The sequence below is a fragment of the Streptomyces sp. NPDC003042 genome, assembly GCF_053591315.1.
Genome location: NZ_JBSFTP010000002.1, coordinates 120061 through 175579, shown reverse-complemented (window position 1 = coordinate 175579; position 55519 = coordinate 120061). Strand labels below are relative to the sequence as shown.

Sequence of the window (55519 nt, the reverse complement as noted above, 5' to 3'; positions counted from 1 at the left end):
AGTTCCACCGGACGGTGATCGAGCCGGGCTCCGGCGCCACGCCGGCCTGGGGGTTCACGCGTCCGGAGCGCCGGGTCGAGGGCTTCGTCCAGGACCAGGTGCACGCGAGCTACCTGCACACGCACTGGGCGGCGCAGCCGTCCGTCGCCCTCCGCTTCGCGCAAGCCGCGGCGCGGGCCCGGTGACGGCCCGGTGACGGCCCGGTGAGTTCACTCCGCGAGGCCGACCACGAGCCAGATCCCGGCCACCCCTCCCACCGTGCACATCAGCGTGGACAGAGCGGGGTGTTCGTGGTGCGCCTCGGGCAGGATCTCGGCGGCGGCGAGGTACAGCAGCACGCCGCCGAAGAAGCCGAGGTAGGCCCCGAGCGGTTCCTCCGGAAGGGTGAACAGCAGAGTGGACGCGGCGCCCACGACCGGGGCCAGCGCGTCCGCGAAGAGCATCATCAGGGCCTTGCGGCGGGCGTTCCCGTAGAGCCGGGTGAGTGTGTACGTGTTGAACCCGTCGGCGAAGTCGTGGGTGATGACGGCCAGCGCGACGGCCACCCCCATCCCCCCGCCGACTTGAAAGGCGGCGCCCAGCGCCACCCCGTCGGCCAGGCTGTGGCCGACCATCGCGGCGGCCGCCGTGAGCCCGACCTGCGGGACGCGCTCGCCTCCGCCGGCCTTCGGCCGGGGGTGCGCCCCGTGCGCGGCCCGGCGTACGGCCAGCAGGCGCTCCACGCCGTGGGCGGCCAGGAAGCCGGCCACGAAGAGCAGCAGGGCGAACGGGACGCCGAAGATCTCGTCGCCCGCCGCGTGCAGCGCCTCCGGGAGCAGGTCGAGGCCCACCACGCCGAGCATCAGCCCGCCGGCCAGGCCCAGCACGAGGTGGCGGCGGTCGGTGACGCGTTGCGCCGTCCAGCCGCCTGCCAGCGTCATCAGGAACGCGCCCAACGCCACGATCACCGCCATGTGCCCCTGAATACAGACTGCCGGTCGTCCGCGCACTTCCGCCCGCGGGTGGCGGACGACACCGTGTTGACGACGGACAGCCGACGGACACGACGACGGACACGACGACGGATGCGACGACAGGTACGACGGGCGGTACGAACGGACACGCGCCGCGTACGGGCGACGGTGACTACGGAGGGAGGGCACCGGTGGGCGAGTACGTGACGCGGCTGGTGGTCGGGGTCGGCGGCCGGGCGGGGGTTTCCGTGGCGGAGGTCTGCGCGCTGGTCGAGGAGACGCTGCGGGGGGCCGGTTTGGCCACCGAGGCGGTGACGGCGCTGGCCACGGTGGAGTCGAAGGTACGGGAGGCTGGCCTCGCGGGGGCGGCGAAACGTTTCGGCGTGCCCTTGATCGGCTACCCCGCCGAAGAGCTCGCGCGGATCCCCGTACCGCACCCCTCGGGGGCCGTACGCGACGCCGCCGGAACCTCCTCGGTGGCGGAGGCGGCGGCGCTGGCGGGCGGCGGGGAACTCCTCGTGCCCAAACGCCGGTCGGTGGCGGCGACCTGCGCCGTGGCCACCGCGCAGGTGCACGACCTGCGCCATCACGGGGACGCGGAGGTGATGGACGCGGGCGGTGCGCTCGTGGACCTCGCCGTGAACGTACGGGCGGACACGCCCCCGGAGTGGCTCAAGCAGCGGATCGCCGCTTCGCTCGGGGACCTCGCCGCGTACCCCGACGGCCGGACGGCCCGCGCGGCCGTGGCGGACCGGCACGGGCTGCCGGTCGAGCGGGTGCTGTTGACGGCCGGGGCGGCGGAGGCCTTCGTACTGATCGCGCGGGCGCTGGACGCCGTACGCCCCGTGGTGGTGCATCCGCAGTTCACCGAGCCGGAGGCCGCCCTGCGCGATGCCGGCCACCGGGTGGAACGGGTGGTGCTGCGGGCGGCGGACGGGTTCCGGCTGGACCCGGCGGCGGTGCCCGAGGACGCGGACCTGGTGGTGATCGGAAACCCCACCAACCCGACCTCCGTCCTGCACCCGGCGGCCACTCTGGCCGCGCTGGCCCGCCCCGGCCGGATCCTGGTCGTGGACGAGGCGTTCATGGACGCCGTCCCGGGCGAGCGGGAGGCCCTGGCCGGGCGGCTGGACGTGCCGGGTCTGGTGGTGCTGCGGAGCCTGACCAAGACGTGGGGGCTCGCGGGGCTGCGGATCGGCTACGTACTGGCGGAGCCGGAGGTGATCGCCAAGCTGGCCGCCGCCCAGCCGCTGTGGCCCGTGTCCACCCCGGCCCTGGTCGCGGCCGAGGCCTGCCTGGCTCCGGCGGCGCTGGCCGAGGCGGAGGCCGCCGCGCGGCAGATCGCGGTGGACCGGGCCCATCTGCTGGCCGGGCTCGCGGAGTTCGACGAGGTCACGGTGGTCGGGGAGGCGCAGGGGCCGTTCGTCCTGATCCAGGTGGCGGGCGCGATGGAGGTCCGGACCCGGCTGCGCGCCCTGGGCTTCGCGGTCCGGCGTGGGGACACCTTCCCGGGACTCGACCCCTCCTGGCTGCGGCTCGCGGTCCGCGACCGGGCGACGACGGGCCGTCTGCTCCAGGCACTGGACCACGCCCTCGCGCTGGCCGCGCGATGACCTGACCCCCCGGGCCGCCCGGTCCGGGCCCCGCACGGCCCCGGCGGGGTGCCTACGATGGCGGCTGCGGGCGGGGGTATCCGAAGTCCCCGACGGCGTGTGACAACAGGGGGCGGCGATGAGGGCATCCGCGCGGATGGTGGCGGCGGTGGCCGGGCTGGCGGTCGTGGGCGGCGGGATCTACGCCGTGCCACGGCTGCTCGACGCGGGAGTCCGGGCCGCCACGGAGCAGCGGCTCCAGGGCAAGCCGGACGCCGGCCCCGGGAAGCCGGGCGCCGCCCCCGCGCCCGCCGGGCGGCCGTTCACGCTGGTGGCGACCGGCGACATCATTCCGTACCCCTCGATCATCCAGCGGTCGGCCGCCGACGCGGAGAAGGCGGGCAAGGCGGGCGAGTACGACTTCCGGGAGATACTCGCGGGGGTCAAACCCCTGGTGTCCGCCGCCGATCTGGCGATGTGCCACCACGAGATACCGTACGGCCGGCCCGGCGGCCCCTACACCGGATACCCGACCTTCAAGGCCCCGCACCAACTGGCCGACGCCCTCAAGGACGCCGGGTACGACAGCTGTTCCACCGCCTCGAACCACACCCTGGACGACGGCTACGAGGGCCTGTCCCGCACCCTCGACCACCTCGACCGGGTCGGGATCCCCCACGTCGGCTCCGCCCGCAGCGCCGAGGAGGCCAAGGCGCCGACGCTGCTCGCGGCCGGCGGCGCGAAGGTCGCCCAGCTGTCGTACACGTACGGCACGAACGGCATCCCGCTCCCCCAGGACAAGCCCTGGGCGGTCAACCTCATCGACGAGGGCCGGATCATCTCCGACGCCCGCGCGGCCCGGGCCGCCGGCGCGCACGTGGTGGTGCTCAGCATCCACTGGGGCACCGAGTGGCAGACAGCGCCCGACCAGCAGCAACGCGAACTGGCACAGGCGCTGACCGCCTCACGCTCGACCGACGGACTGTCCGACATCGATCTGATCATCGGCACGCACAACCACGTGCCGCAGCCCTACGAGAAGATCAACGGGACGTGGGTGGTCTTCGGCATGGGCGACCAGGTCGCCAGCTTCGTACCGGCCGACAAACTGCGCGGCAACCAGTCCTCGGTGCCCCGCTTCACCTTCGCCCCGGCCGCCGCGCATCCGGGCCGCTGGGAGGTGGTGAAGGCCGAGTACCTCACGCAGTACTCGGACATGGGACCGCCCTTCCGGGTCGTCTGCGCCTCGTGCAAGGCCTCCGACACCGCCCTGCCTGCGGCCAAGCGCACCGAGTACGCCCGTATCGACCGCCAGGTCAGTGACGCCGTAATGTCACGTGGCGCAGCCGCCCACGGGCTGGAGCACGCCACGCGCTGAGCCGTTCACGCTGAGCCGTTCACGCTGAGCCGTTCACAAACCCTGCGAGGCCTTGGCGCGCCGGGTCAGGACGAGCGCCCCCGCACCCGTGCCGAGCAGGAGCAGCGCGCCGCCCGCCACGTACGGTGTCACCGAACCGGCCCCGGTCTCGGCGAGGTTGGCCTGCGTGGCGGTGGCACCGGTCCCCGAGGCGGTGGTGCTCGTCCCGGTCTGCGGCTTGAGGTCGGGCTTCGCCGACGGACTCGCCGACGGGCTCGGCGCCGGGCCCGCCGGGGAGGTGCAGTGCGCCTCGGCGAGCACGATCTCGCCCTCGACCTGCGCCACGTTCAGGTTCAGCGGGTTCACCGAGACCTTCAGCCGCAGCGCGGCCGCCGCTGCCGTGGTGGAGGTGGTCCGCGTACCGGACAACTCCAGGCTGACCAGGCCCACACCGGGTACCTCGACCTTGGTGGGACCGCCCGCGGACAGGGTGACCCTCTTGCCGAGCGCGGTCACCGTCCCGAGGACGTTCGAGCTGGCCACCGGCTTCTTGCCGGCCTCGCAGACGGCCTTGGAGGTGACCTTCTCGACCTCGATGAGGGAGAGCGCGGGCAGTCCCGGCACGTGCACCCTGGCCTTGGCCAGGTTCGCCTCTGCCTCGGCGCGGTGCTTGTCGGCGCTCGCCCGTGAGGTGGCGACGTCAGCCCGCAGTACGTTGACCGGCTTGCCGTGCTCGACTCCGTCGAGCGTCACGGCGAGGGCGGTCTTCTGCGCCGCCTCGGGGGCGCTGACCTCGTTGAGAGTGGCCTTCAGCGGCACGTGCACGGCCTTGTTGAGCAGGCCCACGTCCAGTCCGGCCCGCAGGACGACGGCGCCGGAGCTGCCCTCGCTCCCGGCGCCGGCACCGCCCGTGGCGGCGGCGGGCGGCGCGGCGAGCAGGGCGACCGCGCCCGCGGCGAGCAGGGCGGCCGCGGGCATGCGGAAGGTGTTGCTGTTCAAGGTGGTGGAACCCCCAGGGAGATGGGTGCCGTCGCGCCGCCAATGGGGGACATCGCGCGCGCCGACGGCTTCGACCCTCGGAATCTTTACGCACTGAGAGTGAACGGGTGGCAACCTGAGGTGAGTTCACCCCAAAGGGTGGTTTCCACGCATGTATTCGATTTTCCTCGCCTCACACGGCACGTAAGTCTCCCTCGCCCCAACTCCGAGGCGGCCCGGGCCCGGGACCGGGCATTTTCAACGATGGACAACGATGGACGGAGGGCTGACGTCACGCCCCGTCAACACGACTCCCCCGCCGCTACGCCCGCACCTTGCCGTTCACGACCACCCGGTCCGGCCGCGCCAGCACCCGTACGTCGGCCCGCGGATCGGCGCCGTAGACCACGAGGTCCGCCGGCGCCCCCTCGGTCAGACCGGGCCTGCCGAGCCACTCGCGGGCCGCCCAGGCCGTCGCCGAGAGGGCCTTGAGCGGCGGGATCCCGGCCTTCACCAGTTCCGCGACCTCGGCGGCGACCAGGCCGTGCGGCAGGGAGCCTCCCGCGTCGGTGCCGACGTAGACCTCGATGCCCGCGTCGTAGGCCGCCCGGACGGTGTCGTAGCGCCGCGCGTGCAGCCGCCGCATGTGCGCCGACCAGTTCGGGAACTTCGCCTCGCCGCCCGCCGCCAGCTTCGGGAACGTCGCGGTGTTCACGAGCGTCGGGACGATCGCGACCCCGCGCTCCGCGAACAGCGGGATGGTGTCCTCGGTGAGGCCGGTGGCGTGCTCGACGCAGTCGATGCCCGCCTCGACCAGGTCGCGCAGCGACTCCTCGGCGAAGCAGTGCGCGGTGACCCGGGCGCCGAGCCGGTGCGCCTCGGCGATGGCCGCCTCGACCTCGCCGCGCGGCCAGCAGGCCGCCAGGTCGCCGGCCTCGCGGTCGATCCAGTCCCCCACCAGCTTGACCCAGCCGTCGCCGCGCCGCGCCTCGCGGCCGACGTACGCGACGAGGTCGGCGGGCTCGATCTCGTGGGCGTAGTTGCGGATGTAGCGCCGGGTGCGGGCGATGTGCCGGCCCGCGCGGATGATCTTCGGGAGGTCCTCGCGGTCGTCGATCCAGCGGGTGTCCGAGGGGGATCCGGCGTCGCGGATGAGGAGGGTGCCGGCGTCGCGGTCGGTGAGCGCCTGGCGTTCGGCGGTCGGGGCGTCGACCGGGCCGTGACTGTCCAGTCCCACGTGACAGTGCGCGTCGACCAGGCCGGGCAGCACCCAGCCGGTGACCGTGGTGATCTCACGGGCGGTGCGCGGCGGCTCGTAGGAGATGCGGCCGCCGACGATCCAGAGCTCGTCGCGCACCTCGTCGGGCCCGACGAGCACCCGCCCCTTCACGTGCATGGCGTCCCCGGCGATTACCTCGACATCGGTCATGTCGGCACTGTACGTGCGTGCTGGGTACGCTCGACCGGTAGCCCCTGACAAAGAGAGCAGCGCCTTGAACCACTCCCTCCTGGACCTTCCGCCGCTCACCGCCGAGCGCTTCGCCTCGATCGAGCGCGGGGTCGCCGACCTGCTCTTCACCCGGCAGGACGTGGTGATCACGCAGGGGGAGGCGCTGCTGCCGCTGGAGGCGTGCATCCGGTCGGGGGCTCGGCCCGGATCGACGGCGCTGAACATCGTCACGGGGCCCTACGGGACGACCTTCGGCAACTGGCTGCGCGACTGCGGGGCGAGCGTGGTGGACCTGACGGTGCCCTTCGACACGGCGGTGACGGCGGAGCAGGTCGCCAAGGCCCTGTCCGCCCACCCGGAGATCGACTTCGTCTCGCTGGTGCACGCGGAGGCGGCGACCGGTAACACGAACCCGGTCGCGGAGATCGGTGACGTTGTACGGTCACATGGCGCATTGTTCATGCTCGACGCGGTCGCCTCCGTGGGAGCCGAGCCGCTGCTGACGGACGCCTGGGGCGTGGACCTGTGCGTGATCGGCGCGCAGAAGGCGATGGGCGGCCCGGCGGGCGTCTCGGCGGTATCGGTCTCGGACCGCGCGTGGGCCCGCTTCGCCGAGAACCCGGCGGCTCCGCGCCGCTCGTACCTCTCCCTCCTGGACTGGAAGGAGCGCTGGATCGACAGCGGGCGCACGACCCTTCCGCACGCGCCCGCGCAGTTGGAGATGCTGGCGCTGGAGGCCTGTCTGGACCGGATCGCGGCCGAGGGCCTGCCCCTGGTCATGGCCCGCCACACGGCTGCCGCGACGGCGACCCGCGCGGGCGCGGTGGCGCTGGGCATCGCCCCGTACGTGGGCCGGGCCGCGGAGGCCGCCCCCGTGGCCACCACCCTGCGCGTCGCGGACGCCTCGCTGGTGGTGGCCAAGGCCCTCGCGGTGGACCCGGCCGCACCGCTCGCGGCGGGCGGCGGCGCCCTGGCCGGGGAGATGGTCCGGGTCAACCACTACGGCCGGGCGGCCTCGCTGCCCGTCGTCCGGGCCTCACTGAGGGCCCTCGCGACCGCCCTCGGGAGCGAGCCCGGCCCGGCCCTGGCCGCGGCGGACGCGGCCTGGGAGGCCACGCTGCACTGACCCGTCGGGCCGGGCCCGGCCCGAGAGGGACCGGTTCAGTCCGACAGGGCGTCCAGCAGCCGGTCGACGTCCGCCTCCGTGGTGTAGAGGTGGAAGGAGGCCCGCAGTGCGCCCGCCCGCGCGGAGGTGGCGATCCCGGCCGCCTCGAGGACGGGCTGCCGCTCGGCGAGACCCGGCACCGCGACGATCGCCCCCTCGCCGGGCACGGGCTCGTGGCCGAGGCGGGCGAGGCCGGCCCGGTAGCGGGCGGCCAGGGCGGTGTCGTGGGCGTGGACGGCCCCGATGCCGATCCGCTCCAGCAGGGCCAGGGAGGGCTCGGCCGCGCGGTAGGGGAGGAAGGCCGGTGACTCGTCGAACCGTCGTGCGTCGGCGGCGAGTTGGAGCATCGGGCCGTAGGTGGCGTCCCACATCGACTCCGCCGCCACCCACCCGGCGTGCAGCGGGACCAAGTCCTCCTGGGCCTCCTCGGAGACGGTCAGGAACGACACTCCGCGCGAGCCCAGCAGCCACTTGTACCCGGCGGTGACCGTGTACTCGTACGGCGAGGCGTCGAAGGGCAGCCAGCCCGCCGCCTGCGTCGCGTCCACCAGCATCCGGGCGCCGCACGCGACCGTCGCCGCGCGCACCGCGGCCAGGTCGGCGATGCGCCCGTCCGCGGACTGCACGGCGCTCAGCGACACCAGGGCGGTCTCCGGGCCGACGGCCTCGGCGAGGGACTCCAGCGGCGCGAAGCGCACCTTGAGGTCGCCCCGCACCACGAAGGGGTTCATCACGGAGGCGAAGTCGCCCTCGGGGACGAGGACTTCGGCGCCGGCCGGCAGAGCCGCGGCGATCAGGCCGACGTGGGTGGCCACGGCCGAACCGACGGCCACCCTCCCGGCGGGAACGCCGACCAGCCGCGCGAAGGCGGCCCGGACCCGGTTCACGCTGTCGAAGTCGCCGAATCCGGCGGGGACCCCGGCACCCGCGGCCTCGACCTGGTCCCGTACCGCCGCGACGGCGGAACGCGGCAGAATCCCGACATTGGCGGTGTTGAGATAGACGGTGGAATGGGCGAACTCGGCGCGGGCCTCTTCGGCGAGCAGAAGATCCATGCCGTCACTCTGCGCCAGACCCTGCCCAAAGTCCATTGCCCGGTTCTGCGTGCCGGACCAAAGGAACCCTTATGTCTGTGGAACGGCGCAGGCCCCGCCCGGCCCGCTGGGGCTGTGGGAAGCGGCAACCCGGGCCGCTGGGGTGTGCGACGCAGCCGGCGAACAAGTGACCGTCCGACACGTCTGGTTCGAGCAGCGCAGCGCAAGCAAGCCGCATGCGCGCCGCGCGGGAAAGGCATCCACGCGCCCCGCCGTTACCGGGGTGCCGCTGGTCGTGAGGCAGAGCGCGGGGACTGCACCGCCCATGAGTAACCCAACCTCCGGGTACGCCGAAGGGGGTTGCAAGCGCGTGCAGGCCCCGTGCCCGGACCGGTTTGCGGCCTCGGTACGCAGATCCGGAAGCTCGTTTCAGCGTTGGGGCGGACGCCCCTCCCCGGAGGTGGGGGGCTCGTTGCCGATCTGCTCGTTGAGCTTCTGCTGTGCCGTGTCGACCTGGCTCTGGTACTTGTTCCCAGTCTTCGCGTCGAAGGCATCTCCGGCCTTCTCGACTCCTTGGCGGGCCTGGTCAGGGTGTCCCTTGATCAGGCCTTTGAGCTTGTCGAGCATGGACATGAGCCGTCCTCTCTACGGAATGCCTGTCACTTCCAGCTTCTCCGCAAAAACCGGTGTCCGCACCTGGGCGACAGCAGGTCCCGGTTCGAGTCCCGGGGCGGGCACGGTGAAGCGGAACCTCAGGTTTACGAGGGTCGGGCGAGCGTCCGTGCTCGGCGGAAGCGCCGGCAGCTCCTCGCGGGCGGCGACGATGCGGCTCGCCGGCTCCGGCGGATGATCCGCAAGGCAGGGCGTTGGCGCTGTGAACGGTGCCACCGCATGAAGACCCGCGAGGGCTTGGGGGCGAAGTCGGCCCCGTTCTAGGAGGTCGTGCAGGTGGTCGCGGGGGCCAGCGCTCCGACCAGCCCGGCGCAGACGTTGCCGTTGTTGGCGAGGTTGAGCAGGCCGTTCTGGTTCTGCATGGTGGAGGACCACTTCCAAGTCCAGTCACCTGGTGCCTGGGTCGAGGACCCTTGCGCAGCGGGAACGAAGGGGTCGTCAGCGCTGGCAGGCGTAACGAGGGCGCCGAGGAGCACGGCTGACCCGAGGGCGGCAGCGGCAAGTACACGCTTGGTGTTGTTCATGCCCTGCCAACGATCTTGAGCCGTTCGGGTAACGAACGGCGGGATCGACACAGACGGGACCACTCAACCGCTCCCGCACCGCCGAGAAGGGCATGTACGGGGCAGGCGTGCGGGTGGTCGGTGAGACGTGGTACCGGTGGTTGCCGCGTCTCATTCCCCGGACGGGTCGGGCGCGGGGGCGAGGTGCAGCCAGAGGGTGCGGTGGGTGCCTGTGGGGGTGGCCGCGGGGGCGGGGCGCCAGCCGTGGGCGGCGTAGAAGGCCTGGGCGCGGTGGTTGTGCTCGTAGACCTCCAGCCGGACCCGGTCGGCTCCGGCGCGGCGCCAGGCGTCGACGCAGGCTGCGTGCAGGGCGGTCCCGGTGCCGCGGCGCCAGTGGGCGGGGTCGACGTGGAGCTGGGTGAGGGTGGTCTCGCCGTCGGCGGTGAGGAAGGCGGCGACACCGTTGACCCGGCCGTCCTGCTCGGCGCAGAGCACCGCGCCGGCGGCGGCGGGGCGTGCGACGGCACGGGCCCAGGCCTCACGGGTCCGGATGAGCCCGACCTCGCCGCCGTAGGTGTCCTCGGGGACGCGGCCCTCGTAGTACGTGGCGCGGGCCCGTATGTGGAGGGCGGCGATGGCGTCGAGGTCCGAGGGGCGTGCGGTTCTGATCACGGAAGGGAAAACGCGCCCGGAACCGGTGCGGTTCCGGGCGCTTCCCGCGCGGCTACCTCTTCAGCCACGCCGCCATCATCTTCTGGGCGATGGGGGCGGCCAGCTTGCCGCCGCCGATCTCGGAGCGGTCGGTGTCCGAGTTCTCGATCATCACCGCGACGGCGATCTGCTTGCCGCCGAGCTTTCCGTACGAGGTGAACCAGGCGAGCGGCGCCATGCTGTTGTTCACGCCGCGCTGGGCGGTGCCCGTCTTGCCGCCCACCTCGGCGCCCGGCACCAGCGCGGGCTTGCCGCCGCCGTCGGTGGCGACCGTCCGCATGGCGTCCTGGAGCATCGAGGCGGTCTTCGGACTCAGCACCTGCTGGGACTTCGGGTTCTTCAGGCTCTCCAGCACGTTGCCGTTGGCGTCGGTCACCTCGGATACCAGGTGCGGGGCGAGCAGTTTGCCGCCGTTCTGGATCGCGGCGGTCACCATCGTGATCTGGAGCGGGGTGGCCTGTACGTCGAACTGGCCGATACCGGTCTGCGCGACCTGGTCCACCGACATCTTCTTCGACGGGTACTTGCTCGGCGGGTTGGTGCGGACCGGGGTGTCGATCTGCACGTTGAAGCCGAGCTTCTCGGCCGTCGCGCGCATCTTGTCCTGGCCCAGCTTGGAGGCGAGTTCCGCGAAGACGTTGTTGCAGGACAGCTTCATGGCGGTGCGGGCCGAGACGTTGTTGCAGGCCGCGTCACCCGCCTCGCTGGGCAGGTTGGTCCGCGTGCCGGGGATCGTGTACGGGGCCGGGATGCCGGTCTGCCGGTCGATGTCGGAGACCAGCCCGTGTTCGATCGCCGCCGCGAGGGTGACCAGCTTGAAGGTGGAGCCGGGGGCCTGCGGCTTGCGCAGCGCCACGTTCTCCATGGCCTTGCCCTTGTCGGCGGACAGCTCCTGCCAGGCCTCCGCGTCGTTGGCTCCCGCGATGCGGCCCGGGTCGTAGGAGGGGTTGTTGACGACGGCGAGGATCTCGCCGGTCGCCGGGTCGATGGCCACGGCGGCGCCCTGCTTGCCCTGGAGGGCGTCGTAGGCGGCCTTCTGGACGTCCCTGTCGATGGTGGTCAGCACGTTGCCCGGGGCCGCCCGCTTGTTGGTGAGCAGGTCCATGACCGTCTTGAGCCGGCTGTCGGAGCCGTTGAGGATGTCCTTGTAGACGCCCTCCAGCATGCTCGTGCCGTAGGCCTGGGAGCTGTAGCCGGTGATCGGCGCGTAGAGCGGGCCGTCGGTGTAGGTGCGCTTGTACGCGAAGTCCTTGCCGCCCGTCTTCGTCGAGCCGGTGATCGCCTCCCCGCCCACGATGATGTTCCCCAGCGGGTTCTCGTACTGCCCGATGAGGTTGCGCCGGTTGTGCTTGTCGTCTGCGAGGGCCTGGCCTTGATACGCCTGCACCCAGGTGACCCGCACCAGCAGGGCCAGCACCAGAAGCAGACAGAAGACCGACGCACGCCTGATCGTCTTGTTCATCTCCCGGAAGGACGCCTCAGCGGCCCCGGCCGTTCCGCTCTGCCCCGGTTGTGGCCGGGTTCTCAGCCTTTCTTCATGAGGAAGCCTCCCTCGTAGGCCGCGATGACCGCCTGGGTGCGGTCCCGGGAACCGGTCTTGGCGAGGACGGCGGCCACATGCGTCTTGACAGTCTGCGGACCGACGCCGAGCCGCTCGCTCATCTCGTGGTTGGACAGGCCGGTGGCCATCAGGCGCAGCACGTCGGCCTCACGGTCCGTGAGCCGGGCCGCCCAGGGCGGGGCGGTGGCCGGGTGGGCGCCGTGGTGGGCGGCGGCCAGGGTGCGGACGGCGGCCGGGAAGAGCAGCGAGTCCCCGCGGGCGACGAGGCGGACCGCGCCGATCAGCTCATCGGGGTCGGCCCGCTTGAGGAGGAACCCGGCGGCGCCGGCGCGCAACGCGTCGTAGACGTAGGCGTCGTTCTCGAAGGTGGTGACGACGACGATCCGGGGCGGCTCGGCCATGGTGGCGAGGATCTGCTCGGTGGCCCGGATGCCGTCGATCTCCGGCATCCGGACGTCCATCAGCACCACGTCGGGGGCCAGCGAACGGACCAGGGAGACGGCTTCGGCGCCGGACGCGGCCTCGCCGACGACCTCCAGATCGGGTTCGGCGTCGAGGATGACCCGCAGGGCGGTACGGACCATCCGCTCGTCGTCCGCGATGACGACGCGCAGCGGCGGCCGGCTCATCGCCCGCCCCCGCCGAGCGGCAGGACCGCGCGCAGCCGCCATTGCCCTTCGGCCGGTCCGGCCTCGACGCGGCCGCCGAGCAGCGCGGCCCGCTCGGCGGCGCCGCGCAGTCCGCGGCCTCCGGTGGTGCGCGGCTCCCCACCCTCGTGGAGGAGGGGGGAGGCCGCCTGCGGGTTGGTCATGGTGATCTCCAGTTCACGGTGTCCGCCGGGTGTGTGGACGAGGATCCGCAGGGCGATGGGGCCCGACCCGTGGCGCAGGGCGTTGCTCAGGCCCTCCTGGACGATGCGGTACGCCTCGCGGGAGGCGATCGCCGGGAGCTGGGCCCAGTCTCCGGCCGGGCCCGGGTCCTCGTCGGCGGTGACGGTGGTGCCGCCGGCCCGCGTACGGGCGAGCAGCCCGTCGAGGTCGGCGGCCAGGGTCGGGGCGGGCGCGGCGTCGGCCCGCGCCGGGTCCCCGTCCCGCAGCAGCCCCAGTACGGCGTCCAGCTCGCCCACCGTGCGCCGGGTGGTGTCCTCGATCGCGGCGAGGGCTTCGCGCACGAACTCCCGGTCGCTGTCGAGCACCCGCCGCGCCGCGCCCGCCTGGAGGGTGACGGCGCTCAGCGCGTGCCCGACGGCGTCGTGCAGCTCCCGGGCCAGGCGGTTGCGCACCGCCAGGTCGGCGGCCCGTTCCTCGGCCGCGGCCAGCCGGTCCGCCGAAGTCGGCCCGAGCAGTACGGGTGCCAGCCGGGCCAGCAGCGCCCCCGCCCCGGCGGCGCAGAGGACCAGCGCGCCCAGCAGCCCCGCGCCGAGCACGGGGGCCACGTAGGGCTCGGCCTCGGCGGCGAACCAGCCCAGTCCGAGCCCGGATTCCCGCAGCGTGTCCGAGAGCGGCAGCACGATCAGCACCACCGCCATGGGCGGGACCGCGAGGCTGACCCCGCTGACCAGCGCGCCGACCCCCAGGTGCAGGGTCCACCAGGCCGAGGCCCGCCACCGGGCCGCCCAGGACCGGGCCGGCCCCTCGGCCAGCCGCTCCCCCGGCACCCCGCACATGGCCCGTACGGCGACCACCGACAGCGGCCTCACCGGGCCGAACACCGCGGTGGCGGCGGCCAGCGGCAGGGCGGCGGCGTACGCGGCGAGGGACAGCGGGAAGGAATCCAGGGCGTTGGCCCCGCCGGCGGCAATGCCGACCACGACCTGGGTGAGCAGGAAGTACGGCATCAGCAGGGCCCCGCCGAGTATCAGGTGCACCCACCGCGACCGGGCCCGCGCCCCCACCAGCCGCCCGAGAAGACGCCGTACAGGCCCCGGCCCGTCCGTCCCGCCCGGTCCCCGACCGCTCACGCCGCGCTGCCGTCGCCCGCCCACGCGCCCCTCCTCAGGCCGCGCGACGGGAGTTGAGGTACCGGGTGAGGACGGCGGCCGCGAGCAATCCGGTGATCATCTGACCAGCGTAGATCAGGAAGTTCACTCCGGTGGGGCCTTCGTCCGGGCCGAAGTCGGGCCCCAGTGCGGCGATCAGCAGCCACATCCCCCAGCTCAGCGTCGCGGCCGACCCGATCCACGTGAGGGCCAGCGGCCACCTGGCCCGTCCTGCCCCGCCGCGGGCCAGCAGCAGCGCCCCCGCGGCGGCGGCCAGCGCGCATATCCCGTGGGCCGCCGACACCACACCCCTCTCAGCCGAGTAGAGCGCCGCCTGCCGGACGCTCAGCCCGGCGCTGCCCCCGAAGGCCCAGTAGGCATGCGCCGCGCCCACCACGACACCGGCCACCCCAGCGGCTCCCGCCACCACCCCCGTGGGAGACGGGAGCCGCTGTCCCGGCGCGCCCCGCCAGCGCCCGCCCCAGCGCTCCCGCGCATAGGGGACGAACAGCCCGGCCAGGGCGAGTCCTTGGATCGTGAACCCCCCGTAGACGGCGCTGAACACCCACGGGTCGAGGAAGGGCTCCTGCGCCGCCTTCGCGGCCTCCCCCTCCCCCAGGCCCAGCGCCTTGAGGAGCATCTGGCCCGGGAACCCGATGAGGATCGGAGTGAGCAGGCCGGAGGCGACGAAGACCGGGACGGTCAACAGCCAGGCCGGTATCCGCATTCCCCAGGGCCGGGTGAGGACCAGCACGAGCAGGATCACGCAGGCGTCCATGGCCAGCGTCACCGCATTCGCCACGATGAAGAACGGCCCGGGGTCCAACAGCACACTGCCCTCTGGTATCCCGAGGCGGCTCCCGGCCAGCCAGGCCGTCTTGAGGGTCAGGTAGGGCACTGTGGCGGCCAGGGCCGCGACCCGCAGGATCCGCCGGCCGGCCCCCAGTGCGGGGGCCGACGGCTGCGTCGCGTACGTCACGGGGACGGCTCGTTCGGTCATGACCCAACAGTCCCGTGCGCGCCGCGCCGCCGCCTCCCCCACGAAGGTGAACCGCCTCCCCCGCGCGGGGGAGGAACCACCGCCCCTCCCCCTCACATCCGCCGTGTCACCACCGACAGCCGGTCCCGCGCCTCGAACAGCGCCGCCTTGATCACCTGTTCGTGCCCCGGCGTCAGCCGCGCCACCGGCACCGAGCAGCTCACGGCGTCCCGCGCCGGCGTCCGGTACGGCACCGCCACGCCGAAGCAGCGCAGCCCGAGCGTGTTCTCCTCCCGGTCCACCGCGTACCCCTGCTCCCGCACCAGCGCCAGCTCGTCCACCAGCCGCTCCCGGTCGGTGATGGTGTGCTCCGTGACCGCCTCCAGCCGCCGGGGCAGCAGCCTGCGCACCTCCTCGTCGGTGTGCGTGGCCAGCAGCGCCTTGCCGAGCGCGGTGGAGTGGACCGGCAGCCGCCGCCCGACACGCGTGAAGGGCCGCAGGTAGTGCTGGGACTGCCGGGTGGCGAGGTAGACGACGCTCGTCCCGTCCATCCGGGCCAGGTGGATGGTCTCGGTGGTGTCGTCGGAGAGCCGGTCCAGAGTGGGCCGGGCCGCCGCGACCACCTCGTCCCCGTCGATGTACGAGCTGCCGACCAGCAGGGCCCGTACGCCGATGCCGTAGCGCGTCCCGGTGGCGTCCGTCTCCACCCACCCCAGCCCGACCAGCGTGCGCAGCAGCATGTACAGGCTGGACTTGGGCAGGGAGAGGTCGCTCTGGATGTCGGCCAGGCTGTGCAGTCCGGGCCGCGCCGCGAAGTGCTCCAGGAGCAGGACCGTGCGCACCGCCGACTTCACCGGTGCCGTCGCGTGCGCTCCGGCGCCCGTGGCCCCGAGGGCGGCAAGGTCCCCCGAATCGGCTGTCGTCATACGCCACTTCCCCTCTGGTCGGCTCTGATCGCCTCTTGCTCACACGGTGGACGCGGAAATAGAGTCCGCAGCAGAAGTGATCATTCATCCACCGGAACGGCGTTCAGAATACTGAACGATCCAGGAGGTAGTGGGCCATGGCAGCGACACCAGTCTGGAGTGTGGACCCCCGCACCGGGAAGCAGCGCGAGCAGGTTGCGGTGGAAGCCACACCCCAGGAGGTGGACCAGGCCGTACGCGCGGCCCACGCCGCCCGCGGGGCATTGGCCGACGCCACCACCCGCGCCGCCTTCCTGCGGACCGCCGCCGAGCTGCTCGACGAGGCCGGCCCCCACGTCGTCGAGGCCGCCGACGCCGAGACCGCGCTGGGCCCCGGCCGCCTCACCGGCGAGCTCGCGCGCACCACCGGCCAACTGCGGGCCTTCGCCGACGCCGTCGAGGAGGGCGCGTACCTCGACATCCGCATCGACCGCGCCGACCCCTCCCTCAGCCCGCCGCGCCCCGAACTGCGCCGCTACAAAGTGCCGCTCGGCGTGGTCGCCGTCTACGGCGCCTCCAACTTCCCGCTCGCCTTCTCCGTGCCCGGCGGGGACACCGCGAGCGCCCTGGCCGCGGGCTGCCCGGTCGTCGTCAAGGCCCACCCCGACCACCCGGCCACCTCCGAGCTGTGCGCCTCGCTGCTGCGCCGGGCGGCCGTGGCGGTCGGCCTGCCGGCGGACGTGCTCACCCTGGTCCACGGCTTCGACGCCGGTCTGGAGCTGATCCGCCACCCGCTCGTCGCCGCCGCCGGATTCACCGGTTCCATCCGGGGCGGGCGGGCCCTGTTCGACGCCGCCGCCGCCCGGCCGGTGCCCATCCCCTTCCACGGGGAACTCGGCTCCCTCAACCCCGTCGTGGTCACCCCGGACGCCGCCGCCGAGCGCGCCGAGGTGATCGGCGCCGGACTCGCGGACTCCGTCACCCTGGGCGTCGGCCAGTTCTGCGTGAAGCCGGGCCTGGTCCTGGTCCCCGAGGGCGCGGACGGCGACCGGCTCACCGGCGCGCTCACCAAGGCCCTCGGGGAGACCGAGCCGGGTGTCCTGCTCGACCACCGGATGCGGGACAACTTCATCACCGGGGTCCGCGAGCGGGCCGCGCTGCCCGGCGTCACCGCCCCCGTCACCCCGGGCTCCGGCGGGGACCACACCGTCGGCGCGGGCTACCTGAGCGTGCGGGCCGGGAGCCTGCTGGAGGACAGGGCCTACGAGGTGCTCCTGGAGGAGTGCTTCGGACCGGTGACGGTCGTCGTCCGGTACGCGGACCAGCGCGAGGCGGCCGCGGTCCTGGGCCGGCTCGGCGGGAACCTCAGCGCCACGCTCCAGCTGTCGGCGGCCGAGACCGAGGGCGCGCCCGGTCCGGCCGGCGAACTGATCGGGCAGGTCACGGGACTGGCGGGCCGGATCGTGGTGAACGGCTGGCCGACCGGGGTCGCGGTGGCCCCGGCCCAGCACCACGGCGGCCCGTACCCGGCGGCCACCTCGCACTCCACCTCCGTCGGCGGCACCGCGATCGAGCGCTGGCTGCGCCCGGTGGCCTACCAGTCCGTGCCGGACGCGCTGCTTCCGCCGGAGCTGCGCGAGGCCAATCCGCTGGGGCTGCCGCGCCGGGTGACCGGGGGCTGACCCTCGGCTGACCCAGGCCTGCCCGGACGCCGCCGACACGGGGTGTCCGGGCCCGCTGCCGGGACGCCGGATATTCCGTTGCCGCCCCCGCCCCGGGGCGGGCAGGCTGCGGATCATGCCGAAGCCGCACGGATTCACGTACGAGAAGCAGGGCGACGACGTCCTCATCACCCACCACGGCCGCACCGCGGCCACCCTGCGGGGCGGCCGGGCGGGCAGGTTCCTGACCGAGGTGGAGTCGGGTGACGCGCAGCTCGTGATGGCCCGCTGGACCGGCGCGTACAAGTTCGGCAACGAGCGCACGGCGAAGAACCACCCGCGCAACCAGCGCTGAAATCTCCCGCGAGGGGTGGGAGCACCCGATCCGGCGGCGGACGGCACCGACCCTGGAGGCGTACCGCCGAGCGGGACGAGAACGCGGGGACCCCGTGCGTCCAATCCGTTCGGAATGCGCCCAGCCAGCACCAGTGGCTCAACGACTCACTCATGTGCGCACTGGCCAGAAACGGTAAGGGAACGGCAGAGCCCCTCCGGTCGTTGTCCGGGCATGACCGCTATGACCCCTGGATCCAATCTGCCGCTCAATACCGTCCGTGTGACGGTGGATGTGGCTGCCCCCGTCCGGCTCGACGTATCGGGGCTCCTCCTGACGGCGGACGGCAAGGTGCGCTCGGACGCCGATTTCATCTTCTACAACCAGCCGTCCGGGCCCGGCGTCAGCTACCGGTCCGGTGGCGGGTCGGCGCCGGACTCCATCACCGTGGACACCGGCGCGGTGCCCCCGGGCATCGAGCGGATCGTCGTCACGGCCAGTCCCGATGCCGCCGGGCAGACCTTCCAGGGCGTCGAGCCCACCGCCACCGTGCGGGACGCCGTCGGCGGGTCGGTGATCGCCACCTTCACCCCGCCGCGGCTCGGCTCCGAGACCGCGCTGGTGGTCGTCGAGGTCTACCAGCGCGGAGGCGTGTGGAAGGTGCGCGCGGTCGGCCAGGGGTACGCCAACGGCCTCGCCGGCATCGCCACCGACTTCGGGGTCTCCGTGGACGAGGAGCCGGCCCCGGCCGCCGCCGCCCCGGTCGCCCCGCCCGCCCCGCCGACCCCGCCCGCGCCGCCGGTCTCCCACCCCGCCTCCCCCTGGCTCGGCGGTCCGGCGACCACCCCGGCCGCACCGCCCGTCCCGCCGCCCGCACCCCCGACGGCTCCCCCGGCAGCGGCACCCCTCGGCGCCGGGAAGATCAACCTCGACAAGGGCCGGGTCAGCCTCCAGAAGAACCAGACCGTCTCCCTGGTCAAGGGCGGCCGCCCGCTGCTCTCCCAGGTCAAGATGGGTCTGGGCTGGGAGCCCGCCTTCCGAGGCCGCGACATCGACCTCGACGCGTCGGTCATCGCGTACGGCCCGCAGCGCAACCACATCGACAGCTGCTACTTCGGCAAGCTGTCCATCCTGAACGGCTCCGTCAAGCACTCGGGTGACAATCTGACCGGCGAGGGCGCCGGGGACGACGAAGTCATCGTCGTGGACCTCGGCCGGCTGCCCGCCGACGCCACCGGCCTGGTCTTCACGGTCAACTCCTTCTCCGGCCAGAAGTTCACCGAGGTCGCCAAGGCCTACTGCCGCCTGATCGACGCGGCGAGCGGCGAGGAGCTGGTCCGCTTCGACCTCACCGGCGCCGAGCCGCAGACCGGGGTCATGATGGCGAAGCTGATCAAGCAGTTCTCCGGCGAGTGGGAGATGACGGCCATCGGCGACTTTGTGAAGTCCCGCACAGTACGTGGCATGGTCAAGCCCGCGTCGCAGGCACTCTGAGCAGGTGGGCGGGCACATGGCGAGACCCGGCACCCAGACCGGGTGATGGATGCCACGCGTAATCCGGAGGTGGCTGTCAGTGCCCGCCCGTAGCCTTGAAGCCATGCAGAACCCACTCCGGCCCGCGGGTCCCGCCCGCCCGTCCGCCGCCGAGGTGAACGAGGCGATACGGCACCTGGTCGAGGCCGGGGTGGACGGCGAGTGGCCTTCGGAGGCGTACGAGTTCCTCCTCGAGGAGTGGGCCACGGCCTCCCGCGCGGAGGTCGCCGCGGGCCCGTGAGCCGCGGGTGAGGCGGCCTGGGCCGGCGGGTGAGGCCGGGCGAGCCGACGGGCCGACGGGCCGACGGGCCGACCCACGCCAGGCACCCCGGCGGGCTCAGTGACCCCGCCGCCACGGCCCGGTGATGCCCAGCAGGAGGCCCGGGTCCTGGATGCCCACGTACAGGGTGCGTCCGTCCGGGGAGAAGCAGACCCCGGCGAATTCCGAGTACTCCGGCGCCTCGGCCGAGCCGATGTTCAGCTCGTTGCGCGCCAGCGGATAGGTGCGGCCCGACGCGGTGGCGCCGAACAGGTGCTGCAAGCCGTCCCCGTCCTCGGCGAGGATCACGCCTCCATGCGGCGAGACGGTGATGTTGTCGGGGCCGTCGTAGCCGCCACCGGCCGACGGATCCGCGTTGACGCCGATCAGGACCGTGAGCCGCAGCGTGCGCCGCTTGGGGTCGTAGAACCACACCTGGCCGTCATGCGCCTCACCCGGGCTCTCCGCACGGGCGAAGGAGGAGACGAGGTACGCCCCGCCGTCGGCCCACCACATGCCCTCCAGCTTGCGGCCGCGTGTCACGGCCCCGTCCGCGAACTGCTCGCGCACGGGCAGGGTCCGCGCGTCGCGGTCCGTCACCTCCGCCCAGTCGACCCCGTAGACGGTGCCGATCTTCGTCGCGCGCGAGAGGTCGTCCACGAACCGGCCGGAGCTGTCGAAGCACTTGGCGGCCGCGAGCACCCCGGCATCGGCGGCGAGCGTACGCAGCCTGCCGTGCCCGTGCCGGAAGCCGCTGGGCGGGGTCCAGCGGTAGAACAGCCCGTTGGGGCCGGAGGCGTCCTCCGTCAGATACGCGTGACCCCGGCGCGGGTCGATGACCACGGCCTCGTGGTCGTAGCGCCCGAAGGCCTTGACGGGCTGCGGGTCGAGGTTGGCGCGGCGGTCGTGCGGGTCGACCTCGAAGACGTAGCCGTGGTCCTTGGTCATGCCGTTCTGGCCGGCCCGGTCCGAGTTCTCCTCGCAGGTCAGCCAGGTGTCCCACGGGGTCACGCCGCCCGCGCAGTTCGTCGACGTACCGGCGATGCCCACCCATTCGGCGACCTCGCCGCCGCGCCGGACCTCGACGATCGTGCAGCCGCCGGACGCGGCCGGGTCGTAGACGAGGCCCTCCGCGAGCGGAACGGGGCGCTCCCAGCGCGTGCGCGGCCCCTTCAGCTCGTGGTTGTTGACGAGGAGGGTGACCCCGCGGTGGCCCGCGAAGGCGGCCGTCCCGTCGTGGTTCGATGGGGTGCTCTCGCCGGATTCGAGGGTGGTGACCCCGCTGTGGGTGAGCACGCGGTACGTGAATCCGGCGGGGAGCGCGAGCAGTCCGGCCGGGTCCGGGACCAGCGGGCCGTAGCCGGGGCCGTGCGGCCGGCCGTGCTCGTCGTGGCGCGTGGTGTCGTCGGCCGCCAGCGCGCCCGGGGCGGTGGCGAGGGCGCCGACCATGCCGGTGAGGGCGACTCCGGCGCCCGCGAGGACGGTCCGGGCGGTGAAATCTCTACGGCTGAGGGGCATCGGGTCTCCAGGAGTGGGGAGGTGGAGCGCGCCTGGCGTACGGTCGTCGGCGCACACGCTCCCGCCCGTACGTGAACGGCGGCTGAACTACCCAGAAAGGCGGGCCGACCCCTTCCCGGTGGCCGAAATGGCCAACTCCGGCCACGGGAACGGCCTGTTCTCCACCACCGTCCCCCACTCCGCCCGACGGCCGGGCCCCCGAGCCGGCCCCGAGCCCGGCCGCAGCCCGGGCCCCGAGCCCGGCCGCCGACCCCCGTCAGGACTGCCGGGAGCGAGCCTTGAACGCCGCCTTGCGGGCCTCCTTCGAGGCCTTCCTGTCCGGGTGCAGCCGCCCCATCGCCTCCAGGACGTACGCCGTCGCCGGGTGCTCCACGCGCCACGCCTGCTCGAAGAAACCGGCGTGGTGCTCCGTCAAGGTCCGCATCAGCAGAGGCAGTTCCTCGGTCTCCCCGTCCGCCGCGAGCTGCGCCGCGATGGTGTCGATGGTCAGCCAGAACACCATCGCCCCGTCGGGAGCCGGTACGTCGGCCACTCCGTGCTCGGCCAGCCAGACCCGGGCGAGCCCGCCGAGCTGCGGGTCGTCCAGGACGGCGCGGACCGCCGGTTCGGCCTCCGGCCCGGCCGGGGTGAGCGCCTGCTGGCAGCGCAGTCTGCGCAGCGGGGCGCCCTCGTCGTCGCCGCGGGCCGCGGCGAGCAGTTCGGTGACCGCGGCGTGCGGTTCGCGGCCGGCCAGCCACTGCTCGATCTCGCCCTGCGCCGCGCCCTCGGGGTAGAAGGAGACCGCGCCGAGCAGCGCGTCCGCGCCCTTGCCGGCCAGGTCCCCGATGGCGGGGGCCTCGACGCCGGCCTCCAGCATCCGGGCGCGCACGCCGTACAGGCCGAGCGGGGTCAGCCGTACCATCCCGTACCGGGAGACGTCCTCGTCGTCGTCGGCGCCCGGGGAGGCCGTCTCGTCGAAATCGTCGGCCTCCGCCAGCAGTTCCTCGTCGACGGGCCGGAACTCGACCAGGCCGATCGGCTCGAGCTGCCGGAACTGGTCGTCGAGCCGCATCATCGCGTCCGAGACCTGTTCCAGGACGGCGTCGGTCGGCTCACCCATGTCGTCGGGCACGATCATCGACGCGGCGAGCACCGGCAGCGGCACCGGACCGTCGCCGGCCCCGCCCTCGGAGACGGTGAGCAGGTAGAGGTTGGCGAGCACCCCGTCGAGGAAGTCCGCCTCGCGCTGCGGGTTCCAGTCGAGCCGGTCGAAGTCGATCTCGCCGCCCTCGTCCAGCGCGTCGACGAGGTCGTCCAGGTCGGGCACGGCCGCGTCCGCGAGGACGGTGTCCAGGGCCGCCAGCCACAGGTCGAGTACGTCGCCGGGCGCGCCGCCCGCCACCAGGGCGAGGTCCTCGCCCGGGGCGGCGGTGCCGTACTCCGGCTCGACGCCGTCCGGGCCGTCCGGGCCGTCGGCCGCGTCCACCGCGTCGCCCGCGTCCTCGTCCGGTTCCGTCACATCGACCAGTCCGGTGTCCACCGCCACCCGCCAGGCCTGACTCGCGCGCACCGGGCTCTCCTCGTCGCCGGCGTCCAGGCCGAGCACCACTGCGGCCTCGGGCAGTTGGTCGGCGACGAGTTCACCGCCGACGTCGACGCGGGTGTGGGGCCCGGCCCAGCGGGCGAGGCGGACGGCGCGGGCGAACAGCGGGGCGACGAGGGCGTCGCGGGCGAGCTCCGCATCGGAGTGCAGCCGTACCGGCGGCAGCGTGGGGTGCGGCTCTGCGGACATGGGGTGGTTCTCCTCGGACGCGGTGGGGCGGTGGTGCCGTCGGCGACAAGATGCCGGGTGCCTACGGGGCAACCCCCGGGCGGTACCGGGCCGTCAGGCCTCTTACGGCGCCCCAGCGTAGACGCATTTCGGGCACGCCCGGCGGGCCATCGCCTTTGGTTCATCCCACAGTCCGCTGCCGGATGCCCTGGAGGCCTTGACAACTTTGCTGGTCACCCAGGAAATTGACGCGCGTAGACATATCGAGACCCTCAGGGTTCCCCCTCCTCCACACACCGGAGTCCCCGCCCATGCGCTCCTCGCATCCCCGTTCCGCCGCCGTCGCGGCCCTCGTCGCCTCCGCCCTGGCCACGGGCCTGCTCGCGGGCTCCGCCGACGCGGCCGAAGGCGCCGTGTCCGCCGATCCGGTACGCATTCACGACATCCAGGGCGCCACCCGGATATCCCCGCTCAACGGCAAGCCGGTCGCCGGCGTCGAGGGCATCGTCACGGGCGTGCGTACGTACGGCTCGCGCGGCTTCTGGATCCAGGACGCGGACGCCGACGACGACGCCGCCACCAGTGAGGGCGTCTTCGTCTTCACCGGCTCGGTCCCGACCGTCGCCGTCGGCGACGCGGTCAAGGTCTCGGGCACGGTGGGCGAGTACGTCCCCGGCGGCTCGAAGTCCGGCAACCAGTCGGTCACCCAGATCTCCAAGCCGACCGTCACCGTGGTCTCCTCGGGCAACGCGCTGCCCGAGGCCGCCGCGGTCAACGAGTACACGGTGCCCGCCGCCTACGCCCCGGCCGGCGACCCCGCCGCCGAAGGCAGCATCAACGGCCTGACCCTGGAGCCCGCCCGCTACGCCCTGGACTTCTACGAGTCCCTGGAGGGCATGAACGTGGCGATCGGCACCTCGCGCGTGGTCGGCGCCACCGACCCGTACGCGGAGCTGTGGGTCACGGTGAAGGGCTGGGAGAACGCCGCCCGGCGCGGCGGCACGGTCTACGGCTCGTACGAGTCCCAGAACACCGGCCGGCTCCAGATCCAGCAGCTCGCCCCGCTCGCGCAGCAGCCCTTCCCGGTCGCCAACGTCGGCGACAAGCTGACCGGCACCACCGAGGGCCCGCTCGACTTCAACCAGTTCGGCGGCTACACGCTCGTGGCCCGCACCCTGGGCACGGTCACGGCGGGCACCCTCGCCCCCGAGAAGACCAAGGCGCAGTCTCCCGGCGAGCTCGCGGTGGCCACGTACAACGTGGAGAACCTCGACCCGAGCGACCCGCAGACGAAGTTCGACGCGCTCGCCAAGGCGGTCGTCGACAACCTGGCCTCCCCGGACATCCTGGCCCTGGAGGAGATCCAGGACGACAACGGCGCCAAGAACGACGGCACCGTCTCGGCCGAGCGGACGCTGACGAAGTTCACGGCGGCGATCGCGGCGGCGGGCGGCCCGGCGTACCAGTGGCGGACCGTCGACCCGGAGAACAACAAGGACGGCGGCGAGCCCGGCGGCAACATCCGCCAGGTGTTCCTCTTCAACCCCGAGCGGGTCTCCTTCACGGAGCGCGCGCCGGGCGACGCGGCGACGGCGACCGGTGTGGTGCGCGAGAACGGCCACGCGGCCCTGACCCACTCCCCCGGCCGGATCGACCCGGCGAACGCGGCCTGGGAGAACAGCCGCAAGCCGCTGGCCGGCGAGTTCGTCTTCCGCGGCCGCACAGTCTTCGTGATCGCCAACCACTTCGGTTCGAAGGGCGGCGACGAGGGCCTGACCTCGCACCACCAGCCGCCGGTGCGCTCCTCGGAGGCCAAGCGGCTGCTCCAGGCGCAGTCGGTGAACCGTTTCGTCAAGGACATCCTGGCGGCGGAGAAGGACGCGAACGTCCTCGTCCTCGGTGACATCAACGACTTCGAGTTCTCGGCGACGACGGACGCGCTGGCGGACGGCGGGGCGCTGTACCCGGCGATCAAGTCGCTGCCGAAGGCGGAACGTTACTCCTACGTGTTCCAGGGCAACGCCCAGGTGCTGGACCAGATCCTGACGAGCCCGGCGATCAAGAAGTTCACGTACGACAGCGTGCACATCAACGCGGAGTTCGCGGCCCAGAACAGCGACCACGACCCGCAGGTGCTGCGCTTCCGCCCATAGGTCCCGCAGCCCTCGCAGTCCCCGTAGTTCCCGCAGTTCCCGCAGTTCCGCAATTCCCGTAGTTCCCAAGGCCGCAGGGGGTGCGGCCGCCGTCCCGGCCGTGCCCCCTGCCACAATCCGATCCATGATCTTCCGCACCGCGACCCGCCAGGACCTGCCCGCCGTACTCGCCCTGCTGGCCGACGAGGAACGGGTCCTCGACCCGGCCTCGGTCGTGGTCGGCGAGGCGCACGAGCGGGCCTTCGCCGACATCGAGGCGGACCCGCGCAACGAGATGCTCGTCCTCACGGACGGCGACGAGATCCTCGGCTGCCTCCAGCTGACGTACGTCCCCGGCCTGGGCCAGGAAGGGCAGCAGCGGGCGCTGGTGGAGGCGGTGCGGATCCGCGCGGACCGGCGGGGCGAGGGCCTCGGCGCGGAGGTGATGAGGCTGGCGGTGGAGCGGGCCCGCGAACGCGGCTGCGGACTGGTCCAGCTGACCAGCAACAAGCGGCGCTCCGCCGCGCACCGGTTCTACGAGCGCCTCGGCTTCGCCCGCAGCCACGAGGGTTTCAAGCTGCCCCTGAAGTTGTAGGGGTTGTCCTGCCGGGTGCAATGGGGGACTTTCGGCCCTGGCGTGACGCTCGACACATCCCCGTCGAATGGGCCGGATTGTGGTGTTGAGTATCTCCACCGCCCGATCCCTCCCCCCGATCGTCCGGAGGACCGCGTGTTCCCCTCCATCTCCGTCGTCCAGGAAATCGGCATCGCCGTCCTGCTCGTGGTCGCGCTCGTCCGGGTCGTCGGGCTCGCTCGCACGCTGTGGGACAACCGCTTCCACCAGGAGGGCCCGGCCGCCTCCGAGTCCCTGCCGCTCATCCCGTCCCAGCGCGACCGCGCCGCCCACCCGATGGAGTCGGTGGAGCTGACCGAGGCGGAGAAGCAGGCCTTCGCAGGCCTGATCCGCACGATCCCCCTGCACTGACCGCGGACACGCACAACGCCCCTCCACCCGGCCACGGGGTGAGGGGCGTTGCGATGACCGGCCCGTGAAGGTCAGTTGTGGCTGTGCAGGATCTCGTTCAGGCCGCCCCAGGCCGCCTTGTACGGGCGGGCCTCGACGGCGCCGGTGACCGAGTTGCGGCGGAAGAGGATGTTGTCGGCGCCCGAGAGTTCGAGGGCCTTGACGATCTGGCCGTCCGGCAGGGTGACGCGGGTGCCCGCGGTCACGTAGAGGCCGGCCTCGACGACGCACTCGTCGCCCAGCGCGATGCCGACGCCCGCCTCGGCACCGACCAGGGTGCGCTCGCCGATCGAGATGATCTGCTTGCCGCCGCCCGAGAGGGTGCCCATGGTGGACGCGCCGCCGCCGATGTCGGAGCCGTCGCCGACCACGACGCCCGCCGAGATGCGGCCCTCGACCATGGAGGTGCCCAGGGTGCCGGCGTTGAAGTTGACGAAGCCCTCGTGCATGACGGTGGTGCCCTCGGCGAGGTGCGCGCCGAGGCGGACGCGGTCCGCGTCGGCGATGCGCACGCCCTTGGGGGCGACGTAGTCGGTCATGCGCGGGAACTTGTCGATCGAGGTGACCTGGAGGTGCAGGCCCTCGGCGCGGGCGTTCAGGCGGACGGTCTCGACCTGGTCGACGGCGACCGGGCCGAGCGAGGTCCAGGCGACGTTGGCCAGCAGGCCGAAGACACCGTCGAGGTTCTGGCCGTGCGGCTTGACCAGGCGGTGGCTGAGCAGGTGCAGGCGCAGGTACGCGTCGTGCGCGTCCAGCGGCTTGTCGTCCAGGGAGGCGATGGCGGTGCGGACGGCTACGACCTCGACCCCGCGGACCGCGTCCGAGCGCAGGGCCTTGGCCGCGGCGGCGCCGAGGAGCTCCACGGCCTGCTCGGCGGTGAGGCGCTCGGTGCCGGCCGGGCCGGGCTCGGCGGTCAGCTCGGGGGCGGGGAACCAGGTGTCGAGGACGGTGCCGTCTGCGGCGATGGTGGCAAGTCCGGCGGCGACGGCGCCGGTGGTACGCGTAGCAGTCATGCCCGAAACCTAACCGGCGACGGCCCGAGGTCGCGAACCGGTCTCATGTGCCGGTCCCACCGCGTGTCGCTCCCCCGCGTCGGCCGCCTTACGAGTGGCCGCCCGCCCCTGCCGCACCGACAGCCCGATCACCACCGCGCCCGCCCCGGCGGCCAGCACCGCGCACAGCGGCCACAACAGCCCGGGGGCCGCCGCGTACAGCGCCCCGCCCGCCGGTGGTCCGAGGACGACGCCGCTGACCGAGACCCCGGCGTACAGGCTCTGGAAGCGGCCCACCGCGTGCTCGGGGGCCTGGTCGGCCACGTAGGCGGTGGCGGTGGTCTTGTACAGGATCTCGCCGAGGCTCAGCAGCACCATCATGGCGACGGCGGTCGCCACCCCCGCCCCGAGGAGCAGCGCCGCGTAACCGGCGCCGACCAGCACGAGCCCGGCGCCGATGACCGCCAGCGGCGGCCGGTCGCGCAGGGCGACGGCGGCGGGCAGCTCCAGCAGCAGGACGAGCGCCCCGTTGAGGGCGATGACGAGCCCGAAGGCGCCGACGTCGAGGCCGTGGTCGGCGAGGAAGACGGGGAAGGCGGTGTACTGCTGCCGGTACACGACGTCCGTGACCAGGATCGCTCCGAGGAGCACGAGCACGGCGGGCCGCGCCCGCAGTTCGGCCCCGATCCCGCGGCGGCCCGGACCCCCGTCCGGGGCCGCGGCGGGCTTGGCGGCCGCACCGCGGGCGGGCACGGCCCGGGCGGTCCAGAGCGCGAAGAAGAGGGTGCCCAGGCCGTCGCCGACGAAGAGCCACTCGTACGAGAACCCGGTCGCGATCAGGGCTCCCAGCGGCGGGCCGAGCGTGAAGCCGCCGTTGGAGACGCATCGGACGACGGCGAACGCCTGTCGGCGGGCGCCCGCCGGGACGGAGACGGCCACGAGCGCGGCGTTGGCGGCCCGCACCACGCCGGAGGTGTACTGCGCCAGCGGCAGGGCGGCGTACAGCAGCGGCGTGGACAGCGAGGGGAAGGTCATCAGGGTCAGGCCGCCGAGGGCCGAGGCGACGAGCAGCACCCGGCGGTGGCCGAAGCGGTCGCCGTACCAGCCGCCGGTGAAGTTGCCGGCGACCAGGCCGACGCCGCCGATGCCGGTGACGAGGCCCGCCTCGGCGGCGCCGAGGCCGCGTGGGCCGGTCAGGTAGAGGAAGACGAAGACGAAGGTGAAGCTGACGACCGCGTTGACGAACACCCCCGCAGCCAGCAGCCACACAACCCTCGGTACGTCTTTGAGCCCCTGCGGCACACCACGCCCCCCTCGTGAGTTCCCTTTGGGAACGGACTATGCCAGCATGACAGCCTGGGGTCAACGGACAAAGGAGTGCCATGGCCCAGCGCACACACCTCGGCGACGCGGACTGCTCCATCGCCCAGGCCCTCGACGTCGTGGGCGACTGGTGGACGCTGCTGATCGTGCGCGACAGCGCACGCGGCCTGTACCGCTTCGACGAGCTCCAGCGCGAGCTGGGCATGTCCCGCAAGGTGCTCGCCGAGCGGCTGAAGCTGCTGGTCGAGGCCGGGGTGCTGACGCGCGAGCCGTACCAGGAACGCCCTGTGCGGCACGAGTACCGGCTGACCCCGCGCGGGCGGGGGCTGCTGCCGGTCCTGGTGGCCCTCCAGGACTGGGGTGACACCTGGGTCCTGGGAGAGGGAGAGATGACCGCGACGACCGGGGAATCATCGAAGGAGGCGGCGCGGGTCCACGCGCTGCGCGGCACCAGGCTGCCCGAAGTGGTGCTGCCGGACCGCTTCGGCGAGTTCCGCGACCCGGTGGCGGACACACCGTTCACCGTCCTGTACTGCTTCCCGGGCGCGTACGCCCGGGCCGAGTCCTACCCGCCCGGCTGGGCGGGGATCCCGGGCGCGAAGGGCTGTACGTTCGAGTCGTGCACGTTCCGCGACCAGCTGGCGGAGTTCACCGCGGCCGGCGCGACCGTGCACGGGGTGTCGACCCAGCGGCCCGACGAGCAGCGCGAGTTCGCGGAGCGGGAGCGGCTGCGGTTCCCGCTCCTCTCGGACGCGGAGCTGGACCTGGTGACCGCCCTGCGGCTGCCGACGTTCCGCGCGGCGGGAGTGAGCCGGATCAAGCGGCTGACGCTGGTGGTGGACCGCGAGCGGACCGTGCGCGAGGTGATCTATCCCGTCGGGGACATCGAGGCGAGCGTGAAGGCGGCCCTCACGGCGGTCCGGACGGCCACGGGCAGCCCGGCGAGGGCCACGGCCGGGTGAAGCCGTCGCTGTGCTTCAGCGCAGCGTGAACCAGGCCGCCCGTGCCTTCTTCCACTCCGGGTGTTCCAGGTCCTTCGCCCGGCGCCCGTCCCCGTACAGGTCGGCGCCGCCGTTGTCGCTGATCAGCTGTACGCGGCTGCCCGGGGTCCGCAGGTCGGGAACGCTCACCACGGCCTCCCAGGCGCCGCCCGCGCCGGTGGCCGGCAGGTCGGCGCGCTTGGTCGGCGCGTGAGCGGGGACGCCGTCCCACGCGTAGAGCGCGGACGGGCCGCCTGCGCCGTCAGCGGCCCCGGAGCCGGAGCCGGAGCCGGCCAGAATCAGGTACTGGCCCGCGGCGTTCTTGCGGATGTCCCGGACGGCCAGTCCGCCGAGGTCGAGTTCGATGCCCGGCCCGAAGACCGCCTTCGCCCCGTCCGCCAGGACCCGGTCGACGTTGGTGACGGGCACGATCAGCGCCTTGCCTCCGACCGCGCCGCCGGGGTGCGTGACGGAAGCCCGCGGGGCGCGCAGGCCGAGGTACGCCGTCGTCGTGGACCCGGGCGCGAACTCCAGCCCCTCCACGTCGAGCCCGCCGGTCCCCGCCGCGAAGCCGTACCGGTTGCCCCGCGCCGCGTCCCAGGCCAGCAGGTCCTCACGCAGGCCCCGGTGGACGCCGCCGAGGACGACCTCGGTCCCGGCCCCGGAGCCGGTGATCCGCGTGGTGAAGACGGTGTTCCGCTCGGCCCTGTACGTGCCGTCCCGCGCGTTCCCGAGCGAGCCCGTCCAGTAGACGGTGTCGCCCACCCGGGCGGCGGCCTCGATGTCGGCCTCCCGCTCCGCGCCCAGCGCGGCGCCGAGGTCCCAGCTGCGGACCGGCGCGCCGGAGCGGGAGCCGTCGTACAGCCGCAGCACGTCGGACTCGTCGTCGGCCACCAGTACGTGCCCGCCGCCCACGTCCACGGCGGCCGACGCGTCCGCCGACCCGGTCAGGTAGCGCGTGGCCGGGGCGTCGCCCACCGGCGCCGAGGCGGCGTAGGAGAGCGTGGCCGTGGCGGTCTTCCCGCCGCGGCCGGTCACCTGAAGGGTCAGGTCGGTGTAGCCCTGCCCTCGGGCCCACACCGTCAGGCTGCGGTCGCCGCCCGGCGTGCGCTGCTGGCGTACGTCGGCCACGCCCGCCACCGCCGGATTGCCGGAGGACACCACCCGGAGCCGCAGGAACCCGGCCGGCACGCCCGCCTGCTCGACGTCCACCGTCACCGCCGGGTCGCCGGACGCGTCGACCGCGCCGCTGAGGTGCGTGGCGGACAGCGAGATCCGCGGGACCTCGTACGCGGGCGCGCTCACCCAGGCGCCCACCAGCGCGGCAGCCGCGAACAGCACGGAAGGCCCCCAGCGCAAGCGCCGGGGGCCTTCCTTCACGCACATCTCAGACGTTGAAGCCGAGGGCGCGCAGCTGCTCACGGCCATCGTCCGTGATCTTGTCCGGGCCCCACGGCGGCATCCAGACCCAGTTGATGCGCAGTTCGTTGACGATGCCCTCCGTCGCCGACTTCGCCTGGTCCTCGATGACGTCCGTCAGCGGGCAGGCCGCCGACGTCAGCGTCATGTCGAGGGTGGCGATGTTCGCGTCGTCGACGTGGATGCCGTAGATCAGGCCCAGGTTGACAACGTCGATGCCCAGCTCGGGGTCGACCACGTCGTAGAGGGCCTCGCGGACCTCTTCCTCGGTGGCCGGCTTGATCGACGCCTCGGGCGTCGCGTTCTCGGTCATGCCGTCTTCCTCTCCGCGTCGCCCAGTGCCTGGGCGGTCGCGTCCTTCCAGGCCATCCAGCTCAGGAGAGCACACTTCACACGCGCCGGATACTTGGAGACACCGGAGAACGCGACGGCGTCCTCCAGCACCTCCTCCATGGCCTCGTCGGGTTCTATCTTGCCCTTGGACTGCATCAGCTCCAGGAAGGCCTCCTGGATCTTCCGCGCGTCCGCCAGCCGCTTGCCGACGAGCAGCTCGTTCAGCACGGACGCGCTGGCCTGGCTGATGGAGCAGCCCTGGCCCTCGTAGGAGACGTCGGTGAGCGTCTCGCCGTCGTACTTCACGCGCAGCGTGATCTCATCGCCGCACGTCGGGTTGACGTGGTGCACCTCGGCGTCACCCTCGCGCAGGCCACGCCCGTGCGGGTGCTTGTAGTGGTCCAGGATCAGTTCCTGGTACATCGAATCGAGCTTCACAGCGTCCTCGTCCTCGTCGCCCTGGTCAGCCGAAGAAGTTCCGTACGTGCTCCAGCCCGTCGATCAGTGCGTCGACCTCGGCCGGAGAGGAGTACAGGTAGAAAGACGCTCGCGTGGTCGCGGGAATTCCGTACCGCAGGCAGACCGGGCGGGCGCAGTGGTGTCCCACGCGGACGGCGATGCCCTGTTCGTCGAGCACCTGACCGACGTCGTGCGGGTGGATGTCACCCAGGACGAAGGAGATCGCGGCGCCGCGGTCCTCGGCCGTCATCGGGCCGATGATCCGCAGGTCGGGCACCTCCAGCAGGCGCTTGACCGCGTACTCGGTGATCGCGTGCTCGTGCGCGGCGATCTTGTCCATGCCGATCGCGCTCAGGTAGTCCACGGCCGCGCCGAGGCCGACGGCCTGGGCGATCGGGGGCGTACCCGCCTCGAACTTGTGGGGCGCCGGGGCGTACGTCGAGGCGTGCATCGACACGGTCTCGATCATCTCGCCGCCGCCGAGGAACGGAGGCAGGTCCTCCAGGAGCTCCTGGCGGCCCCAGAGGACGCCGATGCCGGTCGGGCCGCACATCTTGTGGCCGGTGAAGGCCACGAAGTCGGCGCCGAGCGCCTGGACGTCCAGCGGCATGTGCGGAGCGGCCTGCGAGGCGTCGATCAGCACCAGGGCGCCGACGTCCTGCGCGCGCCGGACGATCGCCTCGACCGGGTTGATCGTGCCCATGATGTTGGAGACCAGCGTGAAGGAGACGATCTTCGTCTTCTCCGTGATGACCTCTTCGATGTTGGACAGGTCGAGCCGGCCGTCGTCGGTGAGGCCGAACCACTTCAGCTTCGCGCCGGTGCGCTGCGAGAGCAGCTGCCACGGCACGATGTTGGAGTGGTGCTCCATCTCCGTGATGGCGATCTCGGTCTCGCGGTCGACCCGGTAGGGCTCGTCCGCCCAGCCGAGCATGTTCGCGACCAGGTTGAGCGACTCCGAGGCGTTCTTGGTGAAGATCACCTCGTCGCGGCTCGGCGCGTTGATGAACGCGGCGACCTTGTCGCGAGCGCCCTCGTACAGCGCCGTGGCCTCCTCGGCGAGCACGTGCACGCCGCGGTGGACGTTGGCGTTGTGCTGCTCGTAGTACTCGTTCAGCGCGTCGAGCACCTGGCGCGGCTTCTGCGAGGTCGCCGCGTTGTCCAGGTAAACGATCTTCTTCCCGTCGTGGACCACACGATCCAGCAGGGGGAAGTCCTTGCGGATCGCCTCTACGTCGAGGAGGCCAGGCATCTGAATCACGCGGTCGCGCCACCCTTCACGTACTTGTCGTAACCCTCGGCCTCCAGCTGGTCGGCGAGCTCGGCGCCACCGGACTCGGCGATGCGGCCGTTCGCGAACACGTGAACGAAGTCGGGCTTGATGTAGCGCAGGATGCGCGTGTAGTGCGTGATCAGCAGCGTGCCGACCTCACCGGACTCGCGGACGCGGTTGACGCCCTCGGAGACGACGCGCAGCGCGTCGACGTCCAGGCCGGAGTCGGTCTCGTCGAGGATCGCGATCTTCGGCTTCAGAAGCTCCAGCTGAAGGATCTCGTGGCGCTTCTTCTCACCGCCGGAGAAGCCCTCGTTGACGTTGCGCTCGGCGAAGGCCGGGTCCATCTGGAGCTGCTCCATGGCGGACTTGACCTCCTTCACCCAGGTACGCAGCTTCGGCGCCTCGCCGCGGATGGCGGTGGCCGACGTACGCAGGAAGTTGGAGACCGAGACGCCGGGGACCTCGACCGGGTACTGCATGGCGAGGAACAGGCCGGCGCGGGCGCGCTCGTCGACGGTCATCTCCAGGACGTCTTCGCCGTCGAGGGTCACGGTGCCGCCGGTGATGGTGTACTTCGGGTGACCGGCGAGCGAGTACGCCAGGGTGGACTTGCCGGAGCCGTTCGGACCCATGATGGCGTGCGTCTCACCCTGCTTGACGGTGAGGTCGACGCCCTTGAGGATCTCGCGGGCGCCGTTTTCGGCCTCGACGGAGACGTGCAGGTCGTGGATTTCAAGCGTTGCCATGGATACCTCAGGACTCCTGGGTGAGGGAGACGAGCACGTCGTCCCCTTCGATCTTTACGGGGTATACGGGTACGGGGCGCGTAGCGGGAAGTCCCGACGGCTTGCCGGTGCGCAGGTCGAAGGACGATCCGTGCAGCCAGCACTCGATCATGCAGTCCTCGACCTCGCCCTCCGAGAGCGAGACGTTCGCGTGCGAGCAGATGTCGTTGATCGCGAACACCTCCCCCTCGGCGCGGACGACGGACACCGGCGTGCCGTCGATTTCCACCCGCTTGGGGGTGTTCTCCTCCAGCTCGCTCAGCGCACAGGCCTTGACGTAAGTCATCAGACGGACGCCTGCAGCTCGGTCTCGATCCTCGTGAGCAGGCGCTCCTGGATGTCCGGGACACCGATCTGCTGGACGAGCTCGGCGAAGAAGCCGCGCACGACCAGACGACGGGCCTCGTCGGCCGGGATGCCGCGGGCCTGGAGGTAGAAGAGCTGCTCGTCGTCGAAGCGGCCGGTCGCGGAGGCGTGTCCGGCGCCGACGATCTCGCCGGTCTCGATCTCCAGGTTCGGCACCGAGTCGACCCGCGCGCCGTCCGTCAGGACGAGGTTGCGGTTCATCTCGTAGGTGTCGGTGCCCTCGGCGCTCTTCTCGATGAGGACGTCACCGATCCAGACCGCGTGGGCGTCCTGGCCCTGGAGCGCGCCCTTGTAGACCACGTGCGACTTGCAGTGCGGCGCGATGTGGTCGACGAAGAGGCGGTGCTCCTGGTGCTGGCCGGCGTCCGTGAAGTACAGGCCGAAGAGCTCGGCCTCGCCGCCGGGGCCGACGTAGGACACGCGCGGGTGCAGGCGTACGAGGTCGCCGCCGAAGGTGACCACGATCGACTTGAAGCTCGCGTCGCGGCCGATCAGGGCGTTGTGCTGCGAGACGTGGACGGCGCTGTCGTCCCAGTCCTGCACCGACACGACGGTGAGCTTGGCGCCGTCGCCGACGAGGAAGTCGACGTTGGCGGCGCGCACGCCGTCACCGGTGTGGTCGATGACGATGACGGCCTCGGCGAAGGCCTGCACGTCGAAGACGGTGTGGCCGAAGGTGGTGCCGCCCTCGCCGTGCAGCGAGACGCGCACGGGCTCGGTCAGGACGGCCTCCTTGGGCACGGTCACGACCGTCGCCTTGGCGAAGGACGAGAACGCCTGGGCGGCGACCCGGTCCACCGGGGTGCCGGCCCTGCCGATGCGCGCGTCGCCGCGCTCCACCGTCTCCACGAGCACGCCCTCGGGCGCGTCGATCTGGGCCTTCATGGTGCCGTTGGCGACCGCGGTTCCGTCGTGGAGACCACGCAGACGCGCCAGCGGGGTGAACCGCCACTCCTCCTCGCGGCCGTGGGGCACGGGGAAGTCCGCCACGTCGAAGGACGGGGGGGCGCTCATCCGGGTGGCGACGGTGGACTCGGCGGCCACCGCGATCGCGCCGGCGGTGGTCGACCCCACCGGAATGTTCTGAGCCTCAGCCATGGCTGTCGTGTTGCTCGCTCTCATTTACAGGCACTGCCTACGTCAGTTACGGAGCTGGTGGTGGGACGGGCCGGCGATCAGCCGACCGATCCCTCCATCTGCAGCTCGATCAGCCGGTTCAGCTCCAGCGCGTACTCCATGGGCAGCTCACGCGCGATCGGCTCGACGAAGCCGCGCACGATCATGGCCATGGCCTCGAACTCCGTCAGACCGCGGCTCATCAGGTAGAAGAGCTGGTCGTCGGAGACCTTGGAGACGGTCGCCTCGTGGCCCATGGACACGTCGTCCTCGCGGACGTCCACGTAGGGGTACGTGTCCGAGCGGGAGATCGTGTCGACCAGGAGCGCGTCACACAGCACGTTGGACTTGGAGCCGTGAGCGCCCTCACCGATCTCGACCAGGCCTCGGTAGGAGGTACGGCCGCCGCCTCGCGCCACCGACTTGGAGACGATGTTGGAGGAGGTGTTCGGCGCCATGTGGACCATCTTGGAGCCGGCGTCCTGGTGCTGGCCCTCGCCCGCGAAGGCGATGGACAGGGTCTCGCCCTTGGCGTGCTCGCCCATCAGGTAGACGGCCGGGTACTTCATGGTGACCTTGGAGCCGATGTTGCCGTCGATCCACTCCATGGTCGCGCCCTCGTACGCCACGGCGCGCTTGGTGACCAGGTTGTAGACGTTGTTCGACCAGTTCTGGATGGTCGTGTAGCGGCAGCGGCCGCCCTTCTTCACGATGATCTCGACCACGGCGCTGTGCAGCGAGTCCGAGGAGTAGATCGGCGCGGTGCAGCCCTCGACGTAGTGGACGTAGGCGTCCTCGTCGACGATGATCAGCGTCCGCTCGAACTGGCCCATGTTCTCCGTGTTGATACGGAAGTAGGCCTGGAGCGGAATGTCGACCTTCACGCCCTTGGGGACGTAGATGAAGGAGCCGCCGGACCACACCGCGGTGTTCAGCGACGCGAACTTGTTGTCGCCGACCGGGATGACCGTGCCGAAGTACTCCTGGAAGAGCTCCGGGTGCGTCTTCAGGGCGGTGTCGGTGTCGAGGAAGATGACGCCCTGCTCCTCCAGGTCCTCGCGGATCTGGTGGTAGACGACCTCGGACTCGTACTGGGCGGCGACACCGGCGACGAGGCGCTGCTTCTCCGCCTCCGGGATGCCGAGCTTGTCGTACGTGTTCTTGATGTCCTCCGGCAGGTCCTCCCATGAAGCGGCCTGCTTCTCGGTGGAGCGCACGAAGTACTTGATGTTGTCGAAGTCGATGCCCGAGAGGTCGGAACCCCAGTTCGGCATGGGCTTGCGGTCGAAGAGCTTGAGCCCCTTGAGGCGGAGGTTCAGCATCCACTCCGGCTCGGACTTCTTCTCCGAGATGTCGCGGACGACTTCCTCGGACAGACCCCTCTTGGCAGCGGCGCCGGCCGCGTCGGAGTCGGCCCAGCCGTATTCGTAGGTGCCCAGGCCATCGAGCTCAGGGTGAGCAGTCTCCGTGGTCATGCGGGGTTCCTCCCGGCCGTACTTGCAGATACTGATGAGTCGGTCTGTGTGACGCTCGCGCTGCGCGGAATGAACGTCGTGCACACCCCGTCGCCGTGGGCGATCGTGGCGAGGCGCTGCACATGCGTCCCCAGCAGGCGGGAGAAGACCTCGGTCTCCGCCTCGCAGAGCTGTGGGAACTGCTCGGCCACGTGGGCGACCGGGCAGTGGTGCTGGCAGAGCTGTTCACCGCTGCGCGGACCGGGAGCGCTCTTCGCCGTAGCAGCGTACCCGTCTGCGGTCAACGCCTTGGCAAGGGCCTCCGCGCGCTCCTCCGGGGCGGCCGCGTCGACGGCTTCCCGGTAGGTCCGCGCCTGCGCCTCCATACGAGCCCTGGCGAAGGCGGCGACGGCCGCCTCGCCCTGTTCGCCCCCGCCGACGGACTGCGCGATCCAGCGCAGGGCGTCCGCGGCGAGCGTGTCGTAGGACTGGTCGAAGGCGTCGCGCCCGCAGTCGGTGAGCGCGAAGACCTTGGCGGGCCTGCCCCGGCTGCGCGCGCCGTACACGCGCTGCTCACGGGACGCGACCACGTCGTCGGCGACGAGCGTGTCGAGGTGGCGGCGGACGGCGGCCTGGGTCAGGCCGAGACGCTGTGCGAGGTCGGCGACGGTGGACGGACCGTGGTCCAGGATGGAGCGCGCGACCCGGTTGCGGGTCGACCGCTCCCCGGTCACGAGTTCCCCCTGGGGGGTCTCGATCATCCGTTCGCTGTATTTCACAACGCCATTGTTGCGTAATTAACCGACGCGCGACAAGCCGTGACGGAAGCCACTCCTGGTGGCCTCCATCACTAAGGGTTACCTAATCTGTCTACGGACAGTGAGTTCAGAGGCCCTCCGGCTCGGGAACAGCAGTGCCGACGACCCCGCCACCCCAGGGCCAAGGGCCCCTTCCCGCGCTCCGTAGACTTCCCCTCCATGAGCAACGACCCCGCCGTGGAGATCCGCGGACTGGTGAAGCGGTACGGGCCCAAGACCGCTGTGAACGGCCTGGACCTCACCGTCCGCAGCGCCTCCGTCACCGCGGTCCTCGGCCCCAACGGCGCGGGCAAGACGACCACGGTGGAAACCTGCGAGGGCTACCACCGGCCCGACGAGGGCACCGTCCGCGTCCTCGGCCTCGACCCGGTCGCCCGGGCCGAGGCCCTGCGCCCGCGGGTCGGCGTGATGCTCCAGTCCGGCGGGGTCTACTCCGGAGCCCGCGCCGTCGAGATGCTGCGCCACATGGCCAAGCTGTACGCCGACCCGCTGGACGTCGACACCCTGGTGGAACGCCTCGGCCTCGGCGGCTGCGGCCGCACCCCCTACCGGCGGCTCTCCGGCGGCCAGCAGCAGCGCCTGGCCCTGGCGATGGCCGTGGTGGGCCGCCCCGAACTGGTCTTCCTGGACGAGCCGACCGCCGGCCTGGACCCGCAGGCCCGCCGCGCCACCTGGGACCTCGTACGCGAACTGCGGGCCGACGGGGTCACGGTCGTCCTCACCACGCACCACATGGACGAGGCCGAACAGCTCGCCGACGAGGTCGCCATCGTCGACGCGGGCCGGGTCATCGCCCACGGCAGCCCCGAGCAGCTGTGCCGGGGCGGCGCCGAGAACACCCTGCGCTTCACCGGCCGCCCCGCCCTCGACCTCCCCTCACTGCTGAAGGCACTGCCCGACGGCACCCAGGCCGCCGAGCTGACGCCCGGCTCCTACCGGGTCACCGGCGAGGTGGACCCGCAGCTGCTGGCCACCGTCGCCTCCTGGTGCGCCCAGCACGGGGTACTGCCGAACAGCCTCTCGGTCGAGCGGCACACGCTCGAAGACGTCTTTCTGGAACTCACGGGCAAGGAGCTGCGCGCATGAGCGCCGGTACGTTCACCCCGAACCCGGGGGCGGCTCCCGCGTCCCGCATGATCCTGGCGCAGACGGCGCTGGAGACCCGGATGCTGCTGCGCAACGGCGAGCAGCTGCTCCTGACCGTGATCATCCCGGCGCTGCTGCTGACCCTCTTCTCCACCGTCGACATCGTCACCGTGCCCCTTCGAGAGGGCGGCACGGAAAAATCCGTGGACTTCCTCGCACCCGGCATCCTGGCGCTCGCCGTGATGTCCACCGCCTTCACCGGCCAGGCCATCGCCACCGGTTTCGACCGCCGCTACGGGGTCCTCAAGCGGCTCGGGGCCTCGCCGCTGCCGCGCTGGGCGCTGATGGCGGCCAAGACCCTGTCGGTGCTGGTCACCGAGGTGCTCCAGATCGCCCTGCTGACGGTGATCGCCCTAGCGCTGGGCTGGTCCCCGCACGGGAACCCGCTGTCGGTCGCCGCGCTGATCCTGCTGGGCACGGCCGCCTTCTCCGGGCTCGGCCTGCTGATGGCGGGCACCCTCAAGGCGGAGATGACCCTGGCCGCCGCCAACCTGGTGTTCCTGCTGCTGCTGGTCGGCGGCGGGGTGATCGTGCCGATGGAGAAGTTCCCCGGCGCCGTCCAGTCCGTCCTCGGGCTGCTGCCCATCTCGGCCCTGTCCGACGGACTGCGCGAGGTGCTCCAGCACGGGGCCGCGCTGCCGTGGGGCGCCGTGGCGGTGCTGGCCGGCTGGGCCGTACTGGGTCTCGGCGCCGCGGCGCGCCTCTTCCGCTGGGAGTGAATCCCTTCCGCTGGACGTGACCGCGGCGGGAGGATGGGGACCTCCACACCATCAGCGACACACGACCACGACGCCGGGGGGCGGGCATGGCGCAGCGGGAGGCCGTTCTGCGGCTGGACGAGCAGTGGGCGCGGATCCGCTCGGGGGCCGCGCACGCGGAGCCCGCTGAGAGCGCCGAGTTACTGGACGAGCTGATCGGCGCGCTCCGCGAGCCCGCCCGGACCGACGCCGAGTGCGCCGCGCGGCTGGGGCTGCGCCTGGGCGACCTCGCGGCGCGCCGGTTCGCGGCCGGGGACCGGGCCGGGGCGCTGGGCGCCATGGAGGAGGGGCTGCGTCACGCGCGGCAGGCCGCCGGACACGCGCCGGAGTACGCCCGGTGGTACGCCCGCGCCCTGATCAACCAGGGGGTCTGGCTGGCCTGGCCGCTGAGCGACGGAGACAGGCTGCCCCGGTATCCGCTCGGCGCCGGGGCCGAGAACGGCCCGAGCGCCATGGAGCGGGCGGCCGGCGAGCGCGCCCGTGACCTGACCCGGACCGCCGTCGAGGTGTGGGCCGGCCTCGACCAGCACGATCCGGTCAACCGCCGGGGCCTCGCGCAGGCCAAGGTCTTCCTCGGGGACCGCCTCGCCGAGCTGGGCTTCGCCTCGGACGCGGTCGCCTGGGCGGTGGACGCGGAGTCCGGTTTCCGCCGACTGCTGCTCGCGGCCCCCGGCTCCGAGGAGGCGCAGGAGGCCGGGGAGGCCCTGGACCACATCGGCCGCCAGCTCGAACTGCGGCTGCGCTTCCTGGCCTTCGACTCCCTCGTGGGCCTGCGCGCGGAGGGCATGCTGCCCGAACGGCTGCTGCCCCAGGCCGTGGTGGCCGCCCGGATCCAGGGCCTGCCCGGCCCCGAGATCGCCGGCCGGCTGGGTCTGGAGGCCGAGCAGGTCGCCACGATGCTGGAGGTGACCCCCTGGCACGCGGTGTGGCGCATCGAGGTGCGCGGTCCTGACGGGTTGTGGAACGTACAGGGGCATCCATGGCATGGCGGGACAGACGTGAGGAACCGCTCAGCTGAGGACGTAGGGTCCGAATTGGTGCGGGGGTTCATGGACTGCCCGGACTACCCCGGCGACAGCGGCCATTGGCGCGTCCGCGTCTGGTGGCACGAGGAGGGCGATCCGGCCGGAGCCAGGTTCCGCCTGGTCATCGGGCCCGACGCACCAGCCGCCACCCCCTCGTGAAACTTTGCACAAGGCTCCGTTTACGATAGGAGCCGTGTTGAACCCCCTCGCTTACATCGCAGCCCGCTGGACTCCGTCACCCCGGACCGTCCGGCGGGCCGCGTTCGCCGCGCTCCTGATGAGCGTGGCCATCGTCATCACGGGCGGCGCGGTGCGGCTGACCGGATCCGGTCTCGGCTGCGACACCTGGCCCAAGTGCACCGACGAGAGCCTGATCGCGACGCGGGCTCAGGGCTTCCACGGCGCCATCGAGTTCGGCAACCGCATGCTGACGTACGTGCTCTCCGCGGCCGTCGGCTGGTGCATCGTCGCGGCCCGCTCGGCCACCCCCTGGCGCCACTCGCTGACCAGGCTCGGCTGGATCCAGTTCGTCATCGTGATGTCGAACGCCGTACTCGGCGGCATCACCGTCAGGACGGGCCTCAACCCGTACAGCGTGGCGGGCCACTTCCTCCTCGCCACCGCCCTGATCGCGGTCACCACCGTCACCTGGCAGCGCACCCGCGAGGGCGACGCCGCCCCCCGGCCGCGCGTGCCGCGCCCGGTGCGGGGGCTCTCGTGGGCGCTGATCGCGACCACCTTCGTGCTGATCGCGGCGGGTACGGTCGTCACCGGATCGGGACCGCACGCCGGCGACAGCAGCGAGATCGAGCGGATGCCGTTCGACTGGGCGGCCACCGCCCATGTGCACGCCGTCTCCGCCTGGGTGGTGTGTGCGCTGGCCGTCGCGATGTGGCTGGTGCTGCGCGTGGTGGACGCCCCGGCCGACACCCGGGCGCGCGCCCGCGACCTGCTGATCGTGCTGCTCGCCCAGGGCGCCATCGGCTACGTGCAGTTCTTCACCGAGCTGCCCGAGCTGCTCGTCGCCGCGCACATGCTCGGCTCCTGCGTGGTGTGGATCGCGGTGCTCCGCGTGGCCCTGAGTCTGCGCGAGCGGCCCGCGGCCTCGGCGGACATCCCCGCGCAGGCCGACTCTCAGCTCTCGGCCGTCTGATTCAGCCGCGCTCGTCCAGGCGGTAGACCCGCCGCGCGTTGCCCGCCGCGACCATGGCGGCCACCCGCTCCGCGTCGCGCCAGGAGCAGGCCCCGTCGGTGACCCAGCCGCCCAGGACCCGGCCCAGCGCCTCGCGGAACACCAGGGCGCCGACCGCGTGCAGTTCGGGCAGCCGCCCACCGCCGCTGGAGAAGAGCAGCTTGCCGAAGGGCGCGAGTTCCAGCAGCTCGGCCAGGACGGCGGCGGCCCGGGCCCCGGTCCGCGCGAGGACCGGTCCCAGGTCGGCGTGGACGTGCGGGTGGGCCGCCGCCAGCAGCGCCGTGTGCCGGTGGTACGGATACCCGCCGAGCAGCACCAGCGGCGCGCCCAGGCCCGCGGTGGCGCGTACGAACCCGGTCAGCGGCTCCGGATCGGCCGCGCCGGTGTGCATCTGGAGCGGCAGCCCGGACGTCACCGCGCTCCACAGCAGGTGTCGCAGGAGTACGGGGTCCCGTACCGTCCCGCCTTTGGCCCGCCCGGCCAGCCACCGGCCGGCCGCCCCGCGCACCTCGCCTGGGCCGGGCGGCTCGGGGGCGCGGGCCAGGGCGTACGCGTACTCCCTGTCCGCCCCGCAGGAAAAGGCGACGGCCCCGGCGGCGGCGTCGTGGACGGCCCCCGAGAGGTTGGCGAGGAAGGCCTCAACGGTCCCGGAGGTGTCGGCGACCTGCTCGGCGAGCGACTCCAGCCGGACGACCTCGAAGGCGTCCGCGTCCCCGGCGAGGGCCAGTTCCTTGGGCCCGGTGAGGTCTCCGGGGCTCCCCGTGTCGACCAGGTAGGCCCCCACGCCGGAACCGCGCAGCAGCCGCCGGCCTGCTTCGGCGGCGCCGAGCTCACGTCGCCGGGCCAGGTAGCGCAGGGGCGAGCAGTGCGGCTCCAGGCCAAGGAGCGGAGGGCACCAGCGGCGTACGGCGAAGCCGGTCTGGGTGTCGAAGGAGGTGGTGCCCGCGGCGGGCGGGCCTGCCGAGCGGACCAGCTCGGCCTCGAAGGTGCCGAGGCCCAGCTCCGTACGGAGCACTCCGTGGCAGTACTGGTCCACCAGGGGCGGCGTTTCGATCATCCGGGCATCCCGTTGCGGACGTGAGGAAGGGGCTTCCACACGTCCTAACGGGTGAGCGGGGTGTGAGGTGTTGCTCGCGCTGTTGACCGAGCCGCACCCCGTCCGAAACCAGGGGGTGTCCGGCGGATCACGGCCCGGCCCGAACCGACCCCGATCCGCCGGTCACAGCACTAGGCGCGCCCGCCGAGCTGGATGCCCGCCATCCGCTTCCACTCGTACGGGCCGGTCCGCACGCGGGCGGCCAGCTCCCCGTCGAGTTCCTCGTGCAGGGTCAGCCCGGCCTTCCGCGCGGCGAGCTCGGCCACGGCCCAGGTGGGGGCGACCAGGTCGCCCCAGCCGCCGTCCGTGCCCACGAGCACGATCCGGGTGCCGGCCTGGCCGATGTGGGCGAGCTGGCCCTCGGCGCCGCCGTGCTCCTTGGCGAACGCGCCGATCTGCCGGGCCAGCTTCGCCGCCGTGCGGTCCTGCTTCTTGTCAGCGGTCTCTGCGCTGTCTGCGGTCTCTGCCATACAAGGCATGCTACCGGCGGGTAATCAGCGGAGGAAGGGATCCACGGCCACGGCGACGAAGAGGAGCGACACATAGGTGATGGACCAGTGGAACAGCCGCATCTCCTTGAGCTTCGCGCCCGTGACGCCGGACTTCGCCCGGGCGTGCAGCCCGTGCGCCTCCCACAGCCACCAGCCGCCGGCCAGCAGCGCGACCGACGTGTAGAACCAGCCGGTGTAGCCCAGCGGGGTCAGCAGCAGCGAGACCGCCACCATCACCCAGCTGTAGAGGACGATCTGGCGCGCCACGACCCGGTTGCCGGCCACGACCGGCAGCATCGGCACGCCGACCCGCGCGTAGTCGTCCTTCACCTTCATCGACAGCGGCCAGTAGTGCGGCGGCGTCCAGAAGAAGATGACGAGGAAGAGGATGACGGCGGCCCAGGAGACCTCGTTCTTCACCGCCGACCAGCCGATGAGCACCGGCATGCAGCCGGCGATCCCGCCCCAGACGATGTTCTGCGCGGTGCGCCGCTTCAGCAGCATCGTGTAGACGACGACGTAGAAGAGGAGCGCGCCGAGCGCGAGGGCGGCCGACAGCCAGTTGATCAGCAGACCGAAGAACAGGGTGGAGACGACGCCGAGCGAGATGCCGAAGACCAGGCACTCGCGCGGGCTCACCATGCCGGTCACCAGCGGGCGCTGTGACGTACGGTCCATCAGCGCGTCGATGTCTCGGTCGATGTACATGTTCAGCGCGTTCGCGCCGCCCGCCGACAGGTAGCCGCCGAAGCAGGTGGCGAGCACCAGCCACAGCGACGGGACGCCCTGCTCGGCCAGGAACATCACCGGCACGGTCGTGATGAGCAGCAGTTCGATGATCCGTGGCTTGGTCAGTGCCACGAAAGCCATGGCCCGGGCCCCGAACGGCCGGTGACCGGAGCTCGTCCCGAGCACCCCCGCTGGACGGGATTCGACGGCCGTCACGCACACCCCTGAGAGAGAATCCAGCAAGCTCCGACGGACCCTTCAGAAAATGAAGGTCCGGTAAAGGCTTGCGCGTACCACGCCACTCTAGACGTTGCCCTTCCGTGGCCCGGCGCGGGGGTCGGCTCGTGTTGGGCCGATCGGACCGGGCACCGGTTGCGAACTGCCGGATGCCGGGTCCCGGATAGCGGACGCGGCCGGGGCGGCGACCTGACGACGACCGCCTGCACTCGAATAGCCGCACGCCCCGTCGGGGGTAGGCTCGGAATCGCGCCGGTGCACCGTTCGTCACCGGGAAAACAACATGTGGAGAGGAGCCCTGACCAACGGTGAGCACCAAGCCGACCACCACAGAGCTCGAGTGGACCGAACTGGACCAGCGGGCCGTCGACACCGCCCGCATCCTGGCCGCCGACGCGGTCCAGAAGGTCGGGAACGGCCACCCCGGTACGGCGATGAGCCTGGCCCCCGCCGCGTACACCCTGTTCCAGAAGGTCATGCGGCACGACCCGGCGGACCCCGAGTGGGTCGGCCGAGACCGTTTCGTGCTCTCCGCAGGGCACTCGTCCCTGACTCTTTACACCCAGCTCTACCTGGCCGGCTTCGGCCTGGAGCTGGACGACCTCAAGGCCTTCCGCACGTGGGGCTCCAAGACCCCCGGTCACCCGGAGTACGGTCACACGGCCGGCGTCGAGACCACCACCGGTCCGCTGGGCCAGGGTGTCGCCAACGCGGTGGGCATGGCCATGGCCGCCCGCTACGAGCGCGGCCTGTTCGACCCGGAGGCCGCCCCGGGCACCTCCCCGTTCGACCACATGGTCTACGCGATCGCCGGCGACGGCTGCCTCCAGGAGGGCATCTCCCACGAGGCGTCCGCGCTGGCCGGCCACCAGAAGCTCGGCAACCTGGTGCTGCTGTGGGACGACAACCACATCTCCATCGAGGGCGACACCGAGACGGCCGTCTCCGAGGACACCCTCGCGCGCTACGCGGCGTACGGCTGGCACGTCCAGCGCGTCGAGCAGCAGGAGAACGGCGACCTCGACCCGAAGGCGCTCTTCGCCGCCCTCCAGGCCGCCAAGGCCGAGACCGGCCGCCCGTCGTTCATCGCGGCCCGCTCGGTCATCGCCTGGCCGGCCCCGCACGCCCAGGGCACCGAGGCCTCCCACGGCTCGGCGCTCGGCAACGACGAGGTCGCCGCGACCAAGCGCGTGCTCGGCTTCGACCCGGAGCAGACCTTCGAGGTCTCCGACGAGGTCATCGCGCACACCCGCAAGGCCCTGGACCGTGGCCGCGAGGCCAAGGCCGCCTGGGAGAAGGACTTCTCCGCCTGGCGCACCTCCCACCCGGAGCGCGCCGCCGCCTTCGACCGCATCGAGGCCAACGAGCTGCCCGAGGGCTGGGAGGACAAGCTCCCCGTCTTCGAGCCCGGCAAGGGCGTCGCCACCCGCGCCGCCTCCGGCAAGGTCCTCGAGGCGCTCGGCGCGATCATCCCGGAGCTGTGGGGCGGCTCGGCCGACCTGGCCGGCTCCAACAACACCACGATCGACAAGCACTCGTCGTTCCTGCCCGTGGGCAACCCGCTGCCGGAGGCCGACCCGTACGGCCGCACCATCCACTTCGGCATCCGCGAGCACGCCATGGCCGCGGCCATGAACGGCATCGCGCTGCACGGCCACACCCGCATCTACGGCGGCACCTTCCTGGTGTTCTCCGACTACATGCGCAACGCCGTCCGCCTCTCCGCGCTGATGCACCTGCCGGTGACCTACGTGTGGACGCACGACTCCATCGGTCTCGGCGAGGACGGCCCGACCCACCAGCCGGTCGAGCACGTCGCCGCGCTGCGCGCCATCCCGGGCCTGAACGTGGTCCGTCCGGCGGACGCGAACGAGACCGCCATCGCCTGGCGCGAGGTCCTCCGCCGCCACACCAAGGTGTTCGGCAAGGGCGCCCCGCACGGTCTGGCGCTCACCCGCCAGGGCGTGCCGACGTACGCCCCGAACGAGGACGCGGCCAAGGGCGGCTACGTGCTCTTCGAGGCGGAGGGCGGCCCCGCCCAGGTCGTGCTCATCGGCACCGGCTCCGAGGTCCAGCTCGCCGTCGCCGCGCGCGAGGCGCTGCAGGCCGGGGGTGTCCCGGCCCGCGTGGTCTCGATGCCGTGCGTCGAGTGGTTCGAGGAGCAGGACCAGGACTACAAGGACAGCGTTCTGCCGCCCTCCGTCACGGCGCGAGTCGCGGTCGAGGCGGGTATCGGCCTGACCTGGCACCGTTACGTCGGTGACGCGGGCCGGATCGTGTCGCTGGAGCACTTCGGTGCCTCGGCCGACGGCGCCGTGCTGTTCCGCGAGTTCGGCCTGACCGCGGAAGCCGTGACCGCAGCCGCCCACGCCAGCATCGATTCAGCACGCCTCGCCGCAGCCGCGCGCTGACGCCGGTACAAGACCCAGTAGGAGATGCAATCCCCATGACAGACGCACTCAAGCGCCTCTCCGACGAGGGCGTGGCGATCTGGCTGGACGACCTGTCCCGCAAGCGCATCACGTCCGGCAACCTCGCCGAACTCATCGACCAGCAGCACGTGGTCGGTGTCACCACCAACCCGTCGATCTTCCAGAAGGCGATCAGCAGCGGTGACGGTTACGAGCAGCAGCTCGCCGACCTCGCCGCCCGCAAGGTCACCGTCGAAGAGGCGATCCGCATGATCACGACGGCGGACGTCCGCGACGCCGCCGACATCCTGCGCCCGGTCTACGACGCGACCGGCGGCCAGGACGGCCGCGTGTCGATCGAGGTCGACCCGCGCCTCGCGCACAACACCACGGCGACCGTCGCCGAGGCCAAGCAGCTCGCTTGGCTGGTGGACCGCCCGAACACGCTCATCAAGATCCCGGCGACCGAGGCCGGCCTGCCGGCGATCACCGAGGTCATCGGACGGGGCATCAGCGTCAACGTGACGCTGATCTTCTCGCTGGAGCGCTACCGCGCGGTCATGGACGCCTACCTGGCGGGCCTGGAGAAGGCGAAGGCCGCGGGCCTGGACCTCTCCAAGATCCACTCGGTGGCCTCCTTCTTCGTGTCCCGCGTGGACAGCGAGATCGACAAGCGCCTGGACGCGATCGGCACCGACGAGGCCAAGGCCCTCAAGGGCAAGGCCGCCCTCGCCAACGCCCGTCTGGCCTACGAGGCCTTCGAAGAGGTGTTCTCCGGCGAGCGCTGGGCCGCTCTGGACAAGGCGCAGGCCAACAAGCAGCGCCCGCTGTGGGCCTCGACCGGTGTGAAGGACCCGGCGTACAAGGACACCCTGTACGTGGTGGACCTGGTCGCCCCGGGCACCGTCAACACCATGCCGGAGGCCACCCTGGAGGCCACCGCCGACCACGGCGAGGTCTCCGGCGACACCATCCGCGGCACCTACGAGCAGGCGCGCGCCGAGCTGGACGCGGTCGCGAAGCTCGGCATCTCGTACGACGATGTGGTGCAGCTGCTGGAGGACGAAGGCGTCGAGAAGTTCGAGGCGTCGTGGAACGACCTGCTGAAGTCGACCGAGGCGGAGCTGCTGCGCCTCGCCCCCGCGGAGGACTGAGTATTTTGTCGGTGAACGGAGCGAACCCGCTTCGTGACGCACAGGACCGGCGGCTCCCGCGCATCGCGGGGCCGTCCGGCCTGGTCATTTTCGGCGTTACGGGTGACCTGTCGCGCAAGAAGCTGATGCCTGCCGTCTACGACCTGGCCAACCGCGGCCTGTTGCCTCCGGGCTTCTCGCTCATCGGCTTCGCCCGCCGTGAGTGGCAGGACGAGGACTTCGCCACGGAGGTGTACGAGGCCGTCAAGGAGCACTCGCGCACGCCCTTCCGTGAGGAGGTCTGGCAGCAGCTGGTGCAGGGCTGCCGGTTCGTGCAGGGCGACTTCGACGACGACGCGGCCTTCGAGACCCTGAAGGCGACGATCGAGGAGCTCGACAAGGCACAGGGCACGGGCGGCAACTTCGCCTTCTACCTGTCGGTCCCGCCGAAGTTCTTCCCCAAGGTGGTCCAGCAGCTCAAGGACCACGGTCTGGCGCAGAAGGAGGGCTCCTGGCGGCGTGCCGTCATCGAGAAGCCCTTCGGCCACGACCTGAAGAGCGCCGAGGAGCTCAACAAGGTCGTCCACGAGGTCTTCCCCCGTGACGAGGTCTTCCGGATCGACCACTACCTCGGCAAGGAGACCGTCCAGAACATCCTGGCTCTGCGCTTCGCCAACACCATGTTCGAGCCGATCTGGAACCGGTCGTACGTCGACCACGTACAGATCACGATGGCCGAGGACATCGGCATCGGCGGCCGGGCCGGGTACTACGACGGCATCGGGGCCGCCCGTGACGTCATCCAGAACCACCTGCTCCAGCTGCTGGCGCTGACGGCGATGGAGGAGCCCGGCTCCTTCCACCCCAAGGCGCTGGTGGCCGAGAAGCTCAAGGTGCTGACCGCCGTGGAGCTGCCCGAGGACCTGGGCAAGCACACCGTGCGCGGCCAGTACTCGGCGGCGTGGCAGGGCGGCGAGAAGGTCGTCGGGTACCTCGAAGAGGACGGCATCGACCCCAAGTCGAAGACCGACACCTACGCGGCGATCCGGCTGGAGATCAACAACCGCCGCTGGGCGGGCGTCCCCTTCTACCTGCGGACGGGCAAGCGCCTGGGCCGCCGGGTGACGGAGATCGCGGTGGTCTTCAAGCGGGCCCCGTACCTGCCGTTCGAGTCGGGCGCTACCGAGGAGCTGGGGCAGAACGCCCTGGTCATCCGGGTCCAGCCGGACGAGGGCGTGACGGTCCGCTTCGGCTCCAAGGTGCCGGGCACCTCCATGGAGGTCCGGGACGTCACGATGGACTTCGCCTACGGAGAGTCCTTCACCGAGTCCAGCCCCGAGGCCTACGAGCGGCTCATCCTGGACGTCCTGCTGGGTGACGCGAACCTCTTCCCGCGCCACCAGGAAGTCGAACTCTCCTGGAACATCCTCGACCCGATCGAGGAGTACTGGGACAAGAACGGCAAGCCCGCGCAGTACGCGGCGGGCACCTGGGGGCCGGTCGAGGCGGACGAAATGCTCGCACGAGACGGACGGAGCTGGCGCCGGCCATGAAGATCGACCTCACGGAGACCACCTCCAGCAAGATCAATGCCGCGTTGGTGCAGGCGCGCCGGGACATCGGCACGCCGGCCATCGGCATGGTCCTCACGCTGGTGATCGTGACCGACGAGGAGAACGCGTACGACGCGCTCAAATCGGCGAACGACGCGTCGCACGAACACCCCTCGCGGATCGTCGTCGTGGTCAGGCGGGTCAGCCGCTCCCCGCGCAGCCGCCGCGATGCCCGGCTCGACGCGGAGATCCGCGTCGGGACGGACTCCGGCACCGGCGAGACGGTGGTGCTGCGCCTGCACGGTGAACTGGTCAACCACGCCCAGTCGGTGGTTCTCCCCCTCCTGCTGCCCGACGCCCCCGTGGTCGTCTGGTACCCGGAGGGCGCTCCGACGGACCTGGCGGGCGACCCGCTGGGTGCGCTCGGGCAGCGCCGGATCACGGACACGTACGCCTGCGAGGAGCCGATCCAGGCCCTCGCGGCCCGGGCGGCGGCCTACGCCCCCGGCGACACGGACCTGTCCTGGACCCGGATCACCCCGTGGCGCTCGATGCTGGCGGCCGCTCTGGACCAGCAGAACCTTCTCGTCTCCTCGGCGACCGTCGAGGGCGAGGGCGACAACCCGAGTTGCGAACTGCTGGCCATGTGGCTGGCGGACCGCCTCGGGGTCCCGGTCAAGCGCACCGTCTCGTCGGGGCCGGGCCTGACCGCCGTACGCCTGGAGACCAAGGACGGCGCGATCGTCCTGGACCGCGCGGACGGCTCGCTGGCCACGCTGTGCATGCCGGGGCAGCCCGACCGCGCGGTGGCGCTCAAGCGCCGCGACACGGCCGAGCTCCTGGCGGAGGAGCTGCGCCGGCTGGACCCGGACAACACCTACGAGGCCTCGCTGAAGTTCGGCGTGGCCCGCCTGGAGGCGTCCACCGCCGAGGCTGCGCCCGAGCCCGAGCCCGAGGCCCCGCCGAAGCCGGCCCCCAAGCCGGCCAAGAAGGCCGCGGCCAAGCAGTAGACCGGGCTCCGGCCGGATCCGCGCCCGGGTCGCCGGCGGGGCTGAGCCTTCAGCCCCGCCGGCGTTTGCGGCTGCTCGAGCAGCGGTACCCCCAACTACCAAGAAGGCGGCAGCACATGGGTATGACGACTCCCCAGGTCGTCGTCCACCGGGACAAGGAGCTGATGGCTCAGGCCGCGGCGGCCCGGCTCATCACGAAGATCGTGGACGCCCAGGCGGCGCGCGGCAGCGCTTCCGTCGTCCTCACCGGCGGCCGCAACGGCAACGGCCTCCTCGCGGCCCTCGCCGCCGCACCCGCCCGGGACGCGGTCGACTGGTCCCGGCTGGACCTGTGGTGGGGCGACGAGCGGTACCTCCCCGCCGAGCACCCCGAGCGCAACCACACGCAGGCCCGCGCGGCCCTCCTGGACGCCGTCCCGGTGGACCCGGCACGTGTTCACGCCATGCCCGCCTCCGACGGCCCGTACGGGACCGATGTCGGGGCTGCCGCGGCCGCCTACGCCGCCGAACTGGCCCGGGCCGCCGGTCCCGAGGACCACGGCCCGGTCCCCCGCTTCGACGTGCTGATGCTGGGCGTGGGGCCGGACACCCACGTGGCGTCCCTGTTCCCCGAGCACCCGGCGGTCCGTGAGACGGAGCGTACGGTCGTCGGCGTCCACGGCGCCCCGAAGCCGCCGCCCACCCGCATCACCCTGACCCTCCCGGCCATCCGGGCGGCCCGCGAGGTCTGGCTGCTGGCGGCGGGCGAGGACAAGGCCGGCGCGGTCGCCATCGCGCTGGGCGGCGCGGGCGAGGTCCAGGCCCCGGCGGCTGCCGCCTACGGCCGCAGCCGCACCCTGTGGCTGCTGGACCGGGCGGCCGCGGCGAAGCTGCCGTCCGGCATGTACCCCCCGGCCTCGGCCTGACCCGTACGGCGAAGGGCCCGTCCCGGTGGACGGGCCCTTCGCCGTTGGTCAGCTCAGCTCAGTCGGATCAGCTCCGGCCGCGGAGCTCGCGGTACGTGGCCACCAGCGCGCGCGTCGAGGGGTCCAGGCCCTCGACGTGCGAGCCTTCCGTGAGCGCCGGCTCCACCCGCTTCGCGAGGACCTTGCCGAGCTCCACGCCCCACTGGTCGAAGGAGTCGATGTTCCACACGGCGCCCTGGACGAAGACCTTGTGCTCGTACAGGGCGATGAGCTGCCCCAGCACCGACGGGGTCAGCTCGGCGGCGAGGATCGTCGTCGTCGGGTGGTTGCCCTGGAAGGTCTTGTGCGGGACGAGCTCCTCGGGCACGCCTTCTGCCCGTACCTCCTGCGCCGTCTTGCCGAAGGCCAGGGCCTGCGTCTGCGCGAAGAAGTTCGCCATCAGCAGGTCGTGCTGGGCCTCCAGCGCGGGCGGGAGTTCCGCGACCGGCCGGGCGAAGCCGATGAAGTCCGCGGGGATCATCCGGGTGCCCTGGTGGATCAGCTGGTAGTACGCGTGCTGCCCGTTGGTTCCGGGCGTGCCCCACACCACGGGGCCGGTCTGCCAGTCCACCGGATTGCCGTCCCGGTCCACGGACTTGCCGTTGGATTCCATGTCGAGCTGCTGCAAGTACGCCGTGAAACGCGAGAGGTAGTGGCTGTACGGCAGCACCGCGTGCGCGTGCGCGTCGAAGAATCCGCCGTACCAGACGCCCAACAGGCCCAGCAGCAGCGGTGCGTTCTCCTGCGGCGGCGCCGTGCGGAAGTGCCGGTCCATGTCCGCGAACCCGCCCAGCAGCTCCCGGAAGGCGTCCGGGCCGATCGCGACCATCAGCGAGAGCCCGATCGCCGAGTCGAAGGAGTAGCGCCCGCCGACCCAGTCCCAGAACTCGAACATGTTGGCCGGGTCGATGCCGAACTCGGTGACCTTCTCGGCGTTGGTCGAGAGCGCCACGAAGTGCCGTGCCACGGCGGCCTGGTCACCGCCCAGGGCGGCGAGCAGCCATTGCCGCGCCGACGTGGCGTTGGTGATGGTCTCGATCGTCGTGAAGGTCTTGGACGCGATGACGAACAGCGTCTGCTCCGGGTCCAGTTCCCGCAGGGCCTCGTGCAGGTCGGCGCCGTCGACGTTGGACACGAACCGCAGGGTCAGCCCGCGGTCGCTGAAGGCGCGCAGTGCCTCGTACGCCATCGCGGGGCCCAGATCGGAGCCGCCGATACCGATGTTGACCACGTTCTTGATGCGCTTGCCGGTGTGGCCGGTCCACTCCCCCGACCTGACCCGCTCGGAGAAGGCCGCCATCTTGTCGAGCACCGCGTGAACGCCGGGGACGACGTTCTCGCCGTCCACCTCGACGACCGCGTCCCTCGGCGCGCGCAGGGCGGTGTGCAGGACCGCCCGGTCCTCGGTCGTGTTGATCTTCTCGCCGCGGAACATCGCGTCGCGCAGCTCGGCCACTCCGGTCGCCGACGCCAGTTCGCGCAGCAGCGCGAGCGTCTCGTCCGTCACGAGGTGCTTCGCATAGTCGATGTACAGGTCACCGACCCGCAGGGTGTACCCGGTGCCCCGGTCCGGATCCGTCTCGAACAGCTCCCGCAGATGCGTCCGGCCCAGCTCTTCCCGGTGCTTGCCGAGTGCGTTCCACTCCGGCATCCGGTTGAGCCTCATAGACCTGTCTGCGTTCATCTCGGACATCAACCCACTTCTTCCGTCCTGTTGTGCCCCGCCGCCTCCAACCTAAGGGATCCGAAGGGGGACAAGGCACAGAAAGAGGCCCGGCCCGCGGGATTCGCTCTCCCGCGGGCCGGGCCTCAAGTCACTCTCCGGTGGACCCGGCCTCGCCGAGTCTCAGATCTCGCCGCGGAGTTTGGCGAGTGCCTCCGCGAGGATCGCCTCGCCGTCGGCGTCCGTGCGGCGCTCCCGTACGTACGCGAGGTGCGTCTTGTACGGCTCCGTGCGCGGCGGCGCGGGCGGCTTGTCCCGGTCCTGGCCGGCCGGGAACCCGCAGCGCGGGCAGTCCCAGGTGTCCGGCACCTGCGCGTCGCTGGCGAAGCTGGGCTGCGTCTCGTGCCCGTTCGAGCACCAGAAGGAAATGCGCAGACGGGGCGCGGATTCACCGCGCTCGGCCTCGCCCATCGGCCCGGCTCCGACCCGACTTCCACGAATCGCGTTGCCACTTGCCACGGTCGTAACTCCCTGCGTGATGGTGCCGCGGAGCGTGAGGGGATGCCCGCTGCGGGCGACCCAGTCTACGTAAGGCCCAACGGTCGTCCACCGACCGGAGTTACTCGCTCCGGAGCGTGGACGCCGGACCTCATGATAGGCCGGGCGGACCGGGCAGGACCGCCGGAATGGCCAGAACCGTCAGCCGTTGGACTTCACGAGCAGGCCGAGCGCGACGATGCAGGCGAACCACAGGAGGCCGACCACGACGGTGATCCGGTCCAGGTTGCGCTCTGCCACGGAGGAGCCGCCGACCGACGACTGCATACCGCCGCCGAACATGTCGGAAAGGCCGCCACCCTTGCCCTTGTGCATCAGCACGAGCAGCATCAGCAGGGCGCTGAATACGACCAGGGCGATCGAGAACCCCATAATCACGGCTGATTCCTACTTTCTGGGCTTTCCGGCTGGTCCGGGATGTGCGCGGGGGCCAGCGGCCGATGGTGCGGCCTCTGGCCCCCGCAAGGGTACGACGGATCCGCCCTACCGCATACTCACTGGTCGCGGAAGCGGACGATCTTGACGAACTCGTCCGGGTCCAGCGCCGCGCCGCCGATCAGCGCGCCGTCGACGTCGGGCTGGGCCATGATCGCGGCGATGTTGCCGGACTTCACCGAGCCGCCGTACTGGATGCGGACCTTGTCGGCCAGCTCCTGGGAGTACAGCTCGGCGAGGCGGCCACGGATCGCCCCGCAGACCTCCTGCGCGTCCTCGGGGGTGGCGACCTCGCCGGTCCCGATGGCCCAGACGGGCTCGTACGCGATCACGATGGACTCGGCCTGCCCGGCCGGGATGTCCCTCAGGCCGCCGTCGACCTGGTTCAGCGTGTACTGGACCTGCTGGCCGGCCTTGCGGATGTCCAGGCCCTCGCCGACGCACAGGATGGGGGTGATCCCGTGCTTGAAGGCGGCCTTGACCTTGGCGTTGCAGATCTCGTCGCTCTCGCCGTGGTACTGGCGGCGCTCGCTGTGGCCGACGGTCACGTACGAGCAGTTCAGCTTCGACAGCATCGGGCCGGAGATCTCGCCGGTGTAGGCCCCGGAGTCGTGCGCCGAGATGTCCTGGGCGCCGTACTTGATCCTCAGCTTGTCGCCGTCGACCAGCGTCTGCACCGTGCGCAGGTCGGTGAAGGGGGGCAGGACCGCGACCTCGACGGCGTCGTAGTCCTTGTCGGCCAGGGAGAAGGCGAGCTTCTGGACGTGGGCGATGGCCTCGAGGTGGTTGAGGTTCATCTTCCAGTTGCCCGCCATCAGCGGGGTACGGCCGTTTTCAACTGCGGACATAAGGGTTCAGCCCTCCAGGGCGGCGAGGCCGGGGAGCGTCTTGCCCTCGAGGTATTCGAGGGAGGCGCCGCCACCGGTGGAAATGTGGCCGAATGCGTTCTCGTCGAAGCCCAGGATGCGGACCGCGGCGGCGCTGTCGCCGCCGCCGACGACGGTGAAGGCATGGCTGTCGACCAGGGCCTGCGCGATGGCGGTGGTGCCGCCCGCGTAGTCGGGGTGCTCGAAGACGCCCACGGGACCGTTCCAGAAGACGGTCTCGGCGTCGGCGATCTTCGACGCGTAGAGCTCACGCGTCTTCGGGCCGATGTCCAGCCCCTCCTTGTCGGAGGGGATCTTGTCGGCGTCGACGGTGATGAAGTCCGCCGGGGTCTTGCCCTTGAGGTCGGGGAAGTCGGCGGAGGCGAGGATGTCGACCGGCAGGACCAGCTCGACGCCGTTCGCCTCGGCGCGCTCCATGTACTCCTTGACGACGCCGACCTGGTCCTTCTGGAGCAGGGAGATGCCGACCTCGTGGCCCTGGGCGTGGAGGAAGGTGTACGCCATGCCGCCGCCGATCAGGATGCGGTCGGCCTTGCCGAGCAGCGCGTCGATGACGGCGAGCTTGTCGGAGACCTTGGCGCCGCCGAGGATGACGACGTACGGGCGCTTGACCTCGGCGGTCAGCTTCTTCAGGACGCCGACCTCAGTGGCGATGAGGTAGCCGGCCGCGTGCGGGAGGCGTGCAGGCAGGTCGAAGACCGAGGCGTGCTTGCGGTGGACAGCGCCGAAGCCGTCGCCGACGTAGACGTCGGCCAGTTCGGCGAGCTGGTCCGCGAAGGCGCCGCGCTCGGCGTCGTCCTTCGAGGTCTCACCGGCGTTGAAGCGCAGGTTCTCGATGACGGCGACCTGGCCGTCGGCGAGGGCCGCGACGGTCTCCTTGG

The 55519-nt window shown here is 72.0% G+C and carries 53 protein-coding genes (2 of these 53 running past the window's edge); 21 read left to right on the top strand and 32 right to left on the bottom strand.

What is annotated here, in order from left to right; translation table 11 throughout:
* Positions 1-185 carry the 3' end of a cobyrinate a,c-diamide synthase gene (locus ACWDYJ_RS02110; protein ID WP_451563511.1) on the top strand. The gene continues 1237 nt to the left of window position 1, outside the view, so 185 of the gene's 1422 nt are visible here — the last part of the coding sequence; the start codon falls outside the window, past its left edge; it ends in the stop codon at positions 183-185.
* Positions 186-209: 24 nt separating this feature from the next.
* Here ACWDYJ_RS02110 and ACWDYJ_RS02105 read toward each other — a convergent pair whose 3' ends face one another.
* On the bottom strand, positions 210-953 hold the full coding sequence (locus ACWDYJ_RS02105; RefSeq protein ID WP_451563510.1) for a ZIP family metal transporter: 744 nt from the start codon (positions 951-953) through the stop codon (positions 210-212).
* Positions 954-1156: 203 nt separating this feature from the next.
* Between ACWDYJ_RS02105 and cobC the strand changes: the two genes are divergently transcribed.
* Together cobC and ACWDYJ_RS02095 are read left to right on the top strand one after the other, a co-directional pair.
* Complete coding sequence (gene cobC / locus ACWDYJ_RS02100) at positions 1157-2566, top strand: Rv2231c family pyridoxal phosphate-dependent protein CobC (protein ID WP_451563581.1); 1410 nt, start codon at positions 1157-1159, stop codon at positions 2564-2566.
* 118 nt (positions 2567-2684) lie between these two features.
* Positions 2685-3923, top strand: a complete 1239-nt coding sequence (locus ACWDYJ_RS02095; protein ID WP_451563509.1) for a CapA family protein — start codon at positions 2685-2687, stop codon at positions 3921-3923.
* Between the two features lie 33 nt (positions 3924-3956).
* Here ACWDYJ_RS02095 and ACWDYJ_RS02090 read toward each other — a convergent pair whose 3' ends face one another.
* A complete protein-coding gene (locus ACWDYJ_RS02090) occupies positions 3957-4901 on the bottom strand; it encodes an SCO1860 family LAETG-anchored protein (RefSeq protein ID WP_451563508.1) in 945 nt (314 codons plus the stop codon).
* Positions 4902-5202: 301 nt separating this feature from the next.
* A complete protein-coding gene (locus ACWDYJ_RS02085) occupies positions 5203-6309 on the bottom strand; it encodes an amidohydrolase family protein (protein WP_451563507.1) in 1107 nt (368 codons plus the stop codon).
* Positions 6310-6373: 64 nt separating this feature from the next.
* Here ACWDYJ_RS02085 and ACWDYJ_RS02080 point away from each other — a divergent pair, with 64 nt between their 5' ends.
* Complete coding sequence (locus tag ACWDYJ_RS02080; protein ID WP_451563506.1) at positions 6374-7456, top strand: pyridoxal-phosphate-dependent aminotransferase family protein; 1083 nt, start codon at positions 6374-6376, stop codon at positions 7454-7456.
* Between the two features lie 35 nt (positions 7457-7491).
* Here the strand turns inward: ACWDYJ_RS02080 and ACWDYJ_RS02075 are convergent, their stop codons facing one another.
* The 8 genes from ACWDYJ_RS02075 to ACWDYJ_RS02040 form a co-directional block, all read right to left on the bottom strand.
* Complete coding sequence (locus ACWDYJ_RS02075; RefSeq protein WP_451563505.1) at positions 7492-8550, bottom strand: aminotransferase class V-fold PLP-dependent enzyme; 1059 nt, start codon at positions 8548-8550, stop codon at positions 7492-7494.
* Between the two features lie 408 nt (positions 8551-8958).
* On the bottom strand, positions 8959-9162 hold the full coding sequence (locus ACWDYJ_RS02070) for an antitoxin (RefSeq protein ID WP_451563504.1): 204 nt from the start codon (positions 9160-9162) through the stop codon (positions 8959-8961).
* Positions 9163-9875: 713 nt separating this feature from the next.
* A complete protein-coding gene (locus ACWDYJ_RS02065) occupies positions 9876-10376 on the bottom strand; it encodes an N-acetyltransferase family protein (protein ID WP_451563503.1) in 501 nt (166 codons plus the stop codon).
* 52 nt (positions 10377-10428) lie between these two features.
* Entirely contained in the window at positions 10429-11877 is a 1449-nt protein-coding gene (locus ACWDYJ_RS02060) for a peptidoglycan D,D-transpeptidase FtsI family protein (RefSeq protein WP_451563502.1), read from the bottom strand.
* A 62-nt stretch (positions 11878-11939) separates the two neighbouring features.
* A complete protein-coding gene (locus ACWDYJ_RS02055; RefSeq protein ID WP_451563501.1) occupies positions 11940-12605 on the bottom strand; it encodes a response regulator transcription factor in 666 nt (221 codons plus the stop codon).
* Positions 12602-13843 (bottom strand): sensor histidine kinase, encoded by a 1242-nt coding sequence (locus tag ACWDYJ_RS02050; RefSeq protein ID WP_451563500.1) that lies wholly within the window; start codon positions 13841-13843, stop codon positions 12602-12604. Before ACWDYJ_RS02050 ends, ACWDYJ_RS02055 begins: the two co-directional genes overlap by 4 nt.
* A gap of 127 nt (positions 13844-13970) precedes the next feature.
* Positions 13971-14954 carry a hypothetical protein gene (locus ACWDYJ_RS02045; protein WP_451563499.1) on the bottom strand — a complete coding sequence of 328 codons (984 nt, stop codon included), beginning with the start codon at positions 14952-14954 and terminating at the stop codon, positions 13971-13973.
* 92 nt (positions 14955-15046) lie between these two features.
* Complete coding sequence (locus ACWDYJ_RS02040; protein WP_451563498.1) at positions 15047-15859, bottom strand: IclR family transcriptional regulator; 813 nt, start codon at positions 15857-15859, stop codon at positions 15047-15049.
* Between the two features lie 137 nt (positions 15860-15996).
* On the opposite strand from ACWDYJ_RS02040, the gene ACWDYJ_RS02035 reads away from it, so the two are divergent.
* The 4 genes from ACWDYJ_RS02035 to ACWDYJ_RS02020 all read left to right on the top strand — a co-directional run bounded on the left by ACWDYJ_RS02035 (position 15997) and on the right by ACWDYJ_RS02020 (position 19607).
* Positions 15997-17520 carry an aldehyde dehydrogenase (NADP(+)) gene (locus tag ACWDYJ_RS02035; RefSeq protein ID WP_451563497.1) on the top strand — a complete coding sequence of 508 codons (1524 nt, stop codon included), beginning with the start codon at positions 15997-15999 and terminating at the stop codon, positions 17518-17520.
* Positions 17521-17635: 115 nt separating this feature from the next.
* Entirely contained in the window at positions 17636-17854 is a 219-nt protein-coding gene (locus tag ACWDYJ_RS02030) for a hypothetical protein (protein WP_451563496.1), read from the top strand.
* Between the two features lie 222 nt (positions 17855-18076).
* Complete coding sequence (locus tag ACWDYJ_RS02025; protein WP_451563495.1) at positions 18077-19327, top strand: TerD family protein; 1251 nt, start codon at positions 18077-18079, stop codon at positions 19325-19327.
* Between the two features lie 103 nt (positions 19328-19430).
* Entirely contained in the window at positions 19431-19607 is a 177-nt protein-coding gene (locus ACWDYJ_RS02020) for a hypothetical protein (protein ID WP_451563494.1), read from the top strand.
* A gap of 96 nt (positions 19608-19703) precedes the next feature.
* Here the strand turns inward: ACWDYJ_RS02020 and ACWDYJ_RS02015 are convergent, their stop codons facing one another.
* On the bottom strand, positions 19704-21143 hold the full coding sequence (locus ACWDYJ_RS02015) for an alkaline phosphatase PhoX (RefSeq protein ID WP_451563493.1): 1440 nt from the start codon (positions 21141-21143) through the stop codon (positions 19704-19706).
* A gap of 256 nt (positions 21144-21399) precedes the next feature.
* Positions 21400-22914: a hypothetical protein gene (locus ACWDYJ_RS02010; RefSeq protein WP_451563492.1), complete on the bottom strand. Its 1515-nt coding sequence runs from the start codon at positions 22912-22914 to the stop codon at positions 21400-21402.
* A 290-nt stretch (positions 22915-23204) separates the two neighbouring features.
* Between ACWDYJ_RS02010 and ACWDYJ_RS02005 the strand changes: the two genes are divergently transcribed.
* From ACWDYJ_RS02005 to ACWDYJ_RS01995, 3 genes are all read left to right on the top strand, one after another.
* Positions 23205-25046 (top strand): endonuclease/exonuclease/phosphatase family protein, encoded by a 1842-nt coding sequence (locus tag ACWDYJ_RS02005; protein WP_451563491.1) that lies wholly within the window; start codon positions 23205-23207, stop codon positions 25044-25046.
* A gap of 124 nt (positions 25047-25170) precedes the next feature.
* Positions 25171-25620, top strand: a complete 450-nt coding sequence (locus tag ACWDYJ_RS02000; RefSeq protein ID WP_451563490.1) for an N-acetyltransferase family protein — start codon at positions 25171-25173, stop codon at positions 25618-25620.
* 135 nt (positions 25621-25755) lie between these two features.
* Positions 25756-26010, top strand: a complete 255-nt coding sequence (locus ACWDYJ_RS01995) for a hypothetical protein (protein ID WP_451563489.1) — start codon at positions 25756-25758, stop codon at positions 26008-26010.
* Between the two features lie 71 nt (positions 26011-26081).
* Here the strand turns inward: ACWDYJ_RS01995 and dapD are convergent, their stop codons facing one another.
* The gene (gene dapD, locus ACWDYJ_RS01990) at positions 26082-27062 is read right to left on the bottom strand and encodes a 2,3,4,5-tetrahydropyridine-2,6-dicarboxylate N-succinyltransferase (RefSeq protein WP_451563488.1); all 981 of its coding nucleotides are present in this window, start codon (positions 27060-27062) and stop codon (positions 26082-26084) included.
* A 9-nt stretch (positions 27063-27071) separates the two neighbouring features.
* Entirely contained in the window at positions 27072-28343 is a 1272-nt protein-coding gene (locus ACWDYJ_RS01985) for an MFS transporter (RefSeq protein ID WP_451563487.1), read from the bottom strand.
* Positions 28344-28423: 80 nt separating this feature from the next.
* Here ACWDYJ_RS01985 and ACWDYJ_RS01980 point away from each other — a divergent pair, with 80 nt between their 5' ends.
* Positions 28424-29326, top strand: coding sequence for a winged helix-turn-helix transcriptional regulator (locus tag ACWDYJ_RS01980; protein ID WP_451563486.1), 903 nt, complete (start codon positions 28424-28426; stop codon positions 29324-29326).
* 15 nt (positions 29327-29341) lie between these two features.
* On the opposite strand, the gene ACWDYJ_RS01975 is transcribed toward ACWDYJ_RS01980, so the two are convergent.
* The 9 genes from ACWDYJ_RS01975 to ACWDYJ_RS01935 form a co-directional block, all read right to left on the bottom strand.
* Positions 29342-30703 carry a hypothetical protein gene (locus ACWDYJ_RS01975; RefSeq protein ID WP_451563485.1) on the bottom strand — a complete coding sequence of 454 codons (1362 nt, stop codon included), beginning with the start codon at positions 30701-30703 and terminating at the stop codon, positions 29342-29344.
* A gap of 28 nt (positions 30704-30731) precedes the next feature.
* Entirely contained in the window at positions 30732-31076 is a 345-nt protein-coding gene (locus ACWDYJ_RS01970; protein WP_361599178.1) for a metal-sulfur cluster assembly factor, read from the bottom strand.
* Positions 31073-31534 (bottom strand): Fe-S cluster assembly sulfur transfer protein SufU, encoded by a 462-nt coding sequence (gene sufU, locus ACWDYJ_RS01965; RefSeq protein WP_451563484.1) that lies wholly within the window; start codon positions 31532-31534, stop codon positions 31073-31075. Before sufU ends, ACWDYJ_RS01970 begins: the two co-directional genes overlap by 4 nt.
* A 25-nt stretch (positions 31535-31559) precedes the next feature.
* Entirely contained in the window at positions 31560-32816 is a 1257-nt protein-coding gene (locus tag ACWDYJ_RS01960; protein ID WP_451563483.1) for a cysteine desulfurase, read from the bottom strand.
* Positions 32813-33577, bottom strand: a complete 765-nt coding sequence (gene sufC / locus ACWDYJ_RS01955) for a Fe-S cluster assembly ATPase SufC (RefSeq protein ID WP_451563482.1) — start codon at positions 33575-33577, stop codon at positions 32813-32815. Before sufC ends, ACWDYJ_RS01960 begins: the two co-directional genes overlap by 4 nt.
* A 7-nt stretch (positions 33578-33584) precedes the next feature.
* On the bottom strand, positions 33585-33902 hold the full coding sequence (locus ACWDYJ_RS01950) for a bifunctional 3-phenylpropionate/cinnamic acid dioxygenase ferredoxin subunit (protein ID WP_451563481.1): 318 nt from the start codon (positions 33900-33902) through the stop codon (positions 33585-33587).
* On the bottom strand, positions 33902-35080 hold the full coding sequence (gene sufD, locus ACWDYJ_RS01945; RefSeq protein WP_451563480.1) for a Fe-S cluster assembly protein SufD: 1179 nt from the start codon (positions 35078-35080) through the stop codon (positions 33902-33904). Before sufD ends, ACWDYJ_RS01950 begins: the two co-directional genes overlap by 1 nt.
* Positions 35081-35157: 77 nt before the next feature.
* Positions 35158-36573: a Fe-S cluster assembly protein SufB gene (sufB, locus tag ACWDYJ_RS01940; protein WP_451563479.1), complete on the bottom strand. Its 1416-nt coding sequence runs from the start codon at positions 36571-36573 to the stop codon at positions 35158-35160.
* The gene (locus tag ACWDYJ_RS01935; protein ID WP_451563478.1) at positions 36570-37313 is read right to left on the bottom strand and encodes a helix-turn-helix transcriptional regulator; all 744 of its coding nucleotides are present in this window, start codon (positions 37311-37313) and stop codon (positions 36570-36572) included. Before ACWDYJ_RS01935 ends, sufB begins: the two co-directional genes overlap by 4 nt.
* 216 nt (positions 37314-37529) lie before the next feature.
* Between ACWDYJ_RS01935 and ACWDYJ_RS01930 the strand changes: the two genes are divergently transcribed.
* From ACWDYJ_RS01930 to ACWDYJ_RS01915, 4 genes are all read left to right on the top strand, one after another.
* Positions 37530-38456, top strand: a complete 927-nt coding sequence (locus ACWDYJ_RS01930) for an ABC transporter ATP-binding protein (protein ID WP_451563477.1) — start codon at positions 37530-37532, stop codon at positions 38454-38456.
* A complete protein-coding gene (locus ACWDYJ_RS01925; protein WP_451563476.1) occupies positions 38453-39235 on the top strand; it encodes an ABC transporter permease in 783 nt (260 codons plus the stop codon). The genes ACWDYJ_RS01930 and ACWDYJ_RS01925 overlap by 4 nt, the downstream gene beginning before the upstream one ends.
* 86 nt (positions 39236-39321) lie before the next feature.
* Entirely contained in the window at positions 39322-40458 is a 1137-nt protein-coding gene (locus ACWDYJ_RS01920) for a hypothetical protein (protein WP_451563475.1), read from the top strand.
* 4 nt (positions 40459-40462) lie between these two features.
* Positions 40463-41452: a COX15/CtaA family protein gene (locus ACWDYJ_RS01915; RefSeq protein WP_451563474.1), complete on the top strand. Its 990-nt coding sequence runs from the start codon at positions 40463-40465 to the stop codon at positions 41450-41452.
* A gap of 1 nt (position 41453) precedes the next feature.
* Here ACWDYJ_RS01915 and ACWDYJ_RS01910 read toward each other — a convergent pair whose 3' ends face one another.
* The 3 genes from ACWDYJ_RS01910 to ACWDYJ_RS01900 form a co-directional block, all read right to left on the bottom strand.
* Positions 41454-42548: an amidohydrolase family protein gene (locus tag ACWDYJ_RS01910; RefSeq protein WP_451563473.1), complete on the bottom strand. Its 1095-nt coding sequence runs from the start codon at positions 42546-42548 to the stop codon at positions 41454-41456.
* 170 nt (positions 42549-42718) lie between these two features.
* The gene (locus ACWDYJ_RS01905) at positions 42719-43057 is read right to left on the bottom strand and encodes a hypothetical protein (RefSeq protein WP_451563472.1); all 339 of its coding nucleotides are present in this window, start codon (positions 43055-43057) and stop codon (positions 42719-42721) included.
* Positions 43058-43081: 24 nt separating this feature from the next.
* The gene (locus ACWDYJ_RS01900; protein ID WP_451563471.1) at positions 43082-44023 is read right to left on the bottom strand and encodes a heme o synthase; all 942 of its coding nucleotides are present in this window, start codon (positions 44021-44023) and stop codon (positions 43082-43084) included.
* A gap of 329 nt (positions 44024-44352) precedes the next feature.
* Between ACWDYJ_RS01900 and tkt the strand changes: the two genes are divergently transcribed.
* The 5 genes from tkt to pgl all read left to right on the top strand — a co-directional run bounded on the left by tkt (position 44353) and on the right by pgl (position 51056).
* Positions 44353-46455, top strand: a complete 2103-nt coding sequence (gene tkt, locus ACWDYJ_RS01895; RefSeq protein ID WP_451563470.1) for a transketolase — start codon at positions 44353-44355, stop codon at positions 46453-46455.
* A gap of 35 nt (positions 46456-46490) precedes the next feature.
* Positions 46491-47609, top strand: coding sequence for a transaldolase (tal, locus tag ACWDYJ_RS01890; RefSeq protein ID WP_451563469.1), 1119 nt, complete (start codon positions 46491-46493; stop codon positions 47607-47609).
* 2 nt (positions 47610-47611) lie between these two features.
* Positions 47612-49141, top strand: coding sequence for a glucose-6-phosphate dehydrogenase (gene zwf / locus ACWDYJ_RS01885; protein ID WP_451563580.1), 1530 nt, complete (start codon positions 47612-47614; stop codon positions 49139-49141).
* Positions 49138-50151, top strand: coding sequence for a glucose-6-phosphate dehydrogenase assembly protein OpcA (gene opcA / locus ACWDYJ_RS01880; RefSeq protein ID WP_451563468.1), 1014 nt, complete (start codon positions 49138-49140; stop codon positions 50149-50151). The genes zwf and opcA overlap by 4 nt, the downstream gene beginning before the upstream one ends.
* Before the next feature lie 122 nt (positions 50152-50273).
* The gene (gene pgl / locus ACWDYJ_RS01875; RefSeq protein ID WP_451563467.1) at positions 50274-51056 is read left to right on the top strand and encodes a 6-phosphogluconolactonase; all 783 of its coding nucleotides are present in this window, start codon (positions 50274-50276) and stop codon (positions 51054-51056) included.
* A gap of 67 nt (positions 51057-51123) precedes the next feature.
* On the opposite strand, the gene pgi is transcribed toward pgl, so the two are convergent.
* The 5 genes from pgi to ACWDYJ_RS01850 form a co-directional block, all read right to left on the bottom strand.
* On the bottom strand, positions 51124-52779 hold the full coding sequence (pgi, locus tag ACWDYJ_RS01870) for a glucose-6-phosphate isomerase (RefSeq protein WP_451563579.1): 1656 nt from the start codon (positions 52777-52779) through the stop codon (positions 51124-51126).
* 162 nt (positions 52780-52941) lie between these two features.
* Positions 52942-53277, bottom strand: coding sequence for an RNA polymerase-binding protein RbpA (locus tag ACWDYJ_RS01865; RefSeq protein ID WP_451563466.1), 336 nt, complete (start codon positions 53275-53277; stop codon positions 52942-52944).
* 180 nt (positions 53278-53457) lie between these two features.
* Positions 53458-53688: a preprotein translocase subunit SecG gene (gene secG / locus ACWDYJ_RS01860; RefSeq protein ID WP_451563578.1), complete on the bottom strand. Its 231-nt coding sequence runs from the start codon at positions 53686-53688 to the stop codon at positions 53458-53460.
* Positions 53689-53810: 122 nt separating this feature from the next.
* Complete coding sequence (gene tpiA, locus ACWDYJ_RS01855; protein ID WP_451563465.1) at positions 53811-54599, bottom strand: triose-phosphate isomerase; 789 nt, start codon at positions 54597-54599, stop codon at positions 53811-53813.
* A gap of 6 nt (positions 54600-54605) precedes the next feature.
* Positions 54606-55519: the 3' portion of a phosphoglycerate kinase gene (locus ACWDYJ_RS01850; RefSeq protein WP_451563464.1), read on the bottom strand. Its footprint extends 298 nt past the window's final position; only the last 914 of its 1212 coding nucleotides appear in the window; the start codon falls outside the window, past its right edge; the stop codon is at positions 54606-54608.

Excerpts from the sequence above, each read along its gene's own strand:
- ACWDYJ_RS02005 (WP_451563491.1), top strand. The coding sequence starts at position 23,205 with ATGCGCTCCTCGCATCCCCGTTCCGCCGCCGTCGCGGCCCTCGTCGCC.
- ACWDYJ_RS02075 (WP_451563505.1), bottom strand. The coding sequence starts at position 8,550 with ATGGATCTTCTGCTCGCCGAAGAGGCCCGCGCCGAGTTCGCCCATTCC.
- ACWDYJ_RS02000 (WP_451563490.1), top strand. The coding sequence starts at position 25,171 with ATGATCTTCCGCACCGCGACCCGCCAGGACCTGCCCGCCGTACTCGCC.
- ACWDYJ_RS01925 (WP_451563476.1), top strand. The coding sequence starts at position 38,453 with ATGAGCGCCGGTACGTTCACCCCGAACCCGGGGGCGGCTCCCGCGTCC.
- ACWDYJ_RS01905 (WP_451563472.1), bottom strand. The coding sequence starts at position 43,057 with ATGGCAGAGACCGCAGACAGCGCAGAGACCGCTGACAAGAAGCAGGAC.
- dapD (WP_451563488.1), bottom strand. The coding sequence starts at position 27,062 with ATGACTGCTACGCGTACCACCGGCGCCGTCGCCGCCGGACTTGCCACC.
- tal (WP_451563469.1), top strand. The coding sequence starts at position 46,491 with ATGACAGACGCACTCAAGCGCCTCTCCGACGAGGGCGTGGCGATCTGG.
- ACWDYJ_RS02020 (WP_451563494.1), top strand. The coding sequence starts at position 19,431 with ATGCAGAACCCACTCCGGCCCGCGGGTCCCGCCCGCCCGTCCGCCGCC.
- pgi (WP_451563579.1), bottom strand. The coding sequence starts at position 52,779 with ATGAACGCAGACAGGTCTATGAGGCTCAACCGGATGCCGGAGTGGAAC.
- ACWDYJ_RS01950 (WP_451563481.1), bottom strand. The coding sequence starts at position 33,902 with ATGACTTACGTCAAGGCCTGTGCGCTGAGCGAGCTGGAGGAGAACACC.
- pgl (WP_451563467.1), top strand. The coding sequence starts at position 50,274 with ATGACGACTCCCCAGGTCGTCGTCCACCGGGACAAGGAGCTGATGGCT.
- ACWDYJ_RS02025 (WP_451563495.1), top strand. The coding sequence starts at position 18,077 with ATGACCCCTGGATCCAATCTGCCGCTCAATACCGTCCGTGTGACGGTG.
- ACWDYJ_RS01970 (WP_361599178.1), bottom strand. The coding sequence starts at position 31,076 with ATGACCGAGAACGCGACGCCCGAGGCGTCGATCAAGCCGGCCACCGAG.
- ACWDYJ_RS02070 (WP_451563504.1), bottom strand. The coding sequence starts at position 9,162 with ATGTCCATGCTCGACAAGCTCAAAGGCCTGATCAAGGGACACCCTGAC.
- ACWDYJ_RS02095 (WP_451563509.1), top strand. The coding sequence starts at position 2,685 with ATGAGGGCATCCGCGCGGATGGTGGCGGCGGTGGCCGGGCTGGCGGTC.
- ACWDYJ_RS02035 (WP_451563497.1), top strand. The coding sequence starts at position 15,997 with ATGGCAGCGACACCAGTCTGGAGTGTGGACCCCCGCACCGGGAAGCAG.
- ACWDYJ_RS01920 (WP_451563475.1), top strand. The coding sequence starts at position 39,322 with ATGGCGCAGCGGGAGGCCGTTCTGCGGCTGGACGAGCAGTGGGCGCGG.
- ACWDYJ_RS02105 (WP_451563510.1), bottom strand. The coding sequence starts at position 953 with ATGGCGGTGATCGTGGCGTTGGGCGCGTTCCTGATGACGCTGGCAGGC.
- ACWDYJ_RS01930 (WP_451563477.1), top strand. The coding sequence starts at position 37,530 with ATGAGCAACGACCCCGCCGTGGAGATCCGCGGACTGGTGAAGCGGTAC.
- ACWDYJ_RS01910 (WP_451563473.1), bottom strand. The coding sequence starts at position 42,548 with ATGATCGAAACGCCGCCCCTGGTGGACCAGTACTGCCACGGAGTGCTC.
- ACWDYJ_RS02045 (WP_451563499.1), bottom strand. The coding sequence starts at position 14,954 with ATGACCGAACGAGCCGTCCCCGTGACGTACGCGACGCAGCCGTCGGCC.
- ACWDYJ_RS02085 (WP_451563507.1), bottom strand. The coding sequence starts at position 6,309 with ATGACCGATGTCGAGGTAATCGCCGGGGACGCCATGCACGTGAAGGGG.
- opcA (WP_451563468.1), top strand. The coding sequence starts at position 49,138 with ATGAAGATCGACCTCACGGAGACCACCTCCAGCAAGATCAATGCCGCG.
- ACWDYJ_RS02055 (WP_451563501.1), bottom strand. The coding sequence starts at position 12,605 with ATGAGCCGGCCGCCGCTGCGCGTCGTCATCGCGGACGACGAGCGGATG.
- secG (WP_451563578.1), bottom strand. The coding sequence starts at position 53,688 with ATGGGGTTCTCGATCGCCCTGGTCGTATTCAGCGCCCTGCTGATGCTG.
- ACWDYJ_RS02040 (WP_451563498.1), bottom strand. The coding sequence starts at position 15,859 with ATGACGACAGCCGATTCGGGGGACCTTGCCGCCCTCGGGGCCACGGGC.
- tpiA (WP_451563465.1), bottom strand. The coding sequence starts at position 54,599 with ATGTCCGCAGTTGAAAACGGCCGTACCCCGCTGATGGCGGGCAACTGG.
- sufB (WP_451563479.1), bottom strand. The coding sequence starts at position 36,573 with ATGACCACGGAGACTGCTCACCCTGAGCTCGATGGCCTGGGCACCTAC.
- ACWDYJ_RS01935 (WP_451563478.1), bottom strand. The coding sequence starts at position 37,313 with ATGATCGAGACCCCCCAGGGGGAACTCGTGACCGGGGAGCGGTCGACC.
- sufD (WP_451563480.1), bottom strand. The coding sequence starts at position 35,080 with ATGGCTGAGGCTCAGAACATTCCGGTGGGGTCGACCACCGCCGGCGCG.
- ACWDYJ_RS02010 (WP_451563492.1), bottom strand. The coding sequence starts at position 22,914 with ATGTCCGCAGAGCCGCACCCCACGCTGCCGCCGGTACGGCTGCACTCC.
- ACWDYJ_RS02060 (WP_451563502.1), bottom strand. The coding sequence starts at position 11,877 with ATGAACAAGACGATCAGGCGTGCGTCGGTCTTCTGTCTGCTTCTGGTG.
- sufC (WP_451563482.1), bottom strand. The coding sequence starts at position 33,577 with ATGGCAACGCTTGAAATCCACGACCTGCACGTCTCCGTCGAGGCCGAA.
- ACWDYJ_RS01980 (WP_451563486.1), top strand. The coding sequence starts at position 28,424 with ATGGCCCAGCGCACACACCTCGGCGACGCGGACTGCTCCATCGCCCAG.
- ACWDYJ_RS02030 (WP_451563496.1), top strand. The coding sequence starts at position 17,636 with ATGCCGAAGCCGCACGGATTCACGTACGAGAAGCAGGGCGACGACGTC.
- ACWDYJ_RS02015 (WP_451563493.1), bottom strand. The coding sequence starts at position 21,143 with ATGCCCCTCAGCCGTAGAGATTTCACCGCCCGGACCGTCCTCGCGGGC.